Below are 57671 nucleotides of genomic sequence, written 5' to 3'. Positions count from 1 at the left end.
GGTGCTAATTGGCTCCAATGACCCGCCCGCTGTGGCGGGTTTTGTGTTTCCGACCTGAGGTTGGCGGGACAGCGCCCTCTCTGTCCTGCCGGACATCTCCCCCACGAGGGGGGAGATTGGCAGCTTCGGCGGTTGCTCTAAACTTCCAAAGCTCCAATCACTACCGCTGGACTCGTGTTACCCGGTGCCGGACAATACATCTTCATCGACTGAGTCCTTGTGAGGCGGCGCGAAAAAACCATGGCGGATGAAAGACTTCCACGCGATCCCTTGCTGCGCGAGGCCTATGCAAAGGCGTCGCGGGCGGAGGCGGCGGCGCGTCGGTTCATTCATCTGCGCGTGCATTCGGCCTATTCGCTGCTCGAAGGTGCCTTGCAGCTCGGCAAGATCGTCGGCCATGCGGTGCAGGACGAATGCCCGGCAATCGCCGTCACCGACACCAACAATCTGTTCGGCGCGCTGGAATTCGCCCAGAAGGCGGTAAAGGACGGCATCCAGCCGATCATCGGCTGCCAGATCGACCTCGCCTTTTCCGGCGAGGCGAGCGACAGCCAGCGCGACCGCAGGCGGCAAGGACCGGAGATGCGGCCGGTCGTCCTGATCGCCGCAACCGAGGCCGGCTACGGCAATCTGGTCAGGCTGGTCAGCCGCGTCTACCTCGAGACACCGCCCGGCGAAGCGGTGCATCTGACGAGCGAGATGCTGCAGGGCCACACCGACGGATTGATCTGCCTTACGGGCGGGCCGCGCGGTCCGATCGGCACTGCCTTGAAACAGGATCGCCGCGAACTCGCCGAGACCCGGCTCTCGGCGCTCAAGAGCCTGTTCGGCGACCGGCTCTATGTCGAGCTTGAGCGGGTGTCCGGCTACGACCGCGCCATCGAGCAGTCGTCGGTCGATCTCGCCTACCGCCACGATCTGCCGCTGGTTGCCACCAACGAGGCGTTTTTCTTCTCTCGTGAAGACTATGAGGCGCATGACGCCCTGATCGCCATCGCCGAAGGTTCCGTGGTTGCGGCCGACAATCGCCGCCGCCTTTCGCCCGACCACTTCCTGAGAAGCCAGGCCGATATGGCGAGGCTGTTCGCCGACCTGCCGGAAGCAATCGACAACACCGTCGAGATCGCGCTGCGCTGCTCGTATTACCCGAAGACCCGCAATCCGATTCTGCCGCGCTTTGCCGGCCGCGATGTCGCCGACGCCGATGCTGCGGTCAAGGCGGAGGCGCAGGAGCTTGCCAGGCAGGCGCATGAAGGGCTAGAGGCGCGGCTGGCGGCGCACGGGCCGACGCCCGGCTATACCGTCGAGCAATATCGCGAAAGGCTGGATTTCGAGCTCGGCGTCATCGAGAAGATGAAATATCCGGGCTATTTCCTGATCGTTGCCGACTTCATCAAATGGGCCAAGGCACAAGGGATTCCGGTCGGCCCGGGCCGCGGTTCGGGCGCCGGCTCGCTGGTCGCCTATGCCACGACCATCACCGACATCGACCCACTGCGTTTTTCGCTGCTATTCGAGCGCTTCCTCAATCCCGACCGCGTGTCGATGCCCGACTTCGACATCGACTTCTGCCAGGACCGGCGCGAGGAAGTCATCCGCTACGTCCAACAGAAATACGGCCGCGACCAGGTTGGCCAGATCATCACCTTCGGCACGCTGCAGGCGCGCGCGGTGCTGCGCGACGTCGGCCGCGTGCTGCAGATGCCTTACGGGCAGGTCGACAAGCTGAGCAAGATGGTGCCGTCGAACCCGGCCAATCCGGTCAAGCTCGCCGACGCCATCGCCAACGAGCCGCGCTTTGCCGAAGAGGCGGAGCGTGAGCCGATCGTGCAGACGCTGCTCGATACGGCGCAGAAACTGGAAGGTCTTTATCGGCACGCCTCGACGCACGCCGCCGGCATCGTCATCGGCGACCGGCCGCTGTCGGAGTTGGTGCCGATGTACCGCGATCCGCGCTCGGACATGCCGGTCACGCAGTTCAACATGAAATATGTCGAGCAGGCCGGGCTGGTGAAATTCGACTTCCTTGGCCTGAAGACGCTGACGGTGCTGGACAGGGCCGTCAAGCTGATCCGCCGCCGCGGCATCGAGATCGATCTTGCCCACATTCCGCTCGACGACCCCGAAACCTACGCCATGCTGTCGCGCGGCGAGGTGGTCGGCGTGTTCCAGGTGGAAAGTGCCGGCATGCGCAAGGCGCTGATCGGCATGCGGCCCGACTGTATCGAGGACATTATCGCGCTGGTCGCGCTCTACCGGCCGGGGCCGATGGAGAACATACCGACCTACAACGCCAGAAAGCACGGCGAGGAGGAGATGGCGTCGATCCACCCGAAGATCGACCATCTCGTCAAGGAGACGCAAGGCGTCATCGTCTACCAGGAACAGGTGATGCAGATCGCGCAGGAGCTCTCCGGCTATTCGCTGGGCGAAGCCGATCTGCTGCGCCGCGCCATGGGCAAGAAGATCCGCGCCGAGATGGACAAGCAGCGCGAGCGCTTTGTTTCGGGCGCGGTCGAGCGCGGCGTCGGCAAGCCGCAAGCCGACTTCATCTTCGACCTGCTGGCAAAGTTTGCCGACTACGGTTTCAACAAATCGCATGCCGCCGCCTATGCCGTCGTCTCCTACCAGACCGCCTATCTGAAAGCGCATTACCCCGTCGAATTCCTGGCGGCATCGATGACGCTCGACATGGGCAATACGGACAAGCTCGCCGATTTCCGCCAGGATGCGCTGCGCCTCGGCATCGAGGTGGTGGCGCCGTCGGTCATGACGTCGTTCCGGGATTTCGAGGTCGGCGAGAACCGCATCTTCTATTCGCTGGCCGCGCTCAAGGGCGTCGGCGACGCGGCGGTCGAGCACATCGTCGCCACGCGCGGCGAAAAACCCTTCAAGAGCCTCGCCGATTTCTGTGAAAGGGTCGATCCGAAGATCGTCGGCAAGCGCGTCTTCGAAAGCCTGATCATGGCCGGCGCGCTCGACTGCTTCGGTCATGACCGCGCGGCGATGATGGCCGGCGTCGAGCGGATGATGGGGCTGGCGTCGCTGGCGCAGCAGAATGCCGTCACCGGCCAGCATGACATCTTTGGCGCCTCGCTCGGCGCACAGTCGCAGGCGCTCAACTTGCCGGCGACCGATCCCTGGCTCGCCGCCGACCGCCTGCACCGTGAATTCCAGGTGGTCGGGTTCTATCTCTCGGCGCATCCGCTCGACGAATACAAGGCGGCGCTGCAGAAAATGCGGGTGCAGACCTGGGGCGAGTTTTCGGCCGCCGTCAAACGCGGTGCTGCCGCCGGCCGGCTCGCCGGCACGGTGACCACCAAGCAGGAGCGCAAGACGCGCACCGGCAACAAGATGGGCGTCGTGCAGTTCTCCGACACGTCCGGCCAGTATGAAGCGGTGCTGTTTTCCGAGGGGCTGGCGCAATACCGCGACTTGCTCGAAGCCGGCCGCTCGGTGGTGATCACCGTTTCGGCCGAGGACAGGCCTGAAGGCGTCAATCTGCGCATCCAGACCGTGCAGTCGTTGGAGGAAGAGGCAAGCCGTATCCAGAAAGCGTTGCGCATCTTCGTCAGAAATGACGCACCGGCATCGACAATCCAATCGCAGCTTGGCCAGCGTGGCGACAGTCAGGTGAGCATCATCGTCATCAAGGAAGGCGGCGAGGGCGAGGTCGAGATCGAGTTGCCCAACCGCTACCGCGTATCGCCTCAGATCGCGTCGGCGATGCGGGCGGTGCCGGGCGTGGTCGAGGTGGAACTGGTCTAAGAGTTAGCGCACGCTTATGAAGCGGCGATCTCCGCCGGTTGCGGTGCTCTCCGCTGCAGGTTGAGCAGATTTCCCATGAGGATCAGCAGGGCGCCGCCGGCGGTGAAGGCGTCGATCTGCTCGTGATAGAGCAGCCATCCGATCACCGCCGACAGCGGCACGCGCAAAAAGTCCATTGGCGAGATGACCGTCGCATCGGCATAGACAAGTGCGCGGGCCATGCAGAAATGCGACGACATGCCGGTGAAGGCGATGAGCAGGATCCACGGCCAGAGCTCAAGCGGCGGGTTTTGCCATTCGTAAAGCGCCGGGACCAAGCCAAGCAGCGACTGGATGATCAGCATCCAGAAGATGATGCGCACGACGCTGTCCGTCCGCGTCAGCGACTTGACGAGGACCACCGAGACGCCGAAGCAGACCGCGGCTCCCAGCACGATGACATGGCCCGGATTGACCGCGCCGACGCCCGGACGCACGATGATCACAACGCCGATCAGCCCGAGCACGATCGCCGCCAGCCGTGGCCGGGAGAGCCTTTCGCCGAGGAAAGCGACGGCCAGCAAAGCGGTCCAGATCGGCGTCGTGAATTCGATCGAGATCAGTACCGCAAGCGGGATCAGCGTCAGGGCGTAGAGCCAGGCAGCCTGGCCGGTATAGTGGACGACGTTGCGGGCGATATGAGCCAGCGGGCGTCCGGTGCGCATCGCCGCAAAACCGCCTGACATCATGACCAGCGGCAACAGGATGAAAAAGCCGATCACCGAGCGCAGCTCGAGCACCTGGAAGACGTTTAGTTCGGCCGTCGTGGCGCGGCCAGCCACCGACATCGCCAGGAACGAGGCGATCGACAGCGCCATCCAGAACGCGGCCTTGGGGATCGAGGGTGCGGGTGCCATGCGGCTATGTCGCAAGCCGGCGCTTTCATCGCAACCGCTAGCCGACGCATTCGGCTGGGCCAGCCGTGCAGCGCTTCACGCAGTGATGTTGAAGCCGGAACCCGCCGCTGAGGGAAGCGTTGGTCCGTCAGTGCTTGCGTTCTGTGTTTTGGATACCAACGAGGAGCGGTCCGATGAAATCATTCGCACGATTTGTACTTGCCGGCTGCCTGACGGCCGCCGGGGCCGGCGCAGCGCATGCCGACGATCCGGATTTTCTTCGCTCATTCCAGGGGAATTTCGCCGGCAAAGGCATCGTCAAGGTGACCACCGATTCGCCGACGGTGAATGTCTCGTGCCGCTTCAATTCCGACGCGACGTCGAGCTCGTTGTCGCTCGACGGCAGCTGCCGCGGTCTTATCGTGGTAACGCGCGCCATCAGCGCGGATCTCAGGTCCAGCGGGACGAAATACAGCGGCACCTATGTCGGATCGCGCACCGGGCCGGCGCAATTGAGCGGCAGCCGCTCCGGCAACGCGATCAATCTCGGCATCCGTTGGGCGAAGGAGGTCAATGGCGATCGCAAGGCGCGAATGACGGTCGAGAAGAACGGCGAGGATGGCATGCGGCTGATCGTCGTCGATACCGATCCGAAAACCGGGAAAAGTGTGGTGACCACCCGGATCGATCTGCAGCGCACGTGATCTTCTTGTTTGATCATGATCTTTTCGCGTACGCGGACCTTCGGTTCGGGATCATGGTCTGGTTGTGAAAATCTGACGCTTAGTACCGACGCGAACGACGGCTCGGGGTGGGCAGCAGTCAGTCCCGGCACAGCGATCTTGACAGGTTGGAAGCCGATCGGCAGCCAAGATTTCATCGTTCGTTTCGTTGGACCTTCATAAACATTCGGGATCGGCCGAAACTTCCCCAACTTCGTCATCCTTGGGCGAAGCAGGAGCGAAGCGCCGTCGCGGAGACCCTGGGATCCATGCGGTAACCTTAGCCGAAGAGTGCAGCGGAGCACAATTCCGCACCACGGCAGCGCTCTGATGTCGCGGCATGGATCCAGGGGTCTGCGCCGCGTCGCTTCGCTCCTTGCTCCGCCCCAGGATGACGAAGCGATGGGCGTTTGCGCTAATCGCTAAGCCGATCGGCAGCAACCGTCGATAGTTCTGTCAGCGGCCAATTTCAGTGGCAAACCGCTAACTTCGGAGATTGGCTGAAACATCCCTCCAATTCGTCATCCCAGGGCGGAGCAAGGAGCAAAGCGACGCGGCGCAGACCCTGGGATCCATGCCGTTACCACGCGGCAGTGCGCCTGCGGACCAGAACCGAACTACCACCCCGTTCCGCGAAAAAGCTCGAACCACTCTGGATTGGTCTTCTCGATCAGCTCGATCTTCCACTGCCGCGGCCAGCGCTTCAGCGACTTCTCGCGCTGAATGGCGTCACGAATGTCGAAATGTTCCTCGTACCAGACCAGGCGCTGCACGCCGTAGCGGCCGGGGAAGCGCGAACCTTGGCCGGATTTGTGCTCCGGCATGCGGCGGCCGAGATCGTTGGTGACGCCGATGTAGATCGTGCCGCGCTTCTGGCTCGCGGTCATGTAGGTATAGCCGGTCATGGCTGAAGGGTAGCTGGCACAGTTGCGGATACAAGCGCCGTTCTGAGCCGCTGTATTCTTCGGCTGACGTCACGGCATGGATCCCAGGGTCTCCGCGACGTCGCTTCGCTCCTGCTCCGCCCTGGGATGACGAAGACGTGGTGGCTTATCGCTAATCGCAACCTTGGAGATTGGCAGCCCGATCGGCAGGCTCCCATCCACAGCCCTTTCAGGCTCTGTCAAAGAACCAAAACCTCTGTGCAGAGGAACTAGTCCTCGACCGGTTCGGGCGGATGGGCATCGCGGCCCTTGCCGAAGGTATAGCCGGTTTCCACCGCCTTGCGGCCGAACTTGCCGCGCAGCGTGTCGATGGCGCCTTCGGCCATGGCGCGCTTGCGTGACTGGACGTCGACCAGGTCGGGCGGGTCCGCCCGGTCATCGTCGGAGAGATCGCTGACGCCAATGCCGAGCAGCCGGTATTTCGTGCCATCCGCTTCCTTGCGCAGCAGCTCGAGCCCGGTCTGAAAGATGCGGTCGGCCAGCCGGGTCGGATCGCCGAGCTGGCGATTGCGCGTGCGGATCTTGAAATCCTGGGTCTTCAGCTTGAGGACGACGATGCGTCCGGCAATGCCGGATTTCTTCAGCCGGGCCGAGACTTTTTCCGACAGCGCCCTCAGCACCGAGACCAATTCGTCGACGGAGGCGATGTCGGTATCGAAAGTGGTTTCCGCCGAGACGCTTTTCGCGTCCTGGTCGGGAACGACGCGACGGTCGTCCTCGCCGCGCGAAAGCCGGTAGAGCCGGTCGCCCATGACGCCGTAGCGGCGCATCAGATCGCCACGTTCCATGCGCTGCAACTGGCCGATGGTGCGGATGCCGTCGCGCTCGAGCGTGGCGGCAAAGGCCTTGCCGACCCCCCAGATCAGCGTCACTGGCTGCTCGGCCAGGAAGCCGATAGCCTCGGCCTCGCCGATCACCGAAAAGCCGCGCGGCTTGCGAAAGTCCGACGCCACCTTGGCCAGGAACTTGCAGTAGGAAAGGCCGGCCGAAACGGTGATGCCGATCTCCTTTTCCACGCCGAGTGCGAAGCGCGCCAGCACCACCGCAGGCGGCAGGCCATGCAGGCGCTCGGTGCCGGCGAGGTCGAGAAAGGCCTCGTCGATCGAGAGCGGCTCGACCAGCGGCGTCAGCGCCTGCATCATGGCGCGCACCTCGCGGCCGACGCGCACGTATTTTTCCATGTCCGGCGGCAGGACCACCGCTTCCGGGCAGGCTTCGAGCGCCTTGAACATCGGCATTGCCGAGCGCACGCCGTGGATGCGGGCAATGTAGCATGCGGTGGAGACGACGCCGCGCTTGCCGCCGCCGATGATCAATGGCCGGTCCTTCAACGCCGGGTTGTCGCGCTTTTCGACCGCCGCGTAGAACGCGTCGCAATCGATATGGGCAAGGCGCAGCCGGTAGAGCTCCGGATGGCGGGCGAGCCGTGGACTGCCGCAGCGCTCGCAACGGCGTGCCTCGCTGCGCTGAAAACTCAGGCAGTCGCGGCAAAAACCGTGTTCGGGATTGTTGACAGGGGCCGCCATCGCTGCGAACATAAAGAGAACAAATGCAATGGTACGTCAGGACGGACGCCACGACAAGGCGGTGGGCCGGGAGAGAGCTCATGAATACGACCATAGCGCCGCTAGTGCCCGAGCTTTGGGCGGATTTCGAAGATCTTTTCGGTAGGCAAGGCGCCTGCTACGGCTGCTGGTGCACACATTTCCGGCTGTCGCCCGCAGCGCGCCGCGCGAGCAACCGGGAGCGCAACAAGGATCACATCAAGGCGCGGATCGAGGCCGGGCCGCCGCCCGGCCTGTTGGCCTTCGAGGGTGGCCAGGCGGTCGGCTGGATGCAGATCGGCCCGCGTGCCGACGTGCCCGAATGGAACAACCAGGGCAGGGGGTCGGCGCCGATCGACCCCGCCGACGCCAGCGATCCGGGCGTCTGGGCGATCTCCTGCTTCTTCATCCGCACCAAGGCGCGGGGTAGGGGCGTGTCGCACCGCCTGGTTCAAGGCGGCATCGACTTCGCGCGCGAGAACGGCGCGCGGCTGATCGAAGCCTGCCCGATCGACCTGTCGAAGGATTCGCGCTCGATCGGGCTGTTCGTCGGCTCGTCGCGGGTCTTCGAAAAGGCCGGGTTCGAGCGATTGGTCGAACGCAAGCCAGGCCGACCGCTGGTGCGGCTGGTGCTGTAGGCAATGCCGCGGTCGACATCGATCCGTCCGGCTCGCCTTGCGGTTGTGATAGTAATTCCCTACGAAATGAGAAAGGGCAGAAAATTCCCATGGCCCAACGGAGAACAAGCGTGAACCGTGTCCTGCCAGTCGTCTTTGTTCTCGCGCTCAGCGCGCCTGCCTTCGGCCAAGCGGTCGACAGGCAAGGCGCGAAGCAGCTTTCCGACGATCTGGCGCACTACATCGGCAAGAAGCTGTTCGATATCGGGTTCGTGAAAATTTCAGTCGACGGCGATGCCTACAAGCTCGCTTTCGACTTCAAGCCAGTCACGGATTTGATGGCAAAGCAGCAAGCCTTCAAGTTCGACGTCACGCCTTACTTCGTTCTGGCGAAGCCGCGCAAAGATGGTCAGTGGGATGTTTCGGTGGACGTGTCTCCGAAGGGGTCTATTGATTTCGTCGGTCCGGAGGGGCCGCAGCACATCGACTTTTCCATTTCAAACAACAAGTTCACCGCTATCTATGCCCCTGATCTGGCGGCCTTTGTGAACGCCTCGGGTTCCACTTCGGGCGTCACGATGAGTGTAAAAAGCCCGCTGCAGAATGTGGAAGCCTCTGCGGATGGCGGCGCTGGCAGCATGAGCGCGACGAAATCAGCGAATGGCGGCATAGATTTTGCGTATTCACAGACAATGACCGCCTTTGCCGAAACCGTCAGACTGGACGATCCCAAGAGCGGTCTGAAATTCTCATACAACGTCAAATCGCCGCACGCGGCGGTGGATGCGTCCGGCAAGGGTTTGCGGACAAAGCCGCTGCTCGACCTGCTTGCTTTCATCGTGGCGACTGATGATGCAGCCAAATTCAAGGCGGATGAGGCGGAGTTCAAATCGCTTCTGACGGCAGCACTGCCATTGTGGGAGCGGATCGACGGCACCTACGGCTTCAAGGACTTTGTGGTGGAGAGCCCGGTAGGCAAGTTCGGTGCGACGCAACTGAATACCGCCGTCGGCATGGACGGCATCGCCAAGGACGGCAAGATCAACTACGCGTTCAAGGTTTCCGGCCTGACAATACCACAGCAGGTGCTGCCCAGCTGGAGCGTTGCGTTGCTGCCGACGGATATCGACCTCAACTTCGGCGGCACCAACATCGATCTGGACAGCATGGCGAAGAAAACCATCGAAACCCTTGATTTCAGCAAGGATCCACCGCTGCCGGCAGATTTCGGCAACCAGATCTTCGCCGATTTCCTGGCCAAGACGCCAAAGGCCATTCTCGGACACAGCACGATCAAGAACGGCAACATCGAGATTGCGATGGAAGGTGAAATGACGTTCCCCGGCAAGAAGCCCGAGGCGAGCATGACCATCGATGTCGCGGGCTATGACAAGATTGTGGAGGCTCTGCAGACGGCGGCCAAGACCGAGCCGGAAGCGGCGCAGTATTTCCCCTTCGCACTCGCCGTCAAAGGATTTGGCAAGGCGCTGCCGGATGGTCGACTGGAATGGGTCGTCAACGCTAAGGCAGACGGTTCGGTCACGGTCAACGGCGCCATGCTGAAGCCGGCCGATGCCGTTCAGGACAACCCCGTCATGGACCCAAGCGAGGCTACCGTTCCGGATCATGGCTCGGGCGAGAATGACAATGGCGGGGCAGGGGCGAAGTTGAAACCCTAAGCGCCGAGCTTGGAGCGGTTCATCGTTTCCCGGAAACGCCGAACCGCTCCATGTCTTTGTTTTTGCACAATCCGGACGGAAAACCGTTTCACACTTTTCCTGGAATTGCTCTAGAAGCGGCTGGCGTTAACGCCCGAGTGCGCTCACGATTTTCGCCGCCGCGATCTGCCCGCAGTCTCGGGATCGCCGCTTATATCGAATGCTCATGATTGTCGTCGCCGAGCGGCAGCGCCCGCAATGCCTTGCCGACTGCGGCGGGCGGCGTTCCGGTCTCCTCGGAAAAACGCATCAACGTCGGCTCGTGGGCAAGGATGAACTGCAGCACGCCGGCCAGGAATCCCGGCTCGCCCGCCGCCCGGCGGATGGAATGGGCTTCGATGCCGGTGATCGCCAGGAAGCGGGGCAGAAGTTCCGAATCGGCGGCGACGAAGCCCAACGCCTTTACGGCAACCGTTTCCGCTTCCTCGCGCATTGACGCTGCGTTTGCCATCGCTACCTTCCTTCATGGGCGGAATCGTTCTGTTTTCGCAGTAGTGGCAAGTGTCGCCGGCAGCAAGCTCGCCGACCTGGAATCCGAACGCTTTTAGGGCGACCGGTTTCCGTTTCGTCAATCATATTGCCGTATAGTGGGAACAGGTTTGGTGCGTGCCGACAAGGGGCGCATGACGGCACCCTTCGAGTGGAAGGCCAGCCGGGACGGGAAATCGATGCCAAAGAAGGTTATGATCGTCGAAGACAACGAGCTCAACATGAAGCTCTTTCGCGACCTCATCGAAGCGAGCGGCTACGAGACGGTGCGCACACGCAACGGCCTGGAAGCGCTGGATCTGGCGCGGCAGCACAGGCCGGACCTCATCCTGATGGACATCCAGCTGCCGGAAGTGTCGGGCCTCGAGGTCACCAAATGGCTGAAGGAGGACGATGATCTCCACGTCATCCCGGTCATCGCCGTCACCGCCTTCGCGATGAAGGGGGACGAGGAGCGCATTCGCCAGGGCGGCTGCGAGGCATATATCTCCAAGCCGATCTCGGTGCCGCGTTTCATCGAAACCATCAAATCCTACCTGGGCGATGCCTGATGTATCTTTCCAGCCGAGCCGGAGCTTTGTGAAATGACCGCGCGGATCCTCGTCGTCGACGACATCCCAGCAAATGTCAGGCTGCTGGAGGTTCGGCTGCTCGCCGAATATTTCGAGGTCCTGACCGCCACCAACGGGCCGGACGCGATCGAGATCTGCGAGAACGGCAAGGTCGACGTCGTGCTGCTCGACGTGATGATGCCCGATATGGACGGGTTCGAGGTCTGCCGGCGGCTGAAGGGCGACCCGGCGACATCGCACATCCCTGTCGTGATGATCACCGCGCTCGACCAGGTTTCGGACCGGGTGCGCGGCCTCGAGGCCGGCGCCGACGATTTTTTGACCAAGCCGGTCAACGATCTGCAACTGATGACGCGCGTCAAGAGCCTGGTCAGGCTGAAATCGCTGACCGACGAGCTGCGGCTGCGCGCCTCGACGACACGCAATATCGGCATCGAGGAGCTTTTGAGCCGCAACTTCGCTACTGACGATGCGGTGCCGAAGGTGCTGCTGGTCGACGAGCGCAAATCCTCGTTCGAGCGCATCCAGAAGATGCTGCGCGGCAGTGCCGATCTCGACGTCGCCAAAGATCCGCATGCCGGCTTCTTCCAGGCCGCCGAGCAGCCGTATGAATGCGTGATGATCTCGACGGCCTTCGCCGATTTCGACCCGCTGAGGCTCTGCTCGCAATTGCGCTCGCTCGATCGCACCCGTTTCCTGCCGATCATCCTTCTGGCGGACGAGGGCGAGGAGGGGCGTATCATCCGCGGCCTCGAACTCGGCATCAACGATTATCTGATGCGGCCGATCGACCAGCAGGAGCTGACCGCGCGGCTGCGTACGCAGGTGCGCCGCAAGCGCTACAACGACCAGCTTCGCGCCAGCGTCACCCAGACCATCGAGATGGCGGTGACCGATGCCCTGACCGGCCTGCACAACCGCCGCTATCTCGACAGCCATCTGCAGACGCTGTTCGACCGCGCCGTGGCACGGCGCCGGCCGCTGTCGGTGATGATCACCGATCTGGACCGCTTCAAGAGCATCAACGACGCGCATGGCCATGACGGCGGCGACGACGTGCTGCGCGAATTCGCGCGGCGGCTGCGCAAGAATGTGCGCGGCATCGACCTGGCCTGCCGCTTCGGCGGTGAGGAGTTCGTCGTGGTGATGCCGGACACCGACGGCGCGGTAGCCGAAAAGGTCGCCGAGCGCATTCGCGCCGAAATCGCCCAGCTGCCGTTTGCCGTCGGCACCGAAGGCAAGGCCGTCGAAGTCACCGTCAGCGTCGGCGTGTCGTCGGTGCTGAAGGGGGTAGACACGGTCTCGGCGCTGATGAAACGCGCCGACCTCGCGCTCTACGAAGCCAAGAGCGGCGGCCGCAATCGCGTCGTCGCCAAGGCGGCTTAGCACCGAACACCAATTGCCCGGTCAACGCGACAAGGTTACGAATTTACCTTAATCTAAGCGATTTGCGAGGCTTGGTTAAGAAACGGTTGATTTCCATAAGTTGTTGCGCAAATGTGCAGCCCTTAGACGTAACCGGCACGAGGCTAGATCGCCGGTTCGACCCGAAGAATACCCCATGATGCTCAGGTCCGCCGCATCTCCTGGGTCCGTGGGGTCGGCCGGCCGGCGCTGGCACATAGTGGCCTCCTCGTACCGCTGCCAAACGCCGGCCGGCCCCCAATTTTCAAAATACATCAGGATTCTACGCCAAGACCCGGAAAACGCTTGGTTTTTGTTACGGCAGCGACAGCGCCCTTTGAAATAGCCGGCTGGGCAGAGCGTATGCGCCCGCAGTCGGTTGACAGGGCCCGTCTTCTATGCAGAAATTGGTTGGACCATTGAGCCATTTGGTGACCCGTTGGCATGACCGAATTCGGCCTTTCCCCCATACAGGCAACTGCTCGCGACGACGCGGTGCTCAAGGCGCTGGCCGGCTTTGTGATGCGGGAAGCTCTCGGGCCCGGCCAGAGACTGCCGACCGAACGCATCCTTGCCGAGCGCCTCAAGGTGAGCCGCAACACCGTGCGCGAGGCGCTGACGCGCTGGGAAGGGCTCGGCCTGGTCGAACGGCGGCAAGGCAGCGGCACCTATCTCAAGGGAGTGGTCTCGCTGGACATGCTGCACATGCCGCTGACGCTGGCCGGCGGCAATGATTTCACCAGCCTGATGCAGACGCTGGAAATCCGCCGGGCACTGGAAGCGGAAGCCGCCGCCCTGTGCGCCGTCCGCGCGGGCCAGGCAGATCTCGTCGAGATCGGGCGCAAGCTCGACATTATGGAGCAGGCCTTCCACACCCGCGCCGGGATGTCGGCGGAGGAGGACTGGGAATTCCACCAGTCGATCTACCGCAGTTCCGGCAATCCGCTGTTCGAGCAGATCATCGCCGCCATGCACGAACTGTTCTATCGTTTCTGGGAGCATCCGCTCGGCGTGCGTGATTTCGGCCACGCCAGCTTTCCTTACCACCGCACCATCTACGAACGCATCGCCGCGCACGATCCGGAGGGGGCCCGGGCCGAGGCGCTCAAGCTGATCGCCACCGTCGAGGACGATCTGAAGCGCGGCGCGGCCAAACTCGAACTTTCAGGCCAGACATGAGCGATCATCCCGCCGGTTTCGAAAACGACTATCTCGCCGAGGCAGCGACGCTTCTCGCCCATGACGAGCCTTTCCCCGGCGGCGCGGTGGTCCCGCCGATCTACCAGACTTCGCTCTTCACCTTCGCCGACTATTCCGAGATGGCCGACACATTCGCCGGCAGGCGACGTCAGCCGATCTATTCGCGCGGCGACAACCCGACGGTCATGGAGTTCGAGGCGCGTGTCGCCGCTCTCGAAGGCGCGGAGGCCGCGCGCGGCTTTTCCAGCGGCATGGCGGCGATCAGCGCCACGGTGCTTGCTTTCGTCGGTGCCGGTGAGCGCATGGTTGTCGTGCGCAATTGCTACGGCGATGCCTACCGGCTGTTCGAACGGCTTTTGCCACGGCTCAACATCAAGGTCGACTATGTCGACGGTTCCGATCCGGACGCGGTCGCGGCAGCACTTCCCGGCGCCAAGCTGCTCTACCTGGAAAGCCCGACGTCGATGATGTTCGAGCTCCAGGACATAACCCACCTGGCGCGGCTGGCCAAAGAGCAGGGCATCATCACCTCGATCGACAATTCCTGGGCGACGCCGGTGTTCCAGAAGCCGATTTCGCACGGTGTCGACCTGGTGCTGCATTCGGCCTCGAAATATCTCGGCGGCCACAGCGACACCGTCGCCGGTGTGGTGGCCGGTTCGGCCGCCCATATCCGACATATCAACGAGCAGACCTATTCCTATCTCGGCGGCAAACTTTCGCCTTTCGAGGCCTGGCTGTTGCTGCGTGGCCTGCGCACATTGCCGCTGCGGTTGCCGCATCACATGAAGAGCGGGCTGACCATCGCCGAACGGCTGAAAGCGCATGACCATGTCGAGCGGGTCAACCACCCGGCCTATTCCAACCATCCAGGCAAGGCGACGCTTGCCGGCTATGCCGGGCTGTTCTCGTTCGAAGTGACGGAAGACGTCGACATCCCGGCTTTCGTCGATGCGCTGAAACTCTTTCGCATCGGCGTCAGCTGGGGCGGCCATGAAAGCCTGGTCGTTCCGGCAAAGGCCTCGCTCGAGCAGACGCCGGGCCTGAATTCGATGGCGCGCTTCGGCGTCAGCCCACGAACCATCCGCTTCAGTGTCGGATTGGAAAGTGTCGAAGACCTGTGGGCGGATGTTGCCCAGGCCTTCGACAGAGCAAAAAGATAAAGGAGCCGTTCAAAATGGGAGTGCTGAACATGAAAAAACTGAGCATCCTTCTTGGTGCCGTCGCGGGTCTGGCGATTTCCGCCGGCAGCGTGCTGGCCGATTCCACGGTCAAGATGGTCGAGGTCATCACCAGCCCGCCGCGTACCGAATTCCTCAAGAAGCAGATCGCCGAATTCGAGGCGGCCAATCCGGGTGTCAAGGTCGAGCTGGTATCGCTGCCCTGGGGCCAGGCGTTCGAGAAGTTCCTCACCATGGTGCAGGCCGGCGACACGCCCGACATCGTCGAGATGCCGGAACGCTGGATGGGTCTTTATGCGACCAACGGCCAGCTCGAGGATCTCGGGCCATACATGGCCAAATGGGACGATGCCAAAACGCTGGGCGAGCGTGCCAAGCAGTTCGGCTCGACGGTCGATAACAAGCAGTACATGATCCCTTACGGCTATTACCTGAACGCGCTGTTCTGGAACAAGAAGCTGTTCAAGGAGGCCGGTCTGGACGGTCCGCCGGCGACGCTCGATGAATTCGTCGAGGACTCCAAAAAAATCTCGGCGATACCGGGCAAATACGGCTACTGCCTGCGCGGCGGCCCGGGCGCCTTCAACGGCATGCATATGTTCATGAACATCGCCGCCGGCAAGGGCGGCTATTTCAACGAGGACGGCACCTCGACCATCAACGAGGAAGGCTCGGTCAAGGGCCTGCAGATGCTCGCCGACATGTACAAGAACGGCCTGGCGCCGAAGGATGCGGTGAGCTGGGGTTTTAACGAGACCGTCACCGGCTTCTACAGCGGCACCTGCGCCATGCTGAACCAGGATCCCGACGCGCTGCTCGGCATCGCCGACAAGATGAGCGCCGACGATTTCGCCGTGGCGCCGATGCCGGTCGGGCCGAGCGGCAAATCCTATCCGACGCTCGGTTATGCCGGCTGGGCGATGTTCGCCAATTCCCAGCACAAGGACGATGCCTGGAAGCTGATGGCGACGCTGTTGTCGCCCAAGGACAATCTGGAATGGGCAAAGGAAGTCGGTGTCATTCCAATCCACAACGGCGCCGACCAGGACGCCCACTTCAGGACCGAGCAGTTCAAAGGCTGGTTCGAGGAACTGAACAACGGCGACAAATACGAGATGGTGACGCCTCCGACGCATCTGGAAAACCTTGGCAATTTCGTAGACCAGGTGGCGATCAAGAATTTTCAGGAAGTGCTTCTTGGCCAGAAGGCGGCCAAGGACGTGGCCGACGAATGGGCCAAGTTCCTGACCAAGGAACAGCAGGACTGGCTGGCCAAGAACAAGAAATAGCTTTTGTTCCTTCTCCCCGTTCACGGGGAGGGGGTGTCACGACGTGACGGATGAGGGGCGGCGCCAACCCGACTTGGCTCGCGCTGCTTCTCATCTGCCTGCCCGTCCTCCGCAGCAGCTGCGCTGCAGCTGCGGAGGGTGGACCGGCATCTCCCCGTAAACGGGGAAGGCGCTGTCGCCAGCCCGTGCTTACCCAGGAGACGATCAAGTACCAATGACCTATGCCGTGTCCGAAATCCGATCCGCCGGCAGGCCGCGAAAGAAGCGGCTATCCCATGCCGCGATCGAGCCTTGGCTCTATCTCAGCCCGGCGATCGCGCTGCTGGTCGTCGTGCTCCTGGTGCCGCTGGTTATCGGTGTCGGCTACTCGTTCCGCAAATTCTCCGCTTTCAAATCCGAATATGTCGGGCTTGGGCAGTATCAGGCGATGCTGTCGGATCCTGTGCTCGGGCAGGCGCTCGTCAACACGCTATGGTGGACGGCAGCCAGCCTGTTCTTCCAATTTTTCCTTGGACTTGGCCTGGCGCTGCTGCTCGATACGCCGTTCCGGGGCAGAAAGATCGTGCAGGCCGTGGTGTTCCTGCCTTGGGCGGTACCGTCCTTCCTCTCGGGCCTGACCTGGGCCTGGCTGTTCAACCCGATCATCGGGCCGCTGCCGCATTGGCTCTACGCCTTGGGGCTGAAAGCCGAGCCAACCAACGTGCTCTCCGATCCCTCGACAGCCATGTGGGGGCCGATCGTCGCCAATGTCTGGTTCGGCATTCCCTTTTTTGCCGTCACGCTTTTGGCGGCGTTGAAGTCGATCCCGTCAGAACTGCATGAGGCGGCGGCGATCGACGGCGCCTCGCCGTGGCAGCGCTTCACCAAGGTGACGCTGCCGTTCCTGGCGCCGACCATCGTCATTACCGTCATGCTGCGCACGATATGGATCGCCACATTCGCCGACCTGATCTTCGTCATGACCGAAGGCGGGCCTGCCGGTTCGACCGCCACGGTGCCGGTCTATATCTATGTCAGCGCGTTCAAGTCACTGGATAAGGGCTATGCCTCGGCGGTGGCGGTGCTGCTGCTTGTGCTGCTCATCGTCTATGCGATTGCGCTGATAGGCATCCGCCGCTCGCTGGTGAGGCACGTCTGATGATTGCCGGACGCTCCGTCTCCTCGCGCATTCTCGGCGGCATCGGCCTTTACGGCGCCATCGCCGCCTATATGGCCTTCGCGCTGTTCCCGATCTTCTGGACGTTGAAGATCTCGGTCACGCCGGAGCGGCTGCTCTATTCCGAAGGCATCACTTTCTGGCCGTCGCAAACGACGCTGCAGAACTTCGTCACCGTGCTCGAAGCCACCGATTTTCCGCGCTATTTCCTGAACAGCGTTATCGTTTCGGTGTCGACGGCAGCCTTCGTAACGGTCATTGCCACGCTGGCCGGCTACGCCATGTCGCGATTTTCCTTCCGCGGCAAGGCGACCCTGGCCATCCTGCTTTTGCTCACCCAGACTTTTCCGCTGGTGATGGTCATTCCGCCGATCTACCGCATCATGGGACAGATCGGCCTCATCAACAGCCTGACCGGCCTCGTCATCATCTACACCGCGTTCAATACGGCCTTTGCGACCTTCCTGATGCAATCTTTCTTCGACGGCATCCCGCGAGACCTGGAAGAGGCAGCCATGATCGACGGCTGCACGCGCCTGCAGGCGATGCGCAAGGTGATCGTGCCGCTGACGCTACCCGGCATGGGCGCGACGCTCGGCTTCGTCTTTACCGCCGCCTGGAGCGAGTTGCTGTTTGCGCTGATGCTGATTTCCAGCGACGACCAGAAGACCTTCGCGGTCGGCCTGCTCACCTATATCGGCAAATTCGCGGTCGACTGGGGACAGATGATGGCTGCTTCCATCCTGGCGCTGATCCCGGTCTGCGTCTTCTTTGCCTTCCTGCAACGCTACCTCGTCACCGGCCTTACCGCCGGTGCCGTCAAGGGATAGATCGATGGCCTCCGTTACACTCGACAAAGTCCGCAAAGACTATGGAGCCGTGCGCGTTCTGCACGCGGTCGATCTCGAAATCGCCGACGGCGAGTTCGTCGTTCTGGTCGGCCCGTCCGGCTGCGGGAAATCGACACTGCTGCGTATGATCGCCGGGCTGGAGGAAGTCTCCGACGGCGAAATCCATATTGGTGAGCGCCTGGTCAACGACATTGCGCCAAAGGACCGCGACATTGCCATGGTGTTCCAGTCCTACGCGCTCTATCCGCACATGGACGTGTCGAAGAACATGGGTTTCAGCCTGATGCTGAGAAAGGCCGGCAAGCCGGCGATCGATGCAAGGGTGGACAGTGCCGCCAAGCGGCTCGGGCTCGATGCGCTTCTGCAACGCCTGCCGCGGCAATTGTCCGGCGGCCAGCGCCAGCGCGTCGCCATGGGACGGGCCATCGTGCGCGACCCGAAGGTCTTTCTCTTCGACGAGCCGCTTTCGAACCTCGACGCCAAGCTGCGCGTCCACATGCGTGCCGAGATCAAGGCGCTGCACCAGCAATTGAAGACCACTTCGGTCTATGTCACCCACGACCAGACCGAAGCGATGACAATGGCCGACCGCATCGTCGTCATGCATGACGGCCTCGTCCAGCAGGTCGGTGTGCCGCTCGATCTGTACGACCGGCCGGTCAACATGTTCGTCGCCGGGTTCATCGGCTCGCCCGGCATGAATTTTCTGCCTGCCGTAGTTGAAAAGGGCGCCAAGCCGGATGCCATCCTGGCCGACGGCCAGAAGCTGAGGCTGCCGGACGGCCTGCCGCTCAGGGATGGCGATGCGATCACCGTCGGCTTGCGGCCCGAGCATATCCGGCTCGCCGACAATGGCGCGCTGAAGGGCGAGGTGGGTGTCGTGGAGCCGCTCGGCCTGTCCACCCAGTTCTATGCCGGGCTTGCCGGCCAGCAGGTCTGCGTGTTTGCCATGGGCCGGGCCAGCGTGAAGCCGGGTGAGGCCGTGCGCCTATCGGCTGATCCGGCATCGCTCCATCTGTTCGATCCGGCAAGCGGCGATCGCATCGGCTAATCCTGCATCCCGAAATGAAAAACGCCGCCCGGAAGGCGGCGTTTCGGTACTGCGAGAGAAAACCCGATTACTTGATCTTGGTTTCCTTGAATTCGACGTGCTTCTTGGCGACCGGGTCGTATTTGCGGAACGACAGCTTGTCCGTCTTGGTGCGGCTGTTCTTGCTGGTCACGTAGAAGAAACCGGTGTCGGCGGTCGACAGAAGCTTGATCTTGATGTTTGCGGCTTTGGCCATGATGTTCGTCCGTTAATGTTCGTGGAGTTTTGGCCGCTGGAGCACGGGAAACACCCGGACGCGGGAAACTTGCCGCGACACATAAAGAACGCGCCCGGAAAGTCAACCCTTGTCCAGGTTCTGTGTCGTAAGCAGATGAGTTGTCCGGATTAGGTAGCACATGAGTTGTCCGGGTTTATTGCCAGCCGATGGAGGCTGGGGACGAAGCGGACATTGATGTGCTACCAAAACCCGACAATTTGATTGGGTGCCGACAGCCGCGGGAGGCTCCTGTGTGCCTCCGGCCGTCCTCCGGGTGGCGTCTCAGTTTGAATGCTAGCTATGAGTATCGAGCGATGGACGGCTGATCGATCACCCAAAGCCAGTTCCCGTCACCTTGCCGGCGAGCGATTTCCGCAGTAACGGTGCCATCGGCAAGGCGCGTGGAAGTGAGCGCCAAATCCCTGTTGATGATAGCCGGACGCTGATCTCCGAGATCAAACTTTCGTCCCGCTGCCACCAACTTGGCGTAAAATCGGCGGATGGCATCTCTGCCGCAGGCCAACTGTCCGTTGCCGGTAGCGAGGATGGCACCGGGTTCGTAAAGAGCAGCCATTCCTTCCGCGTCTCCCGCTTGCTCGCGAGAAACCAATAGCCGCGCCAGGTCCTGGGGATCGCTTGCCGGTTTGCGGTTTGCTTCATCATTCATCGGCAGGCTTCCTGACAGCCAAATTCAAACCGAGATACGACCAGGTTCCGGTCACTCCGCCGCGACGGTTTCCGGTTGCAACGCCTTCTTCCAGTCTCCCGTCGTGTTCCACCAGCGGTTCGGGTTGGCGCGGTCGTCGAGACCCTTGGAGCGGCTGGCAAGCAGTGGCTGAATGCGGATCACCGGCTCCTGATAGCTATGAACCTGGTAAATCGCTTCGACGACGCGAGCGGCGAGCTTCTGGTCGTCAGGCAGTTCGAACGACACCTCGACAGTCCCTGGCCGCCTGCGCAATTCCGTCTCGGCGCCGGCGGCGGCACCTTCAAGCGGCCGGTAGCGTTCGATGCCGTCCGCCGACTGGAAAGCATTGCTGTCATATTTGCCCATTCCGAGCGGTACGATCGCGACCACCGCCTCCATGATGCGGTCGACATCGGCTGCCGGTGCCTGAAAGGTCACCAGCAGCAGCAATTCCATCCGCAGCGATTTCGTTTCAAAGCCACTATCGATCATCCGAGGTCTCCCTGCTATGCATTTTGGGGGAGCATATACTCGAGCCCTCCTGACATGGTTGTGTCAGGAGTTGGTCAGCAGTGGGAGCGATGTCGGCAGCTGGGCCGACTCAGAGGATTTTGCGGAGCAGCCTGGTGCCGACCAGCACGATATAGCAGGCGAAGAACAGGCCGAGCGCCCAACCGAAGCCCGACGGCCCGAAAGCGTCCATGCCGATGCCGATTGCCTGCGGGCCAAGCACCATGCCGACGCCGTAGCAGAGAACGAAGGCGGCGTTGGCGGAGGCCAGTTCGTGGCCGGAAAGCTGGGAGCCGAGGTGAGCAAGACCGATTGTATACATAGCGGCGACCACACCGCCCCAGATGAACAGAAGCGCTGCCATCAAATGCCAGTTATGCGCGAAGAACGGCATGAAGACCGTGCCGGCAAGCCCGACAGTGGCACAGGCCATCAGCAGATAGCGGCGGTCGCTGACGCGGTCGCTGATCATGCCGATCGGGATCTGCAACAGCACATTGCCAAGCCCGATCATGGTGAGCAAAAGGGCGGCGTCCGCCTCTGAGTAGCCGATGCGGCTACCGTAGACCGGGAACAGTGCAAAGCCGCCGGTCTCGACCGCGCCGAACACCAGCACGGCGGCGGTTGCCGTCGGCACCAGCCAGATGTAACGCAGGAAATTGCTGGTTTCGCCGTCCGAGACGATCGTCGGGCTCTCGTTGCGTGCCGCCAGGACCGGTATGGCAGCGAGCGTAACCAAGGCGATGGTAACGCCGAAGGGCAGGAAGCCACTGCTGCCGAGATGGGCGAACAGCCAAGGCCCGGCGGCAAAGCCGAGAGACAGCACGGTGGCATAGATGCCGAGGACCAGTCCGCGCCGGTGTGGCGGCGCCGAGGTGCTGATCCAGAATTCCGACAGGATGAACAGCACCGTCAGCGCGATATGCAGCAGCACGCGCAGCGGAAACCACATCCAGAAAGCTGGCGCGAAATGGAAACCGACAAATGCCAGCGCCCCGGCGGCGATCATGGCAAGCATCGTCCAGGCGACCCCGAACCGCATGGCGAGCGGGGTGGCGAGCGGCGCGCCGGCGATAGAGGCGAGGCCGGCGACCGCGGTGTTGAGACCGATCATCGACGCGGAATGGCCACGCGTTTCCAGGATCACGCTGAGCAGCGGCATGCCAAGGCCGATGGCAATGCCGACGACGCTGATCGACGAGATCGCCGCGACCATCGGCAGCCAGTGTACGCGTTCCTTGCCCTGCGGCTGGATATCGACTGTCATGGAATGCCTGGCTGCTCTAGAGAATTTCGCGGACGAAGCGATTGCGGACAAGCCGGTAGAACGGCACGGGACCGCCGGGGCTCAGCAGCGGATCCCGGACGAGCCGGGTTTCCAGCTCCTCCAGGACCGTGCGCGTGATGTCTGGAATATCGACTTGCCGGGCCTTGGCCAGCGGCAGCCAAACGACGTCTTCCAACTCGTCGGTCGGACCGCCATCCGGCAGTTGCACGGCGACATCGTCGCGCCATGCGGCGAGAAAGCGCGTATCGAAGCGGCGCACCCGGTTGGGCGGGGTGATGGCGCGTGCGACGAAGCGCAGCGCTTGCAGTGATGGGATGACGCCGTGTTCGACAAAGCCCTGCCAGTCGCGCCTGGCGGTTGCGAACACGCCTTTTTGACCGATCAGCAGGCCGGCCTCCTCATAGGTTTCGCGGATTGCCGACAAGGCAATGGCGCGGGCGCGAGCCGGGCTGGTGCGACCGATGCCAGCGGTCAATCTCGCTTCTTCCTCGGGATGAAGTGCGGTGGCTATCGGGATGCGGCTGTCGGCCGGATCTGTGCGGCCGCCAGGAAACACGAATTTTCCCGGCATGAAGGCATGACGGGCGTGGCGCCGGCCCATCAGCACCAGGAATTCGTCGCTTTTGCGATCGAGCAGGATCAGCGTCGCGGCGTCGCGCGGGCGTATAGGCTTGGCCTCGAGCGCGTTCCGCTCAACCTTGTCGACTTCCGCCTTGGTCATAACGTCCATGCGCTCGACCTAGCGGAATCTTCTCCGATGCGAAAGTGGCGTCCAGCCATGCCGATTGCGCCAGCCTCGGTTTCAAGCCTCGGGATGCGACTCGATCAGATCTTCTTCACCGCCAAAGCCGTGCATATAAAACGCCCATTGCAGGCCGATGACAGCGCCCTTGACCGGCTGCAGCAGGACGACGGCGAGAATGATGGTCAATGGCACCCAGATGGCGATGTGCTGCCAGGTCGACAGCGTCGAGGTTGCCTCGACACCCATGAAGGCGCCGAGCACGATGTGGCCGACAATGACCACCACAAGATAGGCCGGCAGGTCGTCGGCGCGATGGTGGTGAAGTTCCTCGCCGCAATGATCGCATTTGTCGACGGTTTTGACGAAGGCGCGAAACAGCTTGCCCTCGCCGCAATGCGGGCAGCGGCCGAGCATGCCGCGCTTCATTGCCGTCCATAGCGGCCGGGCGGTCCGGCCCGAGTGATGTTCGCCGCCGAAAATCCGTTCTTCCACCTGCAGTTCTGTTGGCATTACCGTCTCCTGCCGCGCGAGCCTGGACGCGATTGCGACGCCCGGGCGCGGCCTTTGGCCTTGTGGAACGACCGTTTGGAGCCGGGCAGCGGCTTTGGCTCGGTCAGCATCTCGAAACGCATCGCGCCGGCCATCGGCGCCACCTCGATCAGGCGAACCTCGACGCGATCAGCAAGCTGATAGCCCTTGCCGGTGCGTTCTCCGAAAAGCGATCGAGCAGTTTCGTCGTATATATAGTAGTCGCCGCCCAGGGTTGAAACCGGAATGAAGCCATCCGCGCCATACTGCGGCAATTGGACAAACAGGCCCGATTTGGTGACGCCCGAGATGCGGGCGTCGAAACGGTCGTCGATGCGCTCGGCGAGATAGGCAGCGATCAGCCGGTCGACCGTGTCGCGCTCGGCGGCCATCGCGCGCCGCTCGGTCGCCGAAATCAGCGCCGAGACCTCTTCCAGCCGCTCCGCCTCGTCCTGCGTCAGGCCCCCCGGACCAAGGCCGAGTGCGGCAATCAGCCCACGATGCACGATGAGGTCGGCATAGCGACGGATCGGCGAGGTGAAATGCGCGTAGCGCTTCAGGTTGAGGCCGAAATGGCCGATATTGGCGGGCGAATATTCGGCCTGGCTCTGCGAGCGCAGCACCACTTCGTTGACCAGCCCCTCATTGTCGGCGCCGCGCACGCGAGCGAGGATGCCGTTGAACTGGTTCGGCCGCATTTGCGCGCCGCGCGCCAGCGACAGGCCGAGCGTCTGCAGGAATTCACGCAGCGATTCCTGCTTGGCGAGCGAGGGCGCATCGTGGATGCGGTAGACCAGCGCCTGGCGCTTCGCCTCGAGTGTCTCGGCGGCGGCGACATTGGCCTGGATCATGAACTCTTCGATCAGCTTGTGCGCGTCGAGCCGCTCCGGCACGACGACCTTGTCGACGGTGCCGTCCTGCTTGAGCAGGATCTTGCGCTCGGGCAGATCGAGCTCAAGCGGCTGGCGCGTGTCGCGGCCGCGCTTCAGGATCGCGTAGGCGTCCCATAGCGGCTTCAGCACCGTATCGAGGATCGGGCCAGTCGTGTCATCCGGTGCGCCGTCGATCGCCGCTTGCGCCTGCTGATAGGCGAGTTTCGCCGCCGACTTCATCATGACGCGATGGAAGGAGTGTCTGAGTTTGTGGCCATCGGCCGAGAAAGTCATACGCACCGCTATCGCCGGACGATCCTGGCCCTCGCGCAGCGAACAGAGGTCGTTCGAGATGCGCTCCGGCAGCATCGGTACGACGCGGTCGGGAAAATAGACCGAATTGCCGCGCTTCAGCGCTTCGCGATCGAGCGCCGTGGCATAGCGCACGTACGCAGCGACATCCGCAATGGCGACGGTGACAACCACGCCGCCGGCGTTCTTCTCGTCGGTGTCGGGCATAGCGAACACCGCGTCGTCATGATCCTTGGCGTCGGCCGGATCGATGGTGAGCAGCGGCAGCTCGCGCCAATCCTCGCGGCCGGCAAGCGTCGCCGGCTTGACCGCCTCCGCCTCGGCGATGACGTCGGCGGGAAAAATATGCGGAATGTCGTGTGCGTGAATGGCGATCATCGAGACCGCCTTTTCGCTGGTCAGCGAGCCCAACACCGCCAGAACCTTGGCTCGCGGCAGCCCGTAGCGGGAGGCCCGCGCCGGCTCGACCTCGACCAGGTCGCCATTCTTGGCGCCGTTCTGGAATTCCTTGTCGACGACCAGCTCCGGCTGGCGCCTTTCCACCGGCTCGATGCGGAACGTGCCGTCCTTCAGCACACGGAAAACGCCGAGAACCGCATCGGTGCGCTTCTCGAATATCTTCATAACCCGGCCGGTATAGGCGGGGCCTGCCGGATCGTCGGTCGGAAAGGTCTTGGCCAGCACGCGGTCGCCGATACCAGGCGTCGGGCCATTGCCGCCGCGCGACACGCGGATCGCTATGACCGGAGGTTCGCCATTGCCAATCGCTTCGGTCGGGTGCGCCAGCAGCACACCGTCGGCGTCACGGCCGAAGATGTCGAGCACCGCGACGTGGGGCAGGGCGCCGACACGGGCAAGCCGCTTGCGCTCCTTGGTCAGCAGGCCTTCATCCTGCAGGTCGCGCAAGACGTCCTTCAGCCAGATGCGGTCTTCGCCGCGCAGCGCAAACGCCTTGGCGATGTCGCGTTTTCCGGCGCGGTCCGGATTTTCGGCGATGTAACGCAGTATCTCTTCGCGTGAAGGCCGGTAATTGTCCCTGACCTTGGCACGGGTATCGGCGGTGCGCAGATCGCCGTGGCTTCTTCCGGAGACTTTGCGCGCCAACCCGTCCTATCCCTTTTTCCTGGCCGCCGGTTTTTTGGCCGCAGCCGATTTCTTCGCAGGCGCGGCCGCTTTGCGGAAGGGCTTCCTGGCGCCATTGCCGCCCTTGGCTTCCTTTTCCGCAATGAGCGCCACCGCATCCTCGATCGTCACCGATTGCGGATCCTTGCCCTTCGGCAGCGTCGCATTGACCTTGCCGAAATTCACATAAGGCCCGTATTTGCCGTCGCGCACGACGATCTTGCCGCCGCCGGCAGGATGCTCGCCAAGTTCCTTGAGCGCAGCGGCTGTGCCGCCATTGCGGCCGCCTTTGCCCTTCAATTGCTTCTCGGCGATCACGGAGACGGCGCGATTGAGGCCGATCGAGAACACGTCCTCGATGCTGTCGAGATTGGCGTAGGTGCCGTCATGCAGCACGAACGGCCCGTAGCGCCCCAGCCCGGCCGAAATCATCTTGCCGGATTCCGGATGCTTGCCGACGTCGCGCGGCAGCGACAAAAGGGCGAGTGCCTTTTCGTGATCGATCGAATCGACAGTCCAGCCCTTGGGCAGGCTGGAGCGCTTGGCATCCTTGCCGTCGCCGCGCTGGATATAGGGGCCGAACCGGCCATTGCGCAGCGTGATCTCCTCGGCGGTATAGGGGTCCTTGCCGAGCACTTTGGTGCCGTCTTCGCCACCGCCGTTCTCTCCATTGGGATTGGCGGCGTCGCCGAGCTGGCGGGTGAAGGAGCATTCGGGATAGTTCGAACAGCCAACGAAGGCGCCGAACTTGCCGAGCTTCAGCGACAGGTTGCCGGTGCCGCATTTCGGACAAATGCGCGGGTTCGAACCGTCTTCCCGCGCGGGAAAGACCAGCGGCGCCAGTTCCTCGTTCAATGCATCGAGGACGTCGGTGACGCGCAACTCCTTGATGTCGGCGACGGCGCCGGAAAAATCCTTCCAGAAATCGCGCAGCACGTCCTTCCATGCGAGCTTGCCGTCGGAAATCTCGTCGAGCTTTTCCTCCAGCGAAGCGGTGAAGTCGTACTCGACATAACGCTCGAAGAAGCTTTCGAGGAAGGCCGACAAGAGCCGGCCCTTTGCCTGCGGCACCAGCTTGCGCTTGTCGATGGTGACATAGTCACGATCCTCGAGCGTCTTCAGGATCGCCGTATAAGTCGACGGCCGGCCGATGCCCAACTCTTCCAGCTTCTTGATCAGCGAAGCTTCCGAATAACGCGGCGGCGGCTCGGTGGTGTGCTGGGTGGCGTTGATCGCCTCGCGTGTGAGCTGCTCGCCGGCACGGATCTCGGGCAGGCGGCGGCTTTCCTCGTCTTCCGAATCTTCTTCCTTCTGCTCGATGTAAGCGGCAAGGAAGCCGTCGAAGCGAACAACCGAGCCTACAGCGCGAAGCTCGGCGGTGCGAGGGCCGTTGACTGCCTCTATCTCGACCGTGGTGCGCTCTATCTCGGCCGGCTGCATCTGGCTGGCGATGGCGCGTTTCCAGATCATCTCGTAAAGCCGCGCCTGGTCGGCGTCGAGATACTGCTTGACGGAAGCCGGCGTGCGCATGAAATCGGTCGGACGGATCGCTTCGTGCGCCTCCTGGGCATTCTTGGCCTTGGCGGAATAGACGCGCGGCTTTTCAGGCAGGTATTTAGGGCCGAATTCCTTGGCAATCGCATCGCGCGCGGCAGAGATCGCCTCCGGCGCCATCTGCACGCCGTCGGTTCGCATGTAGGTGATCAGGCCGGTGGTCTCACCGCCGATCTCCATGCCCTCATAGAGCCGCTGCGCCACCTGCATGGTGCGGTTGGCCGAAAAGCCGAGACCCGATGAGGCTGCCTGCTGCAGCGTCGAGGTGGTGAAGGGCGGCCCGGGATTGCGCTTGGTCGGCTTCGCTTCGACAGACGCCGCCTTGAAGCTGGCGCCTTCGAGCATCGCTTTGATGTCGTCGGCCTGCGCCTTGTTGGAAATGTCGAGCTTTTGCAGCTTCTTGCGCTCGAAGGCGGTCAGCCGCGCCTCGAAATTTTCCTTGCGCGGCGTACCGAGAATGGCGGCGACCTGCCAGTATTCCTCGCGGATGAAGCGCTCGATCTCGGATTCGCGGTCGCAGACCAGACGCAGCGCCACCGACTGGACGCGGCCGGCGGAGCGGGCGCCAGGCAGCTTGCGCCACAGCACGGGCGACAGCGTGAAGCCGACCAGATAGTCGAGCGCGCGGCGGGCGAGATAGGCATCGACCAGCGGCGCGTCGATCTGGCGCGGATTGGCCATCGCCTCCAGCACGGACGCCTTGGTGATGGCGTTAAAGACGACGCGGCTGACCGGCTTGTCCTTCAACGCGCGCTTTTGCTTCAGCACTTCCAGGACATGCCAGGAGATCGCTTCGCCCTCGCGGTCCGGATCGGTGGCGAGGATCAGCCCGTCGGCGTCCTTGACCGCCTTGGCAATATCGGCGAGACGCTTTCCAGACGCGGTGTCGACGGCCCAGGACATGGCAAAGTCCTCATCCGGACGCACCGAGCCATCCTTGGCCGGCAGATCGCGGACATGGCCGAACGAGGCCAGAACCTTGTAGTTCTTGCCGAGGTATTTGTTGATTGTCTTCGCCTTGGCCGGCGATTCGACGACGACGACGTCCATACGGTCTCATATCAGTTGTGATGCGGCAGAAGAATTCCGCTGCGCGCGACGAAATCTCGTTCAATGTGTCGCTCACATGGCCGCGCTTTTGCATCCGGTCAAGGCCAAGCAGTCAAAATGCGGCCCTGTACGGAATGCGCAACCCAACGGCGCCATGCGATTTTCCGCAATCCTGGATAAGGGAAATGGGCAGCCTATCGCTGGACAAGCCCGGCAATTGATCCTGGAGAACGGGACAAACTCTCCCGCGGATATAAGAGAAACATCGAGCACGCGCCAGCCCTGCTTGAACAGATGCTGTGAAGCGCGCAATCGGTAGCCCGGCATTTTGCTCGGACAGTCGCAAGGAAGTACCGTGCTGAAAAGCTGGCCGCCGGGGCGGTTGGGTCGAGTTCCCAGCGACCAGCCGTGTTACCGCCTGTTACAGCCGATCAGAAGCTCAAGGCCTAGTCGGCCTTGGCGATATGCCAGACGCCGCCGACACCCTCGCCGGTCACGTCGCCGGCCTTCTTGTCCTTGATGAACGTGTAGAGCGGCTTACCTTCGTAGGCCCACATCCTGGTGCCGTCGGTGCGGTCGACGATCGTCCACTCGCCCTCGGCCTTGGCGTTGGCGTCAGCCTTCAGCGGCGGCCAATTGGCGGCGCATTTGTCGTAGCAGTTCGACTTGCCCGCCTCGTCCTTGTCGTAGGTGTAGAGCGTCATGCCGCTGGCGTCGGTGTAGATCTTGGTGCTGCCGACCTCCGCTTCCTTCCACGCCTCGGCGGCGAAGGATGCGGCAGTGCCCAGCAAAAGCGCGGCCATGCCAGTTGCGATCGTTTTCATGGACTTCTCCCTGGATCATTCGAAAAGCGCGCGGAACAACGCAGCTTCGTTTGATCAACGCTGCCTGGCTGCCCTTTCTTCCCGGGCGGGCGTCGGCTTGCTACCCAATGTGATGGGGCCACGCGATGGTGATTGGCGGACAGCTGTTGTCGCGGCTATATGGCTGCGCAGTCATCGGGAGACGGAAATGGCATTGGACGTCGGCTATGTCAGTGCGATCGGGGCGGGAGCGATTTCGTTCCTGTCGCCTTGCGTGCTGCCGCTGGTGCCACCGTACCTATGTTATATGGCCGGCGTCTCGGTCGACGATTTCCGCGGCGAAGCCGGCATTACGGCAAAGGCCGGGGCGCGAGGCGCGCTGATCAATTCCTCCATCGCCTTCGTGCTCGGCTTCTCGACTGTCTTCGTCGCGCTCGGCGCCGGTGCCTCGACGATCGGCCATTTGCTGCGCGTTTGGCAGGAGCCGCTGGCGATGGCAGCCGGCGTGCTGATCATCCTGATGGGGCTGAATTTCCTCGGCGTACTGCGCATCCCTTTGCTTTCACGCGAGGCGCGCTTCCAGTCACAAGGCAAGCCGGCCAGCCTGATCGCCGCTTACGTAATGGGCCTGGCCTTCGCCTTTGGCTGGACGCCCTGTATCGGCCCGGTGCTGGGGCCGATCCTGACGCTTGCCGGCGGCCGCGAGACGGTGGGCGAGGGCGCGCTGCTGCTTGCCGCCTATTCGCTCGGCCTCGGTATTCCCTTCCTCGTTGCGGCGCTGTTTTCAGGCGCCTTCATGCGCTTTCTCGGGAAATTCCGCGTCCATCTCGGCCGCGTCGAAAAGGCCATCGGCGCGTTGCTGGTGGTCGCCGGCGTGTTTTTCCTGACCGGCGGCGTGCAGGCGGTGTCCTATTGGTTGCTCGAGACTTTCCCGGTGCTGGGGCAATTGGGATAGGTTTGCCGCCCGGCCGAAGCGCGAGGCCGTAGCTGCGGCGCAAGGCACCGCAGCTACGCGGTCCATTCACCTTCGAAATAGCCCGGCTGGTCGATATCGGCGATGAGCCCGGGTCCGCTCGGCGTCCACCCCAGCAGCGCGCGAGTCCGCTCGCTCGAGGTCGGGACATCCATCGCCGCGAACATCGCGAACCAGCCAAAATGATCGGCGGCTTCTTCCGCGGACTTGGCGACCACCGGCACGTTCAGGTGCCGGCCGATCACGCCGGCGACGTCCTTGAACGGCACGCCTTCTTCGGCGATCGCGTGATATCGCCCGCCATCGGCTCCATGCTCGAGCGCAAGCCGGTAAACGCGAGCGGCATCGAACCGATGCACGGCAGGCCAGCGATTGAGCCCTTCGCCGATATAGGCCGACACGCCCTTCTTGCGAGCGAGGTCGATGAGAATAGGAACGAAGGCGTGGTCGCCCTGGCCATGGACCGCCGGAGGAAGGCGCACAACCGACGCGCGCACGCCGCGTGCCGCCAGCGCGGCGGCTGTCGCTTCGGAGGCGCGGGGATACGAAGCGGAAGAGGGGACAGGCACATCTTCCTCGGTCGCGATACGGCCCCGCGCCTGGAGCGCGGTTCCGGAGGTTACGAGCAGGGGCCGCTCGGAGCCTTCGAGTGCACCGCCCAAGGCCTCGATGGCGCGCCGGTCCATCTCGCAATTTTGCGCGAATTTCGAGAAGTCGTGGTTGAAGCCGGCATGGATCACGCCATCAGCTGCCGCTGCGCCCCTGCTGAGGCTTTCGAGGTCTTCGAGGTCACCTCGATGCACCTCGGCTCCGGTGGCTGCAAGCGACTTGGCCGACGCCGCCGAGCGGGCGAGGCCGAGCACCTGATGGCCGGCGCCGATGAGTTCTTGAACGACGGCAGAACCGACGAATCCGGTCGCTCCGGTAACGAAAACACGCATCACGACTTCTCCTTGTTCGTTTCTGACCACGACCATTTTCGCGGCTCAGTTATGTCGTGATAGGCGCTTGAGAAAATACGATCTATGCGGCAAAGTCCGTATTATCTTCGCAATCGTCCGGAATGACCTGTGGATCCCCTTTCAGATGTGCTCTCGCTGCTGAAGCCGCGAAACTATATGTCAGCCGGTTTCGATGCTGGTGGTGAATGGTCGATCCAGTTCCCCGACCAGCAGCAAAGCATCAAGACCGGAGCGGTGGTCTCCGGCCGGTGCTGGCTATCTGTGGAGGGCGTTGCTGACGCAGTGCGCCTTGAGACGGGAGACTGCTTCCTGCTGCCGAGTGGACGGCCTTTCCGCCTTGCAAGCGACATGAGCTTGACGCCTGTTGAAGCCGTCAGGATTTTTCCGCCTGCGCGAGCCGGCGGTGTCGTGACCCACAATGGCGGTGGTGATTTCTTTCTGGTCAGCAGCCGCTTCGCGCTTGGCGGCAATCATGCCGGCATCCTGTTGCGGATGCTGCCAGCCATTGTGCATATCCGCAAAGAGTCGGACCAGTCGGCGCTGCGCTGGTCGGTGGAGCGGATGATGCAGGAGCTGCGCGAGCCGCAGCCGGGCGGCTTTCTGATGATCCAGCACCTCGCCCACATGATGCTGGTTCAGGCGCTGCGGCTGCATCTTTCGGAAGGATTGAAAGGTGGCATCGGCTGGCTCTTTGCCCTCGCGGACAAACAGATCGGCGCGGCGATCAGCGCCATGCATGACGATCCGGCGCATGGCTGGACGTTACAGGAACTGGCGGAACGGGCCGGCATGTCGCGATCGACCTTTGCGCTCAGATTCAAGGAGACGGTTGGCGCGTCGCCGATGGACTATTTGACGCGCTGGCGAATGCTGCTGGCCGGCGAACGGCTGACGAATTCCAGCGATCCCGTCGCCGTCATAGCGCTCTCGCTCGGCTACGAATCCGAAAGCGCCTTCAGCACAGCCTTCAAGCGGGTCATGAACTGTTCGCCACGGCAATACGGCCGTGGCCGAGCCTCCAGTTTCGCATCACGCAACGAGGCGGAAGCCGCGTGAGCCGATCGGCTTGAGCGTGTCGCGGGTTGGAGGTTCCACCGTCTCACCGGAATTTAACCGCATTGGTGCAGCATGGCGCCAGTGCTACTAACGCTTCGATTCCAGACCCCTTTCAACGGTTGCCATCCCATGAGCCAGAGAACCTGCCTGTCCATCATCCTCGCCGCCGGCGAAGGCACGCGCATGAAGAGTGCAGTGCCGAAAGTGCTGCACACAATCGCCGGCCTGCCGATGGTTGCCCATGTCGTCAAGGCGGCCGAAGCCGCCGGCAGCGGCGAGTTGGCGCTGGTGATCGGCCATGGCGCCGATGAGATGCGCAAGGCGGCACTCAAGTTTGCGCCGAAGGCCGAGGCTTTCGTCCAGGAAAAACGTCTCGGCACCGCGCACGCCGTGCTTGCCGCACGCGCAGCAATATCAAAAGGTTATGACGACATCTTGGTGATGTTTGGCGACACGCCGTTGATCGATCCGGAAGCGCTCGCGGCGGCGCGGCTGAAGCTGGCGGAAGGTGCGGCCGTCGTCGTGGTCGGCTTCCGTACGGAAAATCCTTCGGGCTACGGCCGGCTTATCGAAAAGGCCGGCAAGCTCGTGGCCATCCGCGAGGAGAAGGACTGCTCGGACGAGGAGAAGAAAATCACCTTCTGCAATGGCGGGCTGATGGCGGTCGCCGGCAGGCACGCGCTGAAGCTGCTCGATCAAGTCGGCAGCAAGAACGCCAAGGGCGAGTATTATCTCACCGACATCGTCGAGATCGCCGCTGCGCAGGGACTTGATGTCGTCGCCACCGAAGCCAGTTTCGAGAACGCGCTCGGCATTAACAACCGTGCCGAGCTTGCCCAGGCGGAAGATATCTGGCAGCAGCGCCGCCGGCGCGAGGCGATGCTTTCTGGCGTTACGCTGATCGCGCCCGAAACCGTGTTCTTCTCGCACGACACCGAGATCGGCGCCGATACGATCGTCGAACCCAATGTCTGGTTCGGGCCGGGCGTGAAAATCGCCACGGGGGCCAAGATCCATGCCTTCAGCCATATCGAAGGCGCCACCATCGCGTCGAATTGCGATGTCGGGCCGTTCGCGCGGCTGCGGCCCGGGGCCGATCTGAGAACCAAGGCCAAGGTCGGCAATTTCTGCGAGGTCAAGCAGGCGATCGTCGAAGAGGGCGCCAAGGTCAACCATCTGACCTATATCGGCGATGCCCGCATCGGCGCCGGCGCCAATATCGGCGCCGGCACCATCACCTGCAATTATGACGGCTATTCGAAATTCTTCACCGATATCGGCGAGGGCGCCTTCATAGGCTCGAACTCCTCGCTGGTGGCGCCGGTGTCGATCGGCAAGGGCGGCTACATCGCCTCGGGCAGCGTCATCACAGAAAGCGTACCCGACGATGCGCTGGCCTTCGGCCGCGCCCGCCAGCGGACTCTAGCCGGCAAGGGCAAGGAGTTGCGAGAGCGTTTTTCTCAGGCCGCGGCGGCCCGCAAAAAAGGGTAGACTAGCGGAACTCGGCGACAAGCTGGATTTCGCCAACGATTGCATCGTTGAAGGCCGACAGGTCTTCGGCCGGGATCCAGTATTCCAGATGCGCCCGGCTGCCGGCATGCTGGACGCTGTAACGGTCCAGAAAGCTGCGACGCACCTCGAAACGCGTCACGAAACCTGATCCGCTCGCGGGCACATTCCAGTCTCGGGCGATCTGGGTGGCATAGGCCTCGCTGGTGACCGGATAGAAGATCGGCTGATCGGCAAGTCGAGGAGGAAAGGCGCGCATCCCTGCCTTCTGGATCAACTCCAATTCGCGGGGGCCGACCGGACGCCAAAGCGTCACCGTGTCAATTCGTTCGTTCATAGCCGCATCATGTCTTTGACTGATTTCTGGAGCCGTTGAGGCGAGATAGGATACATAAGCGGAGAAACTGAGCAATTGCAGTAACCGGATTGCAAGTGCGCCCTGTCATGGTGCATCTGTGCAGGATAGTCCGGCTGATACCGGACGAAATGGAATGTGATTTTTCGCGACAGCCCGGCAGTCTCTAAATAGCGCCGGGTTTGAGGTCGGAATCGGGGGCAAGCGCCATGTGCGGTATCGTTGGAATTGTCGGTAACTCGCCGGTCGCGCCGCTTATCGTCGATGCGCTGAAAAGGCTCGAATATCGCGGCTATGACTCGGCCGGCGTCGCCACGATCGAGCACGGCAGGCTTGACCGCCGCCGTGCCGAGGGCAAGCTGGTCAATCTCGAGCGCCGGCTGAAGGACGAACCGCTCGACGGCATGATCGGCATCGGCCACACGCGCTGGGCCACACATGGCGTTCCGAACGAGAGCAATGCGCATCCGCATTTTTCCGACGGCGTCGCCATCGTCCATAACGGGATCATCGAGAATTTCGCCGAATTGCGCGACGAGCTGATGCGCGACGGCTACAGTTTCGCCTCGCAGACCGATACCGAAGTCGTCGCTCATCTGGTGGCGCGCGAACTGGCCAAGGGGCTGAAGCCGGTTGAGGCGGCGCACAAGGCACTGAAGCGGCTGGAAGGCGCCTTTGCGCTCGCCATCATGTTCAAGGGCGACGAGGATCTGATCGTCGGCGCGCGCAATGGCCCGCCGCTCGCGGTCGGTCATGGCGACGGCCAGATGTTCCTTGGCTCCGACGCCATTGCGCTTGCCCCTTTCACCAATTCGATCACCTATCTGGAAGACGGCGACTGGGCGGTGGTGCGCCGCAACGAGGTCGATATCTTCGACATGGGCGGCAACAAGGTCGACCGCAAACGCCAACAGTCGCTCAGCACGAGCTTCATGGTCGACAAAGGCAACCGCCGCCATTTCATGGAAAAGGAAATCCATGAGCAGCCGGAAGTGATCTCGCACACGCTGGCGCATTATGTTGATTTCGTCAGCGGCGTCTCGAAGCCGCTCGACCTGCCGTTCGATTTCGCCAAGATCGACCGGCTGGCGATCTCGGCCTGCGGCACCGCCTATCTCGCCGGGCTGATCAGCAAATACTGGTTCGAGCGCTATGCGCGGCTGCCGGTCGACATCGATGTCGCTTCGGAGTTCCGCTACCGCGAGATGCCGCTGTCGAAGAACGATGCCGCTTTCTTCATCTCGCAATCGGGTGAGACCGCCGACACGCTGGCGTCGCTGCGCTACTGCCGCAAGGCCGGCATGAAGATCGGCGCGGTCGTCAATGTGCGCGAATCGACCATGGCGCGCGAATCCGACGTCATCCTGCCGACGTTGGCCGGCCCGGAGATCGGCGTCGCTTCGACCAAGGCGTTCACCTGCCAGCTTTCCGTGCTGGCCTCGCTGGCGGTGCGGGCGGGCGTGGCGCGCGGAACGATTTCGCAGGAGCAGGAGAAAACGCTGATACGCGAGCTGTCGGAAGCGCCGCGTTATGCGAACCAGGTGCTAAAGCTCGACGGGCAGATCGAAAAGGTCGCGCGCGACCTCTCGCACTACAAGAATGTGCTTTATCTCGGCCGTGACACCAATTTTCCGCTGGCCATGGAAGGTGCGCTGAAGCTCAAGGAGATCTCCTACATCCATGCCGAAGGCTATGCTGCCGGCGAGTTGAAACACGGCCCGATCGCGCTGATCGACGAGAACATGCCCGTCATCGTCATCGCGCCGCATGACCGCATCTTCGAAAAGACCGTGTCGAACATGCAGGAGGTCGCGGCACGCGGCGGCAAGATCATCCTGATCACCGACAGCAAGGGCGCCGCACACGCTACGGTGAAGACGATGGAGACGATCGTTTTGCCGGACGTGCCGGAAATCATCTCGCCGATCATCTACGCGCTGCCGATCCAGATGCTCGCCTATTTCACCGCCGTGTTCATGGGCACGGATGTCGACCAGCCTCGCAACCTGGCGAAATCGGTAACGGTGGAATAGGTCTCGTTTAAAAACTTCGCCATTCCAAAGCGCCTTGGGGTTCAGTAGTGTCGCGCTGCAAACACACGCTGCGGTGAACCATGTCGGATGCTCTCAAGACCTCAGGCATGACCCGGCTGAGAAACTATTTCCTGACCGGCTTCGTCGTTTGCGCGCCGCTGGCGATTACTGCCTACATTGCCTGGTCGCTGATCGGCTGGGTCGATTCCTGGGTGAAACCCTACATTCCGGTACGCTACAATCCGGACACCTACCTGCCGTTTCCAGTGCCGGGTTTTGGGCTGATCGTTGCCTTGATCCTCATCACCTTCATCGGCTTTATGACCGCCAATATCGTTGGCCGCGCCATCGTCAACTTCGGCGAGCGCCTGCTTGGCCGCATGCCGCTGGTGCGCGGCATCTACCGTTCGCTGAAGCAGATTTTCGAGACCGTGCTGTCGAACAAGGGCGACATGTTCCGCCAGGTCGGGTTGGTCGAATATCCGCGTAAAGGGGTCTGGTCGCTTGTCTTCGTCGCCAGCGAGAAAGAAACCGAGATCAACCAGAAGCTCGACCGGGAAGGCGATCCGCTGATTGCCGTGTTCATGCCGTGTACGCCCAATCCGACGACGGGCTTTTTGATGTATGTGCCGAAATCCGACATCGTGCTGCTCGACATGACGATCGAGGACGGAGCCAAGCTGATCGTTTCGGCCGGCCTGGTGGCGCCGGCAGTCAAAATGGTGACGGTGAACGGCGAGCAGATCCACGGCGCGCTTGCCAATCCTCCGCTCGACACGATGCCTCAGCCGGCACGCAGGAGCCGCACGGCCTCGTCGCGGCCGAACAGATAGAGCAACAGGCGCAGCGCCGTGCCGCGATCGGACTGCAATTCCGGATCGCGCGACAGGATCAGCCGCGCATCGTCCCGAGCGGCCTCGAGCAGGTCGGCATGCGCCTCGATGCGCGCCACCTGGAAGCCCGGCGTGCCGGACTGGCGGGTGCCGAGCAACTCGCCTTCGCCGCGCAGCTTCAGATCCTCTTCGGCGATACGGAAGCCGTCCTCGGTCTCGCGCATTACCGACAAACGGCGTTTTGCCGTCTCGCCGAGCGGATCCTTGTAGAGCAGCACGCACGATGAAGGCTTGTCGCCACGCCCGACCCGGCCGCGCAATTGGTGCAACTGGGTAAGGCCAAAACGCTCGGCATGCTCGATAACCATGATTGTCGCATCAGGCACATCGACGCCGACCTCTATCACTGTGGTGGCGATCAGGATACGGGTGTCACCCTGCTTGAAGGCGCGCATCGCCTCGTCTTTGTCGGTGCCTTTCATGCGGCCGTGCACCAGGCCGATGCGGTCGCCGAACAGCGGCTCCAGCGAGGCAAAACGGTCCTCGGCCGACATCAGCTTGATCTCCTCGGATTCCTCGACCAGCGGACAGATCCAGTAGATTTTCTGGCCATCGGCGACGGCGTCGAGCATGCGTCCGATCAGTTCGTCGAGCCGTTCAAGCGGCAAGGTGACGGTGCGGATCGGCTGGCGGCCGGCCGGCTTTTCCGTCAGCTTCGACACATCCATGTCGCCGAATGCAGTCAGCACCAGCGTCCGCGGTATCGGCGTTGCCGTCATCACCAGCATGTCGGGCGCGTCGCCCTTGGCGGTGATCGCAAGGCGCTGGTGGACACCGAAACGGTGCTGCTCGTCGACGACGGCGAACACGAGGTCACGGAACGTCACCGTTTCCTGGAACAGCGCATGGGTGCCGACGACGATGTCGATGTCACCATTGGCCAGCCCGGTCAGCGTGTCGGCACGCTCGCGGCCCTTTTCGCGACCTGTGAGGACGGCGACACGCAGGCCGGCCCGTTCCGCCAACGGCGCAATCGTTGCCAGATGCTGGCGCGCCAGGATTTCGGTCGGCGCCATCAATGCCGCCTGGCCGCCGGCCTCGACGGCACGCGCCATGGCAAGCAGCGCGACCACCGTCTTGCCGGAGCCGACATCGCCCTGCAAAAGGCGCAGCATGCGTTCGGGGTCACCGAGATCGGCGTTGATTTCGGCAAGCGCCATTTCCTGCGACATGGTCAGCGAATAGGGGAGTGCCACGCGCAGTTGTTCGACTATGCGGCCGTCGCCGACGAGTGGCCGGCCAGATAATCGGCGGACCTTGGCCCGCACCAGCGCCAGCGATACCTGGCCGGCCAAGAACTCGTCATAGGCAAGGCGCCGCCACGCTGCGCCGTCGACAGAGACGTCGATCGGGTCGGCAGGATTGTGGATGCGGTTGAGCGCATCGCTGAAAGCAGGAAAGGCATGGCGGCGCCGGAACTCACCGTCCTGCCATTCGGGCAGCACCGGCAGGCGGGCCAGCGCCTGGCCAATCGCCCGGCGCAGCACCTTGCCAGAGAGCCCGGCGGTCAGCGGATAGACCGGCTCGACCAAGGGAAGGTTTTCCGTGTCGCCGGCAAGTGCGATATGGTCGGGATGAACCATGGTCGGGCGGCCGTTGAACCATTCCATGCGGCCGGAGACGACGACATGCTCGCCTACGGGCATTGCTTTTTCGAGATAGGCGGCATGGGCATGGAAGAAGGTCAGCGCGATCTCGCCGGTGTCGTCATGGGCGTAGACTCGGTACGGGACCGACCTGTTGCCGCGTGGCGGCGGCTGGTGGCGGTCGATGCATACATCGAGTGTGACGATGGCGCCCTCGGCCGAGCCGGCGATGCCGGGCCGGTTGCGGCGGTCGATGACAGTATGCGGCAGCACGAACAAGAGGTCCCCGGCGCGCGCGGCCCGGTCGCCGAGGTCGGCGGCTACGACTTTTTCGATCAGGGCGCCAACTTTTGGCCCGACCCCGACAAGCGAGGTGATCGGGACAAACAGCGGATCGAGGAGGGAGGGACGCATGATGTCAGCTTATGTTGCGGCGACTGTAGCGCAAGGCTGACACCGCCTTCTATCCACGCTATATGCGCCGCCTGGGCAAGGATGTTGCAAGATGACCGGAACGAAACGATCAAGCGAGGGGCTCGATGCCCGCCGCCGCAAGCTTCTGTTTCGTTCGTGGCACCGCGGCATGCGCGAGATGGACCTTATACTCGGCAGCTTCGCCGACGCCGAGATCGGCGCCTTGACCGGCGACGAAATCGACCAATATGAGAGGCTCCTCGACATTCCCGACACCGAATTCCTGCCTCTCGTCACTGGCGAACGCCCGGTTCCGGCGGATATCGACTGTGCCGTCCTGCAAAAAATCCTGGCTTCGCGCCGGGAGATGACCTTCTGAACAACGTGTAGCCATGAGCCTTATCCCTACGATCGGTCTGCCGAAAGGCCGCGCCGGCCAGTTCATCGTCGATGGCGTCGCCGACGGCTACGAAGCCTTTGCGCTGGTGCAGGCTGCGCACGAGATCGCCCCTGACAAGCCGGTGCTGTTCGTGGCGCGCGACGGCCAGCGTCTGCCGGCGATCGTCGAGGCGCTTGCCTTTGCCGCTCCAGGCCTGCCGGTGCTGGAACTGCCGGCCTGGGACTGCCTGCCTTACGACCGCGTCTCGCCCGGCGCCGATGCCGCCGCAAGGCGGCTCGACGCACTGGCCGCAATGATTGCGCTGGCGAAAAAGCCGCACCGCGCCGTCGTCCTCAGCACCGCGAATGCGCTGTTGCAACGCATTCCGCCGGCTGAACTCGTCGAGGCGCAGACCTTCCACGCCAAACCCGGCAACCAGATAGACATGAACGTGCTGGTGTCGCGGCTGGAGACTTCCGGCTTCGAGCGAGTGCCGACGGTGCGCGGCATCGGCGAATTTGCGGTGCGCGGCGGCATTCTCGATCTCTTCGCGCCCGGCTGGATGGAGGCACTGCGCCTCGATTTCTTCGGCGATACGCTGGAATCGATCCGCGTCTTCGACACCGCAACCCAGCGCACCATCGGCCAACGCAAATCGATGGCGCTGCAGGCGATGAGCGAGGTGGCGCTGACGCCGGAAACCATCAGCCGCTTCCGCCGCGCCTACATCGAAGCCTTTGGCGCGCCCTCCCGCGACGATGGGCTCTATGCGGCGGTCAGCGAGGGCAGGCGGTTTGCCGGCATGGAGCACTGGCTGCCGTTCTTCTATGAGCGGCTGGAAACCGTCTTCGACTACCTGCCCGATGCGCCTGTGGTTTTCGACCATCTGGCGCATGAGGCACTGGCCGAGCGCCACACTCTGATCCTCGACCACTACGAAGCGCGCAAGAAGCAGGCCGACGGCGCCTTGAAGGACGCGGTGCCCTACAAGCCGGTGCCGCCGGATCTGCTCTATCTGTCGCCCGAGAACCTGATTGCCTCGCTTGGCCCGCGCGAGGCGATAGATTTCACGGCCTTCGACGCGCCCGATGCCGGCGCGAAAAAGGTGTTCCATGCCGGCTCGCGCCACGGCCGCAGCTTCGTCGAGGAACGCGCCGATCCTAACGCCAACGTTTTCGACGTCGTCGTAAAACACATTTCCGACGAGCGCGCTGGACGCCGCCGCGTCATCGTCGCCGGCTGGACTGAGGGTTCGCTCGACCGGCTTGGTCAGATCCTGGCCGAGCATCATCTTGGCAATCTGAAGCCGGTGGCGACGCTTGCAGAAGCCGAAAAGCTTGAGCCGGGGCAGGCGGGACTGGCCGTGCTGCCGCTCGAATCCGGCTTCGAGACAGAGAAACTGGTCGTCGTCGCGGAGCAGGACATTCTCGGCGACCGGCTGATCCGGCGCTCGAAGCGCAAGAAGCGTGCGTCCGACTTCATCGCCGAGGCTTCGGCCTTGTCGTCAGGCGATATCGTCGTCCATGCCGACCATGGCATTGGCCGTTTCATCGGGTTGCGTACCATCGAGGCGGTTGGTGCGCCTCACGATTGCCTCGAGATCCACTATGCCGGCGACGATCGGCTATTCTTGCCGGTGGAAAACATCGAGCTGCTGTCGCGCTATGGCTCGGATTCGGCCGAGGCGACGCTCGACAAGCTTGGCGGTGGCGCCTGGCAATCGCGCAAGGCGCGGCTGAAGAAACGCCTGCTCGACATGGCCGGGCAGCTGATCCGCATTGCCGCCGAGCGGCAGATGCGGGCAGCACCGGCGCTGGTGCCGGCGGAAGGCCTCTATGGCGAGTTTGCAGCGCGTTTTCCCTATGAGGAGACCGATGACCAGCAGACGGCGATCGATTCGGTCATGGATGATCTAGGCGCCGGAAAGCCGATGGACCGGCTGATCTGCGGCGACGTCGGCTTCGGCAAGACCGAAGTTGCACTTCGCGCCGCCTTCATTGGGGCGATGGAAGGCTTTCAGGTGGCCATAGTGGTGCCGACGACATTGTTGTCGCGCCAGCATTTCAAGACTTTCTCGCAGCGCTTCTCCGGCCTGCCGATCCGCGTCGCCCAGGCCTCGCGGCTGGTCGGCGCCAAGGAATTGGCGGAGACCAAGAAGGGCATCGCCGAAGGCCAGATCGATATCGTCGTCGGCACGCATGCACTGCTCGGCTCCTCGATCTCGTTCAAGAATCTTGGTCTGCTGATCATCGATGAGGAGCAGCATTTCGGCGTCAAGCACAAAGAGCGGCTGAAGGATCTCAAGACCGACGTCCACGTTCTGACGCTGTCGGCGACGCCGATCCCGCGAACGCTGCAGCTTGCCTTGACCGGTGTGCGTGAGCTGTCGCTGATCGCCACGCCGCCGGTCGACCGCCTGGCGGTGCGCACCTTCATCTCGCCCTTCGATCCGCTGGTCATCCGCGAGACGCTGCTCAGAGAACGCTACCGCGGCGGCCATTCCTTCTACGTCGTACCGCGCATCAGCGATCTCGCGGAAATCCATGATTTTCTGCGCGAATCTGTACCTGAGCTGAAAGTGGCGGTGGCCCATGGCCAGATGCCGCCCGGCGAGCTCGACGATATCATGAATGCCTTTTATGACGGCCAGTACGACGTGCTTTTGTCGACCACCATCGTCGAATCCGGCCTCGATATACCGACCGCCAACACGCTGATCGTGCATCGCGCCGACATGTTCGGCCTGTCGCAGCTCTATCAGTTGCGTGGCCGCGTCGGCCGTTCGAAGGTGCGCGCCTATGCGCTGTTCACGCTGCCCGCCAACCGCAAGCTAACCGATACAGCCGAGCGTCGGCTGAAAGTGCTGCAGTCGCTCGATACGCTAGGCGCCGGTTTCCAGCTGGCCAGCCACGACCTCGACATCCGCGGCGCCGGCAATCTGCTCGGCGAAGAGCAGTCCGGGCACATCAAGGAGGTTGGCTTCGAGCTCTATCAGCAGATGCTGGAGGAGGCGGTGGCCGAAGTGAAGGATTCCGGCGAGGTGCAGGACGGCGGCTGGTCGCCGCAGATCGCCGTCGGCACGGCGGTAATGATCCCGGAAAGCTATGTCCCGGACCTGCAGCTGAGGCTCGCGCTCTATCGTCGTCTTGGCGATCTCGAAAATACGGAAGAGATCGATGCTTTCGGCGCCGAGCTGATCGACCGGTTCGGGCCGCTGCCGGAAGAGGTTGAACATCTGTTGAAGATCGTCTTCATCAAGGCGCTTTGCCGCAAGGCCAACGTGGAGAAGCTCGACGCCGGGCCGAAAGGCGTCGTCATCCATTTCCGCAAGCGGGAATTCCCCAATCCGGTCGGGCTGGTCAAGCTCATCGGCGAACAGGGCTCGCTGGCCAAGATCCGTCCGGACCAGAGCGTCGTCTTCAGCCGTGACTGGGCGACGCCCGAGAAGCGGCTGGCTGGCTCAGCGGTTGTCATGACGCAGCTGGCGCGGCTGGTGGAGAAGGCGGCGTAGCAGCGCGTCGCTGGTGGTCTGGGCACAGCCGCACCGGCACTTTCGCCGTGCCGTGCTCATTCGCCACGCGACCACTTCCGGTCTAGAATAGGAAATCGGCTTCGTGTATGGAGCCGCGACCCCATGTGGGGCGGATTGGCGGGCGATGGCGTCCGTGTGAAAGAGCGTTAGGTGCTTCGATGACGAAATGGTCGCCGAATTCGTGGAGAGCTAAGCCGATCCAGCAGGTTCCTGCCTATCCGGAACTTGCCGCGCTGAGGAACACGGAAGCCCAGCTTGCCACGTTTCCGCCGTTGGTTTTTGCAGGTGAGGCACGCAAGCTGAAGAAGCAGCTTGCAGCCGTCGCTGCCGGTGACGCATTCCTTCTGCAGGGCGGCGATTGCGCCGAGAGCTTCGCCGAGCATGGCGCCGACAATATCCGCGACTTCTTCCGCGTCTTCTTGCAGATGTCGGTGGTGCTGACCTTCGCCGGCGCACAGCCGGTGGTGAAGGTCGGCCGTGTCGCCGGCCAGTTCGCCAAGCCGCGCTCGTCCGACAATGAGACCAAGGGCGGTGTGACGCTGCCCAGCTATCGCGGCGACATCATCAATGGCATCGAGTTCGATGCCAAGTCGCGCATTCCCGATCCTGCGCGGCAGGAGATGGCGTACCGCCAGTCAGCGGCCACGCTCAACCTTTTGCGTGCCTTCGCCCAAGGTGGCTATGCCAGCCTGGAGAACGTGCATCAATGGATGCTTGGCTTCGTGTCCGACAGCCCGCAGGGCGAGAAATACGAGTCTCTCGCCAACCGCATCACCGAGACGATGGACTTCATGAAGGCCGTCGGCATCACCTCGGAGACCAATTACGCGCTGCGCGAGACCGATTTCTACACCAGCCACGAAGCGTTGCTGCTCGGCTATGAGGAGGCGCTGACCCGCGTCGATTCGACCTCCGGCGACTGGTACGCCACCTCCGGCCACATGATCTGGATCGGCGATCGAACGCGCCAGCCCGACCATGCCCATGTCGAATACTGCCGTGGCATCAAGAACCCGCTCGGCCTGAAATGTGGCCCGTCGCTGACGCCGGATGGCCTCTTGCAGCTCATCGACCTGCTCAATCCGGAGAACGAGCCCGGCCGGCTGACGCTGATCGCGCGTTTCGGTTCCGACAAGGTTGCTGACCACCTGCCGAAGCTGGTGCGCGCGGTGCAGAAGGAAGGCCGCAGCGTGGTGTGGTCGTCCGACCCGATGCATGGCAACACCATCGAGGCCGCCGGCTACAAGACACGGCCGTTCGACCGCATCCTGAAGGAGGTGCAGACCTTCTTCGAGGTGCATCGCGCCGAAGGCACGCATCCGGGCGGCATCCATGTCGAGATGACCGGCAAGAACGTCACGGAATGCACCGGTGGCGCCCGCGCCATCACCGCCGAAGAGCTGCAGGATCGCTACCACACCCATTGCGATCCGCGCCTCAACGCTGACCAGGCGATCGAGTTGGCGTTCCTGGTCTCCGATCTGCTCAAGAAGACCCATCCGGTCCAGCACAAGCAGGCCGTCAACGGCTGATACGATCTGAACTTTGATGTCATTGAAGAAGCGCCGGGCGAAAACCGGCGCTTTTTGTATTCAATCCCGCCGGTGTCGCATTTGCTCGTGCCTAACGCGCGCAAAACTGGAATCCTGCCAGGCGATGGCAATTGCATCGGGAGGCCGACATGGCTGACAGTCACAGCGGATCATGCTTGTGCGGGGCAGTGCGGTTCCAGACACGAGGACCGCTACGCGGTGTCGTCTACTGCCATTGCTCGCAGTGCCGGAAGCAGAGCGGGCATTTTTATGCGGCGACCAATGTTGCCGACCGCGACATCACAATCACCGGCGCGGAGAGCATCACCTGGTACGAGGCTTCTTCGTTCGCCAGACGCGGCTTCTGCAAGACATGCGGCTCTCTGCTGTTCTGGAAGCCGAGCGATGATGGCTATGTTTCGGTCATGGCAGGGCTGTTCGACGCGCCAACCGGGCTTCAAGGAGAATGCCATATCTTCGTCGGCGACAAGGGCGATTATTACGCCATCGATGACGGGCTGCCGCAGTTCGAGAAGTCGACACCGTCGATCAAGGTGGCAGGCGACTGATTTTGAAGAGGTCGCCTTATTCCCTTGGTCCAGCCATTGCGCTAATCCCCTGCCGGTGATTCCGAAGGGTTTTGGCATGCAGCGGCTGATCGACGCTTTTTACAATTCGGTGCGGGCGTTTCGCAAACTGGCCGCCGGCGAGGAGGCTTTCCAGTTGGAGCTGACACTGCTCGTGCTTGCCTTGCCGCTCGGCTGGTTCCTTTCGGAATCGTGGCGCGGCTATGCGTTGCTGATCGGCGCGGTGCTGCTCATGATCATGATCGAGGTGTTGAATACCGGCATCGAGGCGGCATGCGACGCGTTCAGCCGCGAATTCAACATCGATATCCAACTGGCCAAGGATTGCGGTTCGCTGGCGGTGCTGATTTCGGTGGTGATCGCTGCCGGCGTCTGGGGCGTCGCCGTCATCGAGCGGATCCTCGGGGTACCGATCTGAGGTTTCAGACACTACATGCCGTCACTGCATTTCTCGTTTTGACCATGATCTTTTCCGAAAACCGGTACCACTTTTCGGGATCATGGTCTGAGGAGACCGATATGGCCGATACCGCCGGATTTCTGCTGCTCGAACGTGAGGGCCTGCCGGACGATCTTCGCTGGCTGGTTGAAAAATTTCCACGCGAGGTCTGGCAGGCGCATGCCAACATCCACGGCGTGGCCAATATGTGGCTGCAGCGGCACGATATGTTCCGCGAGCTTGGCGGCATGCTCACCAATGGTATCGGCGATTATCGAGAAGGTAGGCTGAACGCGCCGGAATTCGCGCGCTGGTTCGCGCCGCGCCTCAACCATTTCCTCGGCAATCTCGACGGCCACCACAATGTCGAGGACCATCATTATTTCCCGGTCTTCGCCAGGGCCGAGACCCGTCTGAAGCGCGGCTTCGAAATCCTGGATGCCGATCACCACACAATCCATGAGGGACTGGAGCGCAATGGCCAGGCGGCAAATGCCTTCATCCGCACGCTTCAGGAGAGCGAAGACAAACAGCGTTTCGCCGCCGATGCCTATGCTGACGAGAACAGCCGGCTGATCGCCATGTTGACCCGGCATCTTGCCGACGAGGAAGACCTGATCATTCCGCTGATCCTCGAGAAGGGTGATCGTGCGCTCGGCATTGATTGACGATCAGCTTCCCTTGTGGAGTTCCTTCTTGGCGACGATATGGGCCGCGAGCCAGCCGAGGATGGCCACAACGAGGCCGATTGCCAGAGCGATCAGCAACCGCTCGTGGCGGGCCAGCGCCTGGCCGACGATGTGCTCCGCGCCCAGCCCGAAGACATAACCGACAGTGCAGAACAGTGCCGCCCAGACTACCGACGAGATGGCGTTGAGGATGATGAAGCGCGCCGCGGCGATGCCCGACAGCCCGGCCGCGATTCCGCCGACCAGTCGCAGGCCATAGATGTAGCGGTTCGACAGCACGAAGATGTTGGGATGAGAGGTGACGAGGCGATAGGCGTGGCTGAAGCCCGGCCGGGCACGGAGCCTGATCACGAATTTATGGTCGGCGAAGCTCCGCCCCAAGATGAAGAAGAACGTGTCGCCACCGAAGGCGCCGAGCGCGGCTGCGAGAAACGCCTGCCACAGGACGAAAACATGCTGATGCGCGAAGAAACCGCCAAGGATGGCGGCGCTTTCGCCCTCGGCCACGCAGCCCAGAAAAACTGCGACCAACCCATATTGCTCAATGAGACGATGGATGGCTTCCGTCATGAAGACGTTCGCTGCTTCGACAGAATGTCGTCGATGCGCTTCACCTGCTCGGCCAGCCGGGCGATCTCGTCTCGCATGCCGATGATCTGGCTGTGGCGCAGTTCGTCGAGCTTTTCGTGTAACGCCATGATCTCGATCTCGGCCTTGAGATTAACCTCATAGTCGTGGGCGGCGTCGATTCGATCGCGCTCCGTCTGGCGGTTCTGCGCCATCATGATCACTGGCGCCTGCAGGGCGGCAACCATGGAAAGCACGAGATTGAGGAAGATGAAGGGATAGGGATCGAAGGCGGCGCGCGACAAGAGCCAGACATTGCCTGCCGTCCACAGGATCAGGAAGCCAATGAATGCCAGGATGAAGGACCACGAGCCGCCGATCCGGGCGATAGTGTCGGCAAGGCGATCTCCAAACGTCTGGTGAAAGGCGACGGCCTTGTTGGTGTCCTTGGAGATCGTGGTGCGCTCGAGCGTAGATTGCAGTACCCGGCTTTCGAGCGCGCTGAGGCCGTCCGGCTTTCGCTTCAGCCAGCGGCTTGCCAGGTCCTCGATCGTTTTGTTCATCGTCGCCTCCATCGTCAGCGATGAGGTAGAAGCTGCCGGTTCATACGGGAAGTGGTAGATTGACGCGATGGGGTCAGGAAACAATGGTGGATTTTCAGAAAATTCGCGCCCGTGCAGCGAAACGCAAAGGCGGTGAGGCAGCCCTTACGTCGCTGCTGGGTCCAATGCCTGACAATGCCGCGGTGGCAAAGATTGCGGACGATCGCATCTTGTCGACTATGGCTGAGCGGGTCTTTGCCGCCGGTTTCGTCTGGCGTGTCATCGAGCAGAAATGGCCGGGCTTCGAAGAGGCATTTCTCGGCTTCGAGCCGAGGCGGCTGTTGTTCCAACCTGACGATTTCTGGCACGATCTCACCGCCGACAAGCGCATCGTGCGCAATCCGCAGAAGATCAAATCCGTACGCGACAACGCAGCCTTCGTCGAGCGCGTGTCGAAGGAGCATGGCAGCTTCGGCACATTCCTCGCCAATTGGCCGGCGGATGACCAGATCGGGTTGATGGCCTATCTCGGCAAGCACGGCAGCCGGCTCGGCGGCAATACCGGCCAGTATTTTCTGCGCTGGCTGGAGTGGGACGCGTTTGTTGTCTCGGCCGATATGGCGGCCGCACTGCGCGATGCCGGACTCGACATTGCGGAGAGCCCGACGTCGAAGAGGGATTTGGGCAGGATCCAGGCGCAGATCAACGCCTGGGCGGCGGAAACCGGGCTGCCGCGCCGACACATTTCGCGCATTCTGGCAATGTCGATCGGCGAGAACCATCCGCCGGAAGCCTTGCGCGAATATATGGGCGAATAGGGTCGACTGTTTGGTCCAAACGAACGCCATTGCTCGACGAATTTTGCCGCGCTAAACCCACGGGCATGACAGACAAGACCGCTCCAGACATATTGCGCATCGCCGTCGCCCAGCTCAATCCGACGGTCGGCGACGTCGCCGGCAATCTTGCCAAGGCACGCGAGGCGAGGGCGGATGCCGCCCGCCAAGGCGCCGACCTCGTGCTGTTTACCGAGCTTTTCCTTGCCGGCTATCCGCCTGAGGATCTGGTGCTGAAGCCCGCCTTCCTGAAGGCCTGCGAGCGGGCGGCGGAGGATTTCGCCGGCGATACCGCCGACGGCGGCCCGGGTTTCGTCATCGGCACGCCGTTGAAGCGCAAGACCGGCACGCACAATTCGATCATCTTTGCCGATGGCGGCAAGATCCTTGCCGAACGCTACAAGCTCGATCTGCCGAATTACGGTGAGTTCGACGAGAAGCGCGTCTTCCAGGCCGGCCCCGAGATCCAGGGGCCGGTCAATTTCCGCGGCGTGCGCGTGGGAGTGCCGATCTGCGAAGATATCTGGGGCGAGGTTGCCGTCTGCGAGACGCTGGCCGAAAGCGGCGCGGAAATCCTGCTGGTCCCGAACGGCTCGCCCTATTACCGCGGCAAGGTCGACGTCCGCCACCAGATCGTCATCCGCCAGGTCATCGAATGCGGACTGCCGATTATCTATGCCAACCAGCTTGGCGGCCAGGACGAGCTGGTTTTCGATGGCGCATCGTTTGCCATAGGTTCTGACAAGACGCTGGCCTTCCAGATGAGCCAGTTCGAGGAGACGGTCAACGTCACCACCTGGAAGCGAAAGAATGACATCTGGTTCTGCTCTGACGGACCGATGTCGAAAATCCCGGAGAAGGAGGAGGCCGACTACCGCGCCTGCATGTTGGGCCTGCGCGATTACGTCAACAAGAACGGCTTCAAGAATGTCGTGCTCGGCCTCTCCGGCGGCATCGATTCGGCGATCTGCGCGGCACTTGCCGTCGATGCGCTCGGCGAGGAACGGCTGCGCGCCGTGATGATGCCTTACCGCTACACTTCGAAGGACTCGCTCAAGGATGCCGAGGACTGCGCCCGCGCGCTCGGCTGCCGCTACGACATCGTGCCGATCTTCGAGCCGGTCGAGGGTTTCCTGCACACGTTGACACAGCTTTTCGAGGGCACCAAGGAAGGCATCACCGAGGAAAACCTGCAGAGCCGGGCCCGCGGCACCATCCTGATGGCGATTTCCAACAAGTTCGGCTCGATGGTGGTCACCACCGGCAACAAAAGCGAGATGTCGGTCGGCTACGCGACGCTCTATGGCGACATGAATGGCGGCTTCAATCCGATCAAGGACCTCTACAAGATGCAGGTCTATGCGCTGTCGCGCTGGCGCAACGCGCATGTGCCGCCGGGTGCGCTCGGTCCGTCCGGCGAGGTGATCCCGACCAACATCATCGACAAGGCGCCCTCGGCGGAACTGCGAGAGAACCAGACGGACCAGGATTCGCTGCCGCCCTATCCGGTGCTCGACGACATATTGGAGTGCCTGATCGAAAACGAGATGGGTGTCGACGACATCGTCGCGCGCGGCCATGACCGGGCGACGGTGACGCGCGTCGAGCACCTGCTTTACGTCGCCGAATACAAGCGCCGGCAGGCGGCACCCGGTGTGAAGATCACCAGGAAGAATTTCGGCCGCGACCGCCGCTATCCCATTACCAACCGGTTCAGGGATGGCGGGTAGGCGATTGGCCTGTTTAACGGTTTAGCCATGGCCAACCTTGAAATCAGCTTCGACCCGTCGCGGATCGACTTCCGGGCGACGTCCGACATTTTGAAGGAGAGCTATTGGGGCAGTGGCCGCAGCGACGAACTGCACCGCCGCGCCTTCGCCAACTCACTGTGCGTCGGCGCCTATGTCGGCGGCAATCAGGTCGGCTTCGGCCGGGCGATCACCGACCGTACGGTATTTGCCTATCTCGCCGACATAATTGTCTGGCCCGGGTATCGCGGACAAGGCATCGGAACCCGGCTTGTCCAGGCGCTTATCGACCACCCGGACGTCAAGACGGTCACGCATTGGAGCCTGTCGACCAACGACGCCCATGCGGTTTACGAGAAGCTCGGCTTCAGGCCTTCCACCGACGGCCGCTATATGCGCTTCGACCGTATCCCGGCAACCTGAACAGAGGCAGCGCACAACCCGCGATTGTTGCAAAATCGTCTCACTGCTTGGACCAGATGCGCTTTTGGCTATCTACTGACTTGGCGCGGCGTTGAGGCGTCTCTATAAACACCTCTCCGCGATTCCCCTTCAGGAGGAACCGAATGCTAGGATTTGACATCGTTATGCGAGGCCGCGAAGCCTAGGTCTTGGTCAGTGCGCCGCGAGATAGCCTCGCGGCAAGGCTGAACCGAGGCAGGTATTTCGCCGCTGCCGGTCGCCGCCCCTCTACAGGGCCGCCAAATACGCCAAACCTCCGCATCTCCGGGCGCCAAACGGCGCCGACGCGGTTTTTCAATTTCTACTTTCGTGGGATCGGGCTCGTTTGCGCCCGAATGACATCATGACTCGTTTTCGAATAGATTTGCGCGCGGGCGCCTTTCGCAGCGTTCTTGGCTTCACGCTCAGCCATTGGCGGCGTCAGCCGTGGCGGCTTGCCGGCATTATGGGCACGTTCCTGCTGTCGACCTTGGCCGACGTGCTGACGCCGCTCTATTCCGGCCGGCTGGTCGATGCCGTCGCCAGCAGTGCTGCGGCCGACGATGTTGCGTGGAACGCGGCGACAGCGGCCTTTTCGATGCTGGTGGCCCTGGCGCTCACCGGTGTCGTGCTGCGCAATCTGGCCTTCATGGCCATTGTCGAGCTGACGTTGAAGATGATGGCGGATATCGCCGCCGATGCCTTCCACCGCGTCCAGCGCTTCTCCACCGACTGGCACGCCAACAGCTTCGCCGGATCGACGGTGCGCAAGATAACGCGCGGCATGTGGGCGCTCGACCTGCTCAACGACACGATCCTGATCGCGCTGCTGCCATCGGTCGTCATGCTCGTCGGCTCGACGCTGCTGCTTGGCTGGTTCTGGCCGCTGATGGGTGCTGTCGTCGCCACCGGTTCGGTTCTGTTCATCGCGGTGACGACGATGCTGTCGCTTGGCTATGTCGCGCCCGCGGCAAGGCTTGCCAATGCGTGGGATACACGGCTCGGCGGCTCGCTGGCCGACGCGGTGAGCTGCAACGCCGTGGTCAAGGGTTTTGGCGCCGAGGAACGCGAGGAGACACGGCTTGCCGAGGTCGTCGCTAAATGGCGCGGCCGCACGCGCCGCACCTGGATGCGCGGCACTGTCAACGGCACCACGCAAGGGACGATGCTGCTGCTTTTGAGGGCAGCGGTCATCGGATTCTCCCTGCTGTTGTGGTCGTGGGGGCAGGCGAGCGCCGGCGATGTCGCCTTCGTGTTGACCTCATTCTTCGTGCTGCAAGGCTATCTGCGCGACATCGGCACGCATATCCGCAATCTGCAGCGCTCGATCAACGACATGGAGGAACTGGTCGACTTCCAGTCCGAACCACTCGGCATTGAGGATCGGCCCGGAGCCAAACCGATCCGGATCACCGATGGCCGTATCACCTTCGACAAGGTCACGTTCCATTATGGCAGCCACCGCCTGCCGCTCTATCGCGACTTTTCGGTGGACATCGCGCCGGGCGAACGGGTTGGGCTGGTTGGCCATTCGGGCTCCGGCAAGACGACATTCGTCAAGCTGATCCAGCGCCTCTACGACGTGACTGCGGGCAATATCCTGATCGACGGCCAGGATATTGCCAATGTGGCGCAGGCGTCGCTGCGCGCACAGATCGCGATTGTCCAGCAGGAACCGATCCTGTTTCACCGGTCGCTGGCCGAAAACATCGCCTATGCCCGGCCGGCCGCCACGCAGGCCGAGATCGAGCACGCGGCGCGATTGGCCAGCGCGCATGACTTCATCGCCAATTTGCTGAAAGGCTATGGCACGCTGGTCGGCGAGCGTGGCGTAAAGCTATCGGGTGGTGAGCGTCAACGCGTTGCAATCGCACGCGCCTTTCTTGCCGATGCGCGCATTCTCATCCTGGATGAGGCAACGTCGAGCCTCGATTCGGAATCGGAGGTGCTGATCCAGCAGGCGATGGAGCGGTTGATGGTCGGCCGCACGACGCTGGTCATTGCCCACCGGCTGTCGACGGTGCGGGCGCTGGACAGGCTTTTGGTGTTCGATCGCGGCCGCATCGTCGAAGAGGGCTCGCATGACCAACTGATCCGGCTGCAAGGCGGCATCTACCGCCGGCTGTTCGAACGCCAGGCGCTTGAACTGACCAAAGGCATGGTGATCTGACGGTTGCGGCGCCGCGCGTCCTGATGGACGCGTGGCGCTGCAGTCTTTTCTTCGCCTTCGTCATGTTCTATGTCTGCCGCAGAGCGCGGGGGCGCGTCTTGTCAACAGCAAAACCATCCGGTACGCCCCGCTCATGACAGTTACCGTCCGTTTCGCCCCGTCACCGACCGGCCGCATCCATATCGGCAATGCGCGCACCGCTCTGTTCAACTGGCTGTTCGCCATCAAGAACAAGGGCCGCTTCATCCAGCGCTTCGACGACACCGACGTTGCCCGTTCGACGCAGGAATTTTCCGACGCCATCCTTTATGACCTGCATTGGCTGGGCATCTTCCCCGACGCCACGGAGTATCAGTCGCGGCGGGTCGAAGTCTATGATGCCGCACTGCAGAAGCTGAAGGAGGCGCGCCTCGTCTATGCCTGCTATGAGACGCCCGAAGAGCTCGACCTGAGGCGCAAGGTGCGCCGCACGCGTGGCCTGCCGCCAGTCTATGGCCGCGAGGCGCTGACGCTGGCACCCGAGCAGGTGGCGGAATATGAGGCCGATGGCCGGCGGCCGCACTGGCGCTTTCTGCTGCCCAACTTCAGCAGCGATCCGCTGCAGCCGGAGCGCACCGAAATCCACTGGAACGACCTGGTGCGGGGCGAAGAGACCGTCGACCTCGCCTCGCTTTCAGACCCGGTTCTGCGGCGTGAGGACGGCACCTACCTCTATACATTGCCTTCGGTTGTCGACGACATCGACATGGGCGTCAGCCATGTCATTCGCGGCGACGACCACGTCACCAATACCGGCGTCCAGATAGCCCTGTTCCGAGCACTTGGCGCGGAGCCGCCGGTGTTCGGCCACCACAATCTCCTGACAACGGCATCAGGCGAGGGACTTTCGAAGCGCACCGGCGCGCTGTCCATCCAGAGCCTGCGTGAGAGCGGCATCGAGCCGATGGCGATCGCTTCGCTGGCGGTGCTCGTCGGCACCTCGGAAAACGTCGTGGCGGTGCCAACGATGGCCGAGCTAGCCGAGCGCTTCGATCCGGCTGCAACATCGAAATCCGCCGCCAAATTCGACCCGGACGAGCTCTTCGTGCTCAACCGCACGCTGCTGCATCACATGCCGTTTTCCGAGGCGCGCGACCGGCTGATCGTGCTCGGCATCTCCGGCGAACAGGCCGAGCCTTTCTGGCTGGCGGTGCGCGGCAATCTCGACAGGCTGGCCGATGCGGCGATCTGGTGGCGTACGCTTCGAGACGGTCCAGAGGAGCCGGCGGAGTTTTCCGACGATGACCGCGACTTTCTTCGCCAGGCGTTCGAACTGCTGCCGGAGGAGCCTTGGAACGGCACCGTCTGGAAAGACTGGACCGGCAAGATCCGAGAGGCGAGCGGCCGTAAGGGCAAGGCGCTGTTCATGCCGCTCAGGCTGGCGCTTACGGGACAGCCTTCGGGTCCGGAGCTTGCAGATCTGTTGCCGCTGCTGGGTCGGGAAGGAACGTTGGCCCGACGACCCTGACCTTGCGCTGTTCTGGCGGGGGCAGGGACGTCGGCGAAGGCACGGGCTTGACGGCAAGGCGTCTGATCGCCTCACGGTCGAGACCGTCTTGCGCATTGGCCAAGGACTCCGGGTCGGCGCCCGGATCAGGCCTAGCAACCGGCAGCGGAATGAACGGGGTACTCTCTACATTCGCCTCAGATTGTGCCCGGGTTGGCGGGTTGCCGGCGATGATCTCGAAATTCTGCGCGGCATTGCAGCCGCAGGTCGGCGGCCGCGGCATGTCGGACTGCTTGTAGAGGTATGCCGTCGGCAGTTCGATATAAGGCCTGCCGGTCACCGAAGACGTCATGGACGCCGAATCGCCATTCATGCCGCGCGTGTAGAAAACCTGCATTTCTGTGCCGGGGCAGCTCGATTCGCAATTCTTCTGGTCGCGCTCGAAATCGCCCAGTGAGGCGGCATTCGACATCGGAAAGAAATAACCGTCGCAGGTCCGCACGCACATGGTGCGGAATTCGCCTCGCGGCTGCCCCAAGTCGTCGGCGTTGTTGAGCATGGTGCGGATGTTGCCCGGCTGGCTTAGCTCTTCGGCCTGGCTGGGCCCTTCAGGCTGGTCGGGCGCGCCCGGTTCACTTGCGTCACTGCCCAAAAGCTGGTCGAGCAGGTTTCGCTTGCCGTTTTCACGGCTGGCTTCGCGGACCGGCGCGGGCGTCCGCGCCGCATCATCGCGGCAGCCATTGGCGTAAAGCAACGTCAATATGCGCGCGCGATCGCGTCGCGAACCACCGCCGGCAAGGTCGGCGCGCTTGGCCTGCAGGGCGTCGAGATTGGCTGCCATGCGATCGATGGTGGCGTCGAGTGCCGCGCATGCGTTGGCGTTGCGGCGAGACAGCGAAAAGCCGCAGCCGGCGCTGCTGGCCTGGCTGACGGCCTTTGAAATCTGCTGGCGCTGCCGGACGATTGCGTCGTCATATTTCCTGAACAAGGCCGGTTTGCCGCCGCCACCACGAGAAGCGGCGGCAAGATCGGCTTCAAGCTGGCGGCAGAGGCGCGGAGCGGGCTGCGCCTGAGTGACGGCAATGTCGCACAGTAGCAGGGCACCGAGCAGCGCGGCGGCACGCGTCAGCTTCCAACATGCGCCCGTCATCCCTCCGAAACTCCGCCTGTCTGCCGTTCTGAAAGCTACCGCGCTTGCGGTTAACCGTTTGTTTAGCATACCGCCGATTCCGGCTTCAGCCCAAATGCGCGATGGCTTGCGCCTTGTGCGGGGCTTCGATCACGACGAGTGCTGGCATGTCGACCACGCCACACGACGTATTCGGACAGAGCCAGAACCGCGACATCCTGGCGCTGCACGAAAAAGGCGTATTCGCCCAGAAGAATGCCCGGATCCAGCAATGCCCGGAGGCTTGGCATGACCGCGATTACCCGTCGAGCCGCACTGCAATTTGGTCTTTTGTGCCTGGCGATGCCGGTTGCCATGGCGCAGGAAAAGCCCATCACGCCGGATTGGGGTACCAAATTGGTCGAAGCTGCCCGTGAGCAGATCGGCGTCACCACACTCTACGATCCGACCTATACACGCCTGGCCTATCCGGGCGGGGACGTTGAGCCCGAGCGGGGTGTGTGCACGGATGTCGTGATCCGTGCCTATCGCCGCGCCTTCGATCTCGATCTGCAAGAATTGGTGCATGAGGATATGCGGGCCAATTTTGCCGCCTATCCGAAGGCTTGGGGCCTGAAAGCGCCGGACCGCAACATCGACCACCGCCGTGTGCCCAATCTTGCGGTCTATTTCGAGCGGCGTGGTGCCGCCTTGCCCGTCAGCCAAGACCCGGCCGACTATCGGCCTGGGGATCTTGTCGCCCAGATGCTGCCGGGCAATCTGCCGCATATTGCCATCGTGTCGTCCAATCGCTCCACTGTGGTGCCGACAAGAAGGCTGGTTATTCACAATATCGGCGGCGGCGCCAAAGAAGAGGACACTTTGTTTGCCTTCAGGCAGACAGGACATTTCCGGTTCAGGCCAATCTGAGAAAGCCCGCGGCTACCCCAGATCGACGATGGCTTGCGCCTTGTGCGCGGCTTCCACCACGGCCAGTGCCGTCATGTTGACGACGCCGCGCGACGTGACGGACGGGGTCAATATGTGCGCCGGGCTATCGGTGCCGAGCAGGATCGGGCCGACATGCAGCGCGTCCATCATCGTGCGCAGTGCCGTCAGCGTGATGTTCGCCGAATCGAGATTGGGAAACACCAGCAGATTGGCTTCGCCCTTCAGCCGCGAATGCGGATAGACGCGTTGGCGCAGCTGCTCCGACAGTGCCGAGTCGGCATGCATCTCGCCGTCGCATTGCAGGTCGGGCGCGATGCGCGCCAGGATTGCCGCTGCCTGCCGCATCTTCATGGCGCTTGGCGAATCGCGGGAGCCGAAATCAGAATGCGACAGTAGCGCTGCCTTGGGCTCGATGCCGAAACGCTGAATTTCCTCGGCCGCCAAAACGGTCATTTCCGCAATCTCCTCGGCGGTCGGGTCGACCGAGACATGGGTATCGGTGAGAAAGATGATGCCGCGCTGCGAGATCAGCATGGAAAGCGTCGACAGGTCGCGATCCCTAATGCCGGCGCGTGGCCCGATGATCAGCGTGACGTTTCGCAAATGGCGCTCGAAACGGCCTTCGAGGCCGCAGACCATGGCGTCGGCGTCGCCGCGCTTCAGGGCAAGGGCGGCGATCACCGTATTGTCGGTGCGCACCATGGTGCGCGCCGCTTCCGTAGTCACCCCACGCCGGCCGGCAAGCTCGATCAAAAGGTCGACATAGTGGCGGTAACGCGGATCGTCTTCCGGGTTGATCAAGCCGAAATCGACGCCCGGCTTGATGCGCAGCCCGTAGCGCTTCAGCCGCACCTCGATGACATGCGGGCGGCCGATCAGGATCGGTTCGGCAATGCCTTCCTCGAGCACGACCTGGGCGGCGCGAAGCACGCGCTCGTCCTCGCCGTCGGCATAAATGACGCGTTTGGCGCTCGACATCTTGGCCATCGAGAACACCGGCTTCATGACCAGGCCGGAGCGGAAGACGAAGCGGTTCAGCTTGTCGATATAGGCGGCGAAATCGGTGATCGGCCGGGTCGCGACGCCGGTCTCGCAGGCTGCCTTAGCGACGGCAGGGGCAATGCGCAGGATCAGCCGCGGATCGAAAGGCGACGGGATCAGGAACTCCGGACCAAAGATCGGCGTCTCGCCGGAATAGGCACGTGCGGCAACGTCGGACGGCTCTTCGCGGGCAAGCGCTGCAATCGCTCGCACGGCAGCCATTTTCATCTCTTCGTTGATGGCGCTTGCGCCGCAATCCAGCGCGCCACGGAAGATGTAAGGAAAACAGAGTACGTTGTTGACTTGGTTGGGGAAATCGGAGCGGCCCGTGCAGATCATCGCGTCGGGCCGCGCTGCCCGCGCCGCTTCCGGCATGATCTCGGGATTGGGATTGGCCAGCGCCAGGATCAGCGGCTTGGGCGCCATGTGGTGGAGCAATTCCGGCTTCAGCACGCCGGCGGCAGACAGGCCGAGAAACACGTCGGCGCCGGGCAGAACGTCGGCCAGCGTACGCGCCTCGGTATCCTTCACATACGGGTCTTTCCAGCGGTCCATCTCCTCGACACGGCCTTTATGGGCGACGCCGAACCGGTCGGTGACCCAGATGTTTTCGACCCGCGCGCCGAGCGAGACCAGAAGGTTGAGGCACGCAAGCGCCGCAGCGCCGGCGCCTGACGTGACTATCTTGATGTCCGAGATGGACTTGCCGGCGAATTCCAGCCCGTTGAGCACG

49 protein-coding genes (1 of these 49 running past the window's edge) are annotated in these 57671 nt (G+C 62.6%); 29 read left to right on the top strand and 20 right to left on the bottom strand.

The window, feature by feature from the left end; genetic code table 11:
* Positions 1-240 precede the first annotated feature (240 nt).
* A complete protein-coding gene (gene dnaE, locus NKI52_RS09545; RefSeq protein WP_352697752.1) occupies positions 241-3768 on the top strand; it encodes a DNA polymerase III subunit alpha in 3528 nt (1175 codons plus the stop codon).
* A 14-nt stretch (positions 3769-3782) separates the two neighbouring features.
* On the opposite strand, the gene NKI52_RS09540 is transcribed toward dnaE, so the two are convergent.
* Positions 3783-4664, bottom strand: a complete 882-nt coding sequence (locus tag NKI52_RS09540; RefSeq protein ID WP_352622653.1) for a DMT family transporter — start codon at positions 4662-4664, stop codon at positions 3783-3785.
* A 173-nt stretch (positions 4665-4837) separates the two neighbouring features.
* Here NKI52_RS09540 and NKI52_RS09535 point away from each other — a divergent pair, with 173 nt between their 5' ends.
* A complete protein-coding gene (locus NKI52_RS09535; protein ID WP_352697750.1) occupies positions 4838-5347 on the top strand; it encodes a hypothetical protein in 510 nt (169 codons plus the stop codon).
* 635 nt (positions 5348-5982) lie between these two features.
* Here the strand turns inward: NKI52_RS09535 and NKI52_RS09530 are convergent.
* Positions 5983-6270: a GIY-YIG nuclease family protein gene (locus NKI52_RS09530; RefSeq protein WP_352568805.1), complete on the bottom strand. Its 288-nt coding sequence runs from the start codon at positions 6268-6270 to the stop codon at positions 5983-5985.
* Positions 6271-6518: 248 nt separating this feature from the next.
* Positions 6519-7847, bottom strand: coding sequence for a DNA polymerase IV (locus NKI52_RS09525; RefSeq protein WP_352697748.1), 1329 nt, complete (start codon positions 7845-7847; stop codon positions 6519-6521).
* A gap of 68 nt (positions 7848-7915) precedes the next feature.
* Here NKI52_RS09525 and NKI52_RS09520 point away from each other — a divergent pair, with 68 nt between their 5' ends.
* Complete coding sequence (locus NKI52_RS09520; protein ID WP_352697746.1) at positions 7916-8491, top strand: GNAT family N-acetyltransferase; 576 nt, start codon at positions 7916-7918, stop codon at positions 8489-8491.
* Positions 8492-8742: 251 nt separating this feature from the next.
* A complete protein-coding gene (locus tag NKI52_RS09515) occupies positions 8743-10149 on the top strand; it encodes a hypothetical protein (RefSeq protein ID WP_352697744.1) in 1407 nt (468 codons plus the stop codon).
* 190 nt (positions 10150-10339) lie between these two features.
* Here the strand turns inward: NKI52_RS09515 and NKI52_RS09510 are convergent, their stop codons facing one another.
* Positions 10340-10639 carry a DUF3572 domain-containing protein gene (locus tag NKI52_RS09510; RefSeq protein WP_352568802.1) on the bottom strand — a complete coding sequence of 100 codons (300 nt, stop codon included), beginning with the start codon at positions 10637-10639 and terminating at the stop codon, positions 10340-10342.
* Between the two features lie 172 nt (positions 10640-10811).
* Between NKI52_RS09510 and NKI52_RS09505 the strand changes: the two genes are divergently transcribed.
* The 8 genes from NKI52_RS09505 to NKI52_RS09470 all read left to right on the top strand — a co-directional run bounded on the left by NKI52_RS09505 (position 10812) and on the right by NKI52_RS09470 (position 19381).
* Complete coding sequence (locus tag NKI52_RS09505; RefSeq protein WP_348625950.1) at positions 10812-11228, top strand: response regulator; 417 nt, start codon at positions 10812-10814, stop codon at positions 11226-11228.
* 33 nt (positions 11229-11261) lie between these two features.
* Positions 11262-12635, top strand: a complete 1374-nt coding sequence (locus tag NKI52_RS09500; protein ID WP_352568801.1) for a PleD family two-component system response regulator — start codon at positions 11262-11264, stop codon at positions 12633-12635.
* A gap of 462 nt (positions 12636-13097) precedes the next feature.
* The gene (locus NKI52_RS09495) at positions 13098-13832 is read left to right on the top strand and encodes a FadR/GntR family transcriptional regulator (protein WP_352594497.1); all 735 of its coding nucleotides are present in this window, start codon (positions 13098-13100) and stop codon (positions 13830-13832) included.
* Positions 13829-15016, top strand: coding sequence for a PLP-dependent transferase (locus tag NKI52_RS09490; RefSeq protein WP_023679985.1), 1188 nt, complete (start codon positions 13829-13831; stop codon positions 15014-15016). Before NKI52_RS09495 ends, NKI52_RS09490 begins: the two co-directional genes overlap by 4 nt.
* 29 nt (positions 15017-15045) lie before the next feature.
* Positions 15046-16323 (top strand): ABC transporter substrate-binding protein, encoded by a 1278-nt coding sequence (locus tag NKI52_RS09485; protein WP_031212851.1) that lies wholly within the window; start codon positions 15046-15048, stop codon positions 16321-16323.
* A 214-nt stretch (positions 16324-16537) separates the two neighbouring features.
* Positions 16538-17461, top strand: a complete 924-nt coding sequence (locus NKI52_RS09480; protein ID WP_352455645.1) for a carbohydrate ABC transporter permease — start codon at positions 16538-16540, stop codon at positions 17459-17461.
* Positions 17461-18309, top strand: a complete 849-nt coding sequence (locus NKI52_RS09475) for a carbohydrate ABC transporter permease (protein WP_352455646.1) — start codon at positions 17461-17463, stop codon at positions 18307-18309. Before NKI52_RS09480 ends, NKI52_RS09475 begins: the two co-directional genes overlap by 1 nt.
* Before the next feature lie 4 nt (positions 18310-18313).
* Positions 18314-19381 carry an ABC transporter ATP-binding protein gene (locus NKI52_RS09470; RefSeq protein ID WP_352568799.1) on the top strand — a complete coding sequence of 356 codons (1068 nt, stop codon included), beginning with the start codon at positions 18314-18316 and terminating at the stop codon, positions 19379-19381.
* Between the two features lie 67 nt (positions 19382-19448).
* Here NKI52_RS09470 and rpmG read toward each other — a convergent pair whose 3' ends face one another.
* The 9 genes from rpmG to NKI52_RS09425 form a co-directional block, all read right to left on the bottom strand.
* Positions 19449-19616 (bottom strand): 50S ribosomal protein L33, encoded by a 168-nt coding sequence (rpmG, locus tag NKI52_RS09465; RefSeq protein ID WP_006201775.1) that lies wholly within the window; start codon positions 19614-19616, stop codon positions 19449-19451.
* Positions 19617-19935: 319 nt separating this feature from the next.
* Positions 19936-20304, bottom strand: a complete 369-nt coding sequence (locus NKI52_RS09460) for a YybH family protein (protein ID WP_352455648.1) — start codon at positions 20302-20304, stop codon at positions 19936-19938.
* 51 nt (positions 20305-20355) lie between these two features.
* Positions 20356-20817, bottom strand: coding sequence for a YqfO family protein (locus NKI52_RS09455; RefSeq protein WP_352568798.1), 462 nt, complete (start codon positions 20815-20817; stop codon positions 20356-20358).
* A 109-nt stretch (positions 20818-20926) separates the two neighbouring features.
* Positions 20927-22102, bottom strand: a complete 1176-nt coding sequence (locus NKI52_RS09450) for an MFS transporter (RefSeq protein ID WP_023679978.1) — start codon at positions 22100-22102, stop codon at positions 20927-20929.
* A gap of 16 nt (positions 22103-22118) precedes the next feature.
* The gene (locus tag NKI52_RS09445) at positions 22119-22853 is read right to left on the bottom strand and encodes an NUDIX hydrolase (protein ID WP_352568797.1); all 735 of its coding nucleotides are present in this window, start codon (positions 22851-22853) and stop codon (positions 22119-22121) included.
* A gap of 72 nt (positions 22854-22925) precedes the next feature.
* Positions 22926-23378 carry a DUF983 domain-containing protein gene (locus tag NKI52_RS09440; RefSeq protein ID WP_023679976.1) on the bottom strand — a complete coding sequence of 151 codons (453 nt, stop codon included), beginning with the start codon at positions 23376-23378 and terminating at the stop codon, positions 22926-22928.
* Entirely contained in the window at positions 23378-25684 is a 2307-nt protein-coding gene (gene rnr, locus NKI52_RS09435) for a ribonuclease R (protein WP_502897747.1), read from the bottom strand. The genes NKI52_RS09440 and rnr overlap by 1 nt, the downstream gene beginning before the upstream one ends.
* 6 nt (positions 25685-25690) lie before the next feature.
* The gene (gene topA, locus NKI52_RS09430; RefSeq protein ID WP_352697742.1) at positions 25691-28306 is read right to left on the bottom strand and encodes a type I DNA topoisomerase; all 2616 of its coding nucleotides are present in this window, start codon (positions 28304-28306) and stop codon (positions 25691-25693) included.
* Between the two features lie 446 nt (positions 28307-28752).
* A complete protein-coding gene (locus NKI52_RS09425; RefSeq protein WP_352594491.1) occupies positions 28753-29130 on the bottom strand; it encodes a COG4315 family predicted lipoprotein in 378 nt (125 codons plus the stop codon).
* Between the two features lie 187 nt (positions 29131-29317).
* Here NKI52_RS09425 and NKI52_RS09420 point away from each other — a divergent pair, with 187 nt between their 5' ends.
* On the top strand, positions 29318-30064 hold the full coding sequence (locus NKI52_RS09420; protein ID WP_352594490.1) for a cytochrome c biogenesis CcdA family protein: 747 nt from the start codon (positions 29318-29320) through the stop codon (positions 30062-30064).
* 53 nt (positions 30065-30117) lie between these two features.
* On the opposite strand, the gene NKI52_RS09415 is transcribed toward NKI52_RS09420, so the two are convergent.
* The gene (locus NKI52_RS09415; protein ID WP_352697740.1) at positions 30118-31023 is read right to left on the bottom strand and encodes an SDR family oxidoreductase; all 906 of its coding nucleotides are present in this window, start codon (positions 31021-31023) and stop codon (positions 30118-30120) included.
* A gap of 129 nt (positions 31024-31152) precedes the next feature.
* Here NKI52_RS09415 and NKI52_RS09410 point away from each other — a divergent pair, with 129 nt between their 5' ends.
* Both NKI52_RS09410 and glmU read left to right on the top strand, forming a co-directional pair.
* Entirely contained in the window at positions 31153-32100 is a 948-nt protein-coding gene (locus tag NKI52_RS09410; RefSeq protein WP_352594488.1) for an AraC family transcriptional regulator, read from the top strand.
* Positions 32101-32229: 129 nt separating this feature from the next.
* Positions 32230-33591 carry a bifunctional UDP-N-acetylglucosamine diphosphorylase/glucosamine-1-phosphate N-acetyltransferase GlmU gene (gene glmU, locus NKI52_RS09405; protein WP_352594487.1) on the top strand — a complete coding sequence of 454 codons (1362 nt, stop codon included), beginning with the start codon at positions 32230-32232 and terminating at the stop codon, positions 33589-33591.
* Position 33592: 1 nt separating this feature from the next.
* Here glmU and NKI52_RS09400 read toward each other — a convergent pair whose 3' ends face one another.
* The gene (locus NKI52_RS09400) at positions 33593-33946 is read right to left on the bottom strand and encodes an ADP-ribosylation/crystallin J1 (RefSeq protein ID WP_352594486.1); all 354 of its coding nucleotides are present in this window, start codon (positions 33944-33946) and stop codon (positions 33593-33595) included.
* Positions 33947-34173: 227 nt separating this feature from the next.
* Between NKI52_RS09400 and glmS the strand changes: the two genes are divergently transcribed.
* Together glmS and NKI52_RS09390 are read left to right on the top strand one after the other, a co-directional pair.
* Positions 34174-35997, top strand: coding sequence for a glutamine--fructose-6-phosphate transaminase (isomerizing) (glmS, locus tag NKI52_RS09395; protein WP_352455656.1), 1824 nt, complete (start codon positions 34174-34176; stop codon positions 35995-35997).
* Between the two features lie 80 nt (positions 35998-36077).
* A complete protein-coding gene (locus NKI52_RS09390; protein WP_023680026.1) occupies positions 36078-36830 on the top strand; it encodes a DUF502 domain-containing protein in 753 nt (250 codons plus the stop codon).
* Here the strand turns inward: NKI52_RS09390 and recG are convergent.
* Positions 36782-38890, bottom strand: coding sequence for an ATP-dependent DNA helicase RecG (gene recG, locus NKI52_RS09385; protein ID WP_352594485.1), 2109 nt, complete (start codon positions 38888-38890; stop codon positions 36782-36784). The genes NKI52_RS09390 and recG overlap by 49 nt on opposite strands.
* Positions 38891-38981: 91 nt before the next feature.
* Here recG and NKI52_RS09380 point away from each other — a divergent pair, with 91 nt between their 5' ends.
* The 6 genes from NKI52_RS09380 (at position 38982) to NKI52_RS09355 (ending at position 46027) form a co-directional block, all read left to right on the top strand.
* On the top strand, positions 38982-39269 hold the full coding sequence (locus NKI52_RS09380; RefSeq protein ID WP_023680023.1) for an FAD assembly factor SdhE: 288 nt from the start codon (positions 38982-38984) through the stop codon (positions 39267-39269).
* Between the two features lie 13 nt (positions 39270-39282).
* The gene (gene mfd, locus NKI52_RS09375) at positions 39283-42780 is read left to right on the top strand and encodes a transcription-repair coupling factor (protein WP_352697738.1); all 3498 of its coding nucleotides are present in this window, start codon (positions 39283-39285) and stop codon (positions 42778-42780) included.
* 179 nt (positions 42781-42959) lie between these two features.
* Positions 42960-44333: a class II 3-deoxy-7-phosphoheptulonate synthase gene (locus NKI52_RS09370; protein ID WP_023680020.1), complete on the top strand. Its 1374-nt coding sequence runs from the start codon at positions 42960-42962 to the stop codon at positions 44331-44333.
* A gap of 149 nt (positions 44334-44482) precedes the next feature.
* The gene (locus NKI52_RS09365; RefSeq protein WP_031212867.1) at positions 44483-44902 is read left to right on the top strand and encodes a GFA family protein; all 420 of its coding nucleotides are present in this window, start codon (positions 44483-44485) and stop codon (positions 44900-44902) included.
* Between the two features lie 76 nt (positions 44903-44978).
* On the top strand, positions 44979-45338 hold the full coding sequence (locus tag NKI52_RS09360; protein WP_031212866.1) for a diacylglycerol kinase: 360 nt from the start codon (positions 44979-44981) through the stop codon (positions 45336-45338).
* A 101-nt stretch (positions 45339-45439) separates the two neighbouring features.
* Positions 45440-46027, top strand: a complete 588-nt coding sequence (locus tag NKI52_RS09355; RefSeq protein WP_031212865.1) for a hemerythrin domain-containing protein — start codon at positions 45440-45442, stop codon at positions 46025-46027.
* 3 nt (positions 46028-46030) lie between these two features.
* Here NKI52_RS09355 and NKI52_RS09350 read toward each other — a convergent pair whose 3' ends face one another.
* Entirely contained in the window at positions 46031-46618 is a 588-nt protein-coding gene (locus NKI52_RS09350; RefSeq protein ID WP_352697736.1) for a DedA family protein, read from the bottom strand.
* Entirely contained in the window at positions 46615-47178 is a 564-nt protein-coding gene (locus tag NKI52_RS09345) for a DUF1003 domain-containing protein (protein ID WP_023680015.1), read from the bottom strand. Before NKI52_RS09345 ends, NKI52_RS09350 begins: the two co-directional genes overlap by 4 nt.
* A gap of 83 nt (positions 47179-47261) precedes the next feature.
* On the opposite strand from NKI52_RS09345, the gene NKI52_RS09340 reads away from it, so the two are divergent.
* The 5 genes from NKI52_RS09340 to gltX all read left to right on the top strand — a co-directional run bounded on the left by NKI52_RS09340 (position 47262) and on the right by gltX (position 53859).
* Positions 47262-47975 carry a DNA-3-methyladenine glycosylase I gene (locus tag NKI52_RS09340; protein ID WP_352636792.1) on the top strand — a complete coding sequence of 238 codons (714 nt, stop codon included), beginning with the start codon at positions 47262-47264 and terminating at the stop codon, positions 47973-47975.
* A 65-nt stretch (positions 47976-48040) separates the two neighbouring features.
* Complete coding sequence (locus NKI52_RS09335; RefSeq protein WP_352636791.1) at positions 48041-49723, top strand: NAD+ synthase; 1683 nt, start codon at positions 48041-48043, stop codon at positions 49721-49723.
* A gap of 27 nt (positions 49724-49750) precedes the next feature.
* Positions 49751-50164, top strand: coding sequence for a GNAT family N-acetyltransferase (locus NKI52_RS09330; RefSeq protein ID WP_352636790.1), 414 nt, complete (start codon positions 49751-49753; stop codon positions 50162-50164).
* A gap of 382 nt (positions 50165-50546) precedes the next feature.
* Positions 50547-52352 (top strand): ABC transporter ATP-binding protein, encoded by a 1806-nt coding sequence (locus tag NKI52_RS09325; protein WP_352697734.1) that lies wholly within the window; start codon positions 50547-50549, stop codon positions 52350-52352.
* A gap of 133 nt (positions 52353-52485) precedes the next feature.
* The gene (gene gltX / locus NKI52_RS09320; RefSeq protein WP_352636788.1) at positions 52486-53859 is read left to right on the top strand and encodes a glutamate--tRNA ligase; all 1374 of its coding nucleotides are present in this window, start codon (positions 52486-52488) and stop codon (positions 53857-53859) included.
* On the opposite strand, the gene NKI52_RS09315 is transcribed toward gltX, so the two are convergent.
* A complete protein-coding gene (locus tag NKI52_RS09315; protein ID WP_352636787.1) occupies positions 53777-54988 on the bottom strand; it encodes a DUF2865 domain-containing protein in 1212 nt (403 codons plus the stop codon). The two genes, gltX and NKI52_RS09315, sit on opposite strands and share 83 nt — an antisense overlap.
* Positions 54989-55255: 267 nt before the next feature.
* On the opposite strand from NKI52_RS09315, the gene NKI52_RS09310 reads away from it, so the two are divergent.
* Entirely contained in the window at positions 55256-55876 is a 621-nt protein-coding gene (locus NKI52_RS09310) for a DUF1287 domain-containing protein (protein ID WP_352594479.1), read from the top strand.
* Positions 55877-55888: 12 nt separating this feature from the next.
* On the opposite strand, the gene NKI52_RS09305 is transcribed toward NKI52_RS09310, so the two are convergent.
* A protein-coding gene (locus NKI52_RS09305; protein ID WP_352697732.1) for an NADP-dependent malic enzyme crosses the window boundary here: on the bottom strand, positions 55889-57671 show its 3' portion. The gene runs 542 nt beyond the window's last position; only the last 1783 of its 2325 coding nucleotides appear in the window; the start codon falls outside the window, past its right edge; its stop codon occupies positions 55889-55891.

The sequence above is a fragment of the Mesorhizobium sp. M0590 genome (genome assembly GCF_040320905.1).
Lineage (GTDB): Bacteria > Pseudomonadota > Alphaproteobacteria > Rhizobiales > Rhizobiaceae > Mesorhizobium.
Note: the sequence above shows the minus strand (reverse complement) of the source record. Positions and strands in the feature narration are given on the sequence as shown.

Excerpts from the sequence above, each read along its gene's own strand:
- dnaE (WP_352697752.1), top strand. The coding sequence starts at position 241 with ATGGCGGATGAAAGACTTCCACGCGATCCCTTGCTGCGCGAGGCCTAT.
- NKI52_RS09540 (WP_352622653.1), bottom strand. The coding sequence starts at position 4,664 with ATGGCACCCGCACCCTCGATCCCCAAGGCCGCGTTCTGGATGGCGCTG.
- NKI52_RS09535 (WP_352697750.1), top strand. The coding sequence starts at position 4,838 with ATGAAATCATTCGCACGATTTGTACTTGCCGGCTGCCTGACGGCCGCC.
- NKI52_RS09530 (WP_352568805.1), bottom strand. The coding sequence starts at position 6,270 with ATGACCGGCTATACCTACATGACCGCGAGCCAGAAGCGCGGCACGATC.
- NKI52_RS09525 (WP_352697748.1), bottom strand. The coding sequence starts at position 7,847 with ATGTTCGCAGCGATGGCGGCCCCTGTCAACAATCCCGAACACGGTTTT.
- NKI52_RS09520 (WP_352697746.1), top strand. The coding sequence starts at position 7,916 with ATGAATACGACCATAGCGCCGCTAGTGCCCGAGCTTTGGGCGGATTTC.
- NKI52_RS09510 (WP_352568802.1), bottom strand. The coding sequence starts at position 10,639 with ATGGCAAACGCAGCGTCAATGCGCGAGGAAGCGGAAACGGTTGCCGTA.
- NKI52_RS09505 (WP_348625950.1), top strand. The coding sequence starts at position 10,812 with ATGACGGCACCCTTCGAGTGGAAGGCCAGCCGGGACGGGAAATCGATG.
- NKI52_RS09500 (WP_352568801.1), top strand. The coding sequence starts at position 11,262 with ATGACCGCGCGGATCCTCGTCGTCGACGACATCCCAGCAAATGTCAGG.
- NKI52_RS09495 (WP_352594497.1), top strand. The coding sequence starts at position 13,098 with ATGACCGAATTCGGCCTTTCCCCCATACAGGCAACTGCTCGCGACGAC.
- NKI52_RS09490 (WP_023679985.1), top strand. The coding sequence starts at position 13,829 with ATGAGCGATCATCCCGCCGGTTTCGAAAACGACTATCTCGCCGAGGCA.
- NKI52_RS09485 (WP_031212851.1), top strand. The coding sequence starts at position 15,046 with ATGAAAAAACTGAGCATCCTTCTTGGTGCCGTCGCGGGTCTGGCGATT.
- NKI52_RS09480 (WP_352455645.1), top strand. The coding sequence starts at position 16,538 with ATGACCTATGCCGTGTCCGAAATCCGATCCGCCGGCAGGCCGCGAAAG.
- NKI52_RS09475 (WP_352455646.1), top strand. The coding sequence starts at position 17,461 with ATGATTGCCGGACGCTCCGTCTCCTCGCGCATTCTCGGCGGCATCGGC.
- NKI52_RS09470 (WP_352568799.1), top strand. The coding sequence starts at position 18,314 with ATGGCCTCCGTTACACTCGACAAAGTCCGCAAAGACTATGGAGCCGTG.
- rpmG (WP_006201775.1), bottom strand. The coding sequence starts at position 19,616 with ATGGCCAAAGCCGCAAACATCAAGATCAAGCTTCTGTCGACCGCCGAC.
- NKI52_RS09460 (WP_352455648.1), bottom strand. The coding sequence starts at position 20,304 with ATGAATGATGAAGCAAACCGCAAACCGGCAAGCGATCCCCAGGACCTG.
- NKI52_RS09455 (WP_352568798.1), bottom strand. The coding sequence starts at position 20,817 with ATGATCGATAGTGGCTTTGAAACGAAATCGCTGCGGATGGAATTGCTG.
- NKI52_RS09450 (WP_023679978.1), bottom strand. The coding sequence starts at position 22,102 with ATGACAGTCGATATCCAGCCGCAGGGCAAGGAACGCGTACACTGGCTG.
- NKI52_RS09445 (WP_352568797.1), bottom strand. The coding sequence starts at position 22,853 with ATGGACGTTATGACCAAGGCGGAAGTCGACAAGGTTGAGCGGAACGCG.
- NKI52_RS09440 (WP_023679976.1), bottom strand. The coding sequence starts at position 23,378 with ATGCCAACAGAACTGCAGGTGGAAGAACGGATTTTCGGCGGCGAACAT.
- topA (WP_352697742.1), bottom strand. The coding sequence starts at position 28,306 with ATGGACGTCGTCGTCGTCGAATCGCCGGCCAAGGCGAAGACAATCAAC.
- NKI52_RS09425 (WP_352594491.1), bottom strand. The coding sequence starts at position 29,130 with ATGAAAACGATCGCAACTGGCATGGCCGCGCTTTTGCTGGGCACTGCC.
- NKI52_RS09420 (WP_352594490.1), top strand. The coding sequence starts at position 29,318 with ATGGCATTGGACGTCGGCTATGTCAGTGCGATCGGGGCGGGAGCGATT.
- NKI52_RS09415 (WP_352697740.1), bottom strand. The coding sequence starts at position 31,023 with ATGCGTGTTTTCGTTACCGGAGCGACCGGATTCGTCGGTTCTGCCGTC.
- glmU (WP_352594487.1), top strand. The coding sequence starts at position 32,230 with ATGAGCCAGAGAACCTGCCTGTCCATCATCCTCGCCGCCGGCGAAGGC.
- NKI52_RS09400 (WP_352594486.1), bottom strand. The coding sequence starts at position 33,946 with ATGAACGAACGAATTGACACGGTGACGCTTTGGCGTCCGGTCGGCCCC.
- glmS (WP_352455656.1), top strand. The coding sequence starts at position 34,174 with ATGTGCGGTATCGTTGGAATTGTCGGTAACTCGCCGGTCGCGCCGCTT.
- NKI52_RS09390 (WP_023680026.1), top strand. The coding sequence starts at position 36,078 with ATGTCGGATGCTCTCAAGACCTCAGGCATGACCCGGCTGAGAAACTAT.
- recG (WP_352594485.1), bottom strand. The coding sequence starts at position 38,890 with ATGCGTCCCTCCCTCCTCGATCCGCTGTTTGTCCCGATCACCTCGCTT.
- NKI52_RS09380 (WP_023680023.1), top strand. The coding sequence starts at position 38,982 with ATGACCGGAACGAAACGATCAAGCGAGGGGCTCGATGCCCGCCGCCGC.
- mfd (WP_352697738.1), top strand. The coding sequence starts at position 39,283 with ATGAGCCTTATCCCTACGATCGGTCTGCCGAAAGGCCGCGCCGGCCAG.
- NKI52_RS09370 (WP_023680020.1), top strand. The coding sequence starts at position 42,960 with ATGACGAAATGGTCGCCGAATTCGTGGAGAGCTAAGCCGATCCAGCAG.
- NKI52_RS09365 (WP_031212867.1), top strand. The coding sequence starts at position 44,483 with ATGGCTGACAGTCACAGCGGATCATGCTTGTGCGGGGCAGTGCGGTTC.
- NKI52_RS09360 (WP_031212866.1), top strand. The coding sequence starts at position 44,979 with ATGCAGCGGCTGATCGACGCTTTTTACAATTCGGTGCGGGCGTTTCGC.
- NKI52_RS09355 (WP_031212865.1), top strand. The coding sequence starts at position 45,440 with ATGGCCGATACCGCCGGATTTCTGCTGCTCGAACGTGAGGGCCTGCCG.
- NKI52_RS09350 (WP_352697736.1), bottom strand. The coding sequence starts at position 46,618 with ATGACGGAAGCCATCCATCGTCTCATTGAGCAATATGGGTTGGTCGCA.
- NKI52_RS09345 (WP_023680015.1), bottom strand. The coding sequence starts at position 47,178 with ATGAACAAAACGATCGAGGACCTGGCAAGCCGCTGGCTGAAGCGAAAG.
- NKI52_RS09340 (WP_352636792.1), top strand. The coding sequence starts at position 47,262 with ATGGTGGATTTTCAGAAAATTCGCGCCCGTGCAGCGAAACGCAAAGGC.
- NKI52_RS09335 (WP_352636791.1), top strand. The coding sequence starts at position 48,041 with ATGACAGACAAGACCGCTCCAGACATATTGCGCATCGCCGTCGCCCAG.
- NKI52_RS09330 (WP_352636790.1), top strand. The coding sequence starts at position 49,751 with ATGGCCAACCTTGAAATCAGCTTCGACCCGTCGCGGATCGACTTCCGG.
- NKI52_RS09325 (WP_352697734.1), top strand. The coding sequence starts at position 50,547 with ATGACTCGTTTTCGAATAGATTTGCGCGCGGGCGCCTTTCGCAGCGTT.
- gltX (WP_352636788.1), top strand. The coding sequence starts at position 52,486 with ATGACAGTTACCGTCCGTTTCGCCCCGTCACCGACCGGCCGCATCCAT.
- NKI52_RS09315 (WP_352636787.1), bottom strand. The coding sequence starts at position 54,988 with ATGACGGGCGCATGTTGGAAGCTGACGCGTGCCGCCGCGCTGCTCGGT.
- NKI52_RS09310 (WP_352594479.1), top strand. The coding sequence starts at position 55,256 with ATGACCGCGATTACCCGTCGAGCCGCACTGCAATTTGGTCTTTTGTGC.